The following is a 55,393-nucleotide window of genomic DNA, read 5'->3' on the forward strand; positions in this document are numbered from 1 at the left end:
CGCCTTCGCGGGGAATGACAGCGTTCCTTGGAGAACGGGCTGCCGCCTCACACTCAGCCTCTCGCAATGACGTCGTTGGGAGAGCATGCGCCACTTCGCTCTCGTGCCCCGGACGCAGCGAGGCGCCGCTTTGGCGGTGCGGCTTGTCCGGGACACCGGCGCTTCAATGACCGCGCCTCATCCCCTCATCCGCGACCACCTCCGGCGCCATCGCCGCCCATGCGCTCGAGGCGAACTGGCGTCGCCACGTCACGACCACCACGGCCGCCGTGGTGACGAACAGCAGCCAGGGGCTGACGAACCAGCCGAGATAGCCGAGTGCGAAGAAGAAGGCGCGCTGGCCGCGGTTGAAGTGGCGGCCGGCGGATTCGAACAGGCGCGAGGTGCGGATCACATGGGCTTCGGCCTCAAGTGTGTCGCGCTGGTCCGCCGGCGGCATGCCGCCGAACAGGATCGCGACGTAATTGAACAGGCGATAGGCCCAGGCGAACTTGAAGAAGGCGTAGACGCAGATCAGCACGAGGCCGACGCATTTCAGCTCCCACATGGCCGGCGAGGTGCTGAGGTCGATCGGCAGCTTGCTCAGAATCGTGATGGCGTCGTTGGTGGCGTGCAGCAGCGCCAGCGCGCCGCCGAGCGCGAACAGGCTGGTGGAGGCGAAGAAGGCGGTGCCGTTCTGAAGCGAGGTCATGATCTGCATGTCGACCATGCGGGTGTCGCGGTCGAGCAGGCGGCGCACCCAGACCTCGCGATAGCGGTTCATGCGCGCCGATAGACTGTCGCGGCCATAGGCCGAATGCTCGAGCGTCAGCGCATAGACCAGCCATTCGATGATGAAGAAGCCGACGGCGGCGATGTCGACCCAATGCCTGCTCATGTCTGTCTCCTGGCGAGGACCGCAACGATTGCCACGCATGGCAGTATGCGGCAACGATTGATTGGCGGCAGGCGATGGCGTTAAAAGCGGCTCCTCTAAGACGTCTCGGGAAGGACTGACGACATGGCTGCGTTGAAACTCGCGATCGGCAACAAGAACTACTCGTCATGGTCGATGCGGCCCTGGCTCGCGCTGCGCGCCAACGACATCCCGTTCGTGGAGACGCTCATCCCGCTCTACACCGATAATCCCGCGGACAAGGAGCAGATCTTGTCCTTCAGCCGCGCCGGCAAGGTGCCGGTCCTGGTCGATGGCGACGTCACGGTGTGGGATTCGCTCGCCATCATCGAATACGTCGCCGAGCGCTATCCGGAAGTGAAGCTGTGGCCGGACGACGTCGCCGCGCGCGCGCATGCCCGATCGGTGTGCGCCGAGATGCACTCCGGATTCGTGGCTCTGCGCAACGAATGCGGCATGAACCTGCACCGGCCAGTGCGGGCCGTGACGCTGTCCGCGGACGCCAAGGCCAACGTCGCGCGGATCGAGGAGATCTGGCGCGAGTGCCGCACGCGCCATGGCGCGGCGGGTCCGTTCCTGTTCGGGCGCTTCGGTGCGGCGGACGCGATGTACGCGCCGGTCGTGCACCGCCTGCGCACCTACGCGATCGACGTCGCGCCGGACACCAGGGCCTACATGGAGACGATGATGGCGCTGCCGGCGTTCCAGGAATGGACCCGCGAGGGGCAGGCCGAAACGCTGGTCATTGCAAAATTCGAGGATGCCTGATCGTCAGGTCTGACGGAGGCCGCCGCCCGGCGGCCTCACAGTCCAGAAGTGACCGGAGCCGCGGATCAAGTGGGGCTGCGACCGACCTGCGACACACCGCTCTGAACGCGCGGCGCCGGCGGTATCATCGGCCCGCCGGTTCCATCGCTATCATTCTGAAAAGACTGCGAGATTTGCGTGTTTGCCATGCGGGCATGGCGCTGGCCAAAACCGCCGGCCGCATGCTATACAGCGCGTGGGTTTCCGGCCGGCCGTCGCAGTGGGACCATGGGCGAGGCAGGCGTTGTTTGAGTGGAGAGGGTGTTGAAGCACAAATTCCCGATTGGAACGCGCGTATTGTTCACGGCCAGCAACGTCGCGCGCCCCGCTGCCAGCGGTTCGTATGAGGTCATCCGTCTGCTGCCGACCGACGGCGACGACTGCCAGTACCGGATCAAGAGCTCGACCGAAGCCTTCGAACGCGTCGCGAAGGAAAGCCAGCTCGCGCTCTCCTAGAGATCGACGTCATCAGCGCATTCGCGCCTCCTGCGGAATTGTGTCCTGCCGCCGTTAAAAGGCCCGCTTCACCTTCAAAAGGTGAGCCGGGGCAGTTACCGGCTCGCGGTGCTCGCTTGACCATTCGCTCTCTGCTCGCGTGAGGGGACGTCGCGCATGAACTGGGCATGGGCCACTTCGCTCGACCAAATCTGGCGCTCGCCGGCCTTTCCGATGTGGATGACGCTGGCCGCTGCCGGATTCTTCGGCTTGATCCTGCTGATCACGCTGCTGCGCGCCGATAGGTCGGTCGCCAACGGCGCGCTGACCGTGATCACGCTGCTGTCCATCGCGATCGCCGGAGCTGCCACCGTGCGCATCTATGGCCCGGCGGGGCACGACTCCCCGACCGAGGCGCGCGCGCAAGGTGCTGTCGTCGCGAGCCTGCCGGCGCTGTCCTGCCTCGACGACCTCGCCGGCGATGCCGTCGCCATTGGCTGCGAGAGGGCGCTGTTCGGCTCGCCGGACGCTGCGGCTGCGGCCGTGTCCTACACCGCGGCCCGGATCGACCGGCTGACCGCACTCGGTGATTCCGCGACCGCCGAGAAGAGCCTGACGGCGGACATGAAGGCCGCGCGCAAGGCGCTGGAGCGCGACCGCTACGGCCTCGTGGCGCAGGTGCTGGTCGCGCGCGACGGCTGCACGCAGTTCGACTGCGCCGCGTTCCGCGCGCTGACCGACCAGCAGCAGGTCGCCGCCAACATGGAGTCCCATCTCTACGACACGCTGGTCGCGCGCCATGCGCCGACCTGGAACGCGCCTGCAGCGGTGCCGCCGATGCCGGCCAATGCGGCGCTCGCTGGGCTGCCGCCCTCGATGCCGACGGGCAAGCCGACCAATGCGGAGTTCCCGAGCGCCTTGTCGACGCCGCCTGTGAGCATCATGAATCCGGAGCCCACGGCGACGACGCGGCAGGCTGCGCCCGCCGCAAACGCAGCGCCGGCGCCGCGCGCGCCAGCGGCTGCCTCCGCACAAGCACCGGCGCCCGCGGCACCACCGGCCGCGAAGAAACCGCCGGCCCCCAAGGCCGCGCGCGCCCCCGCAGCGCCGGTTCCGCTCGCGCCGCCACCGGCCACGGCGGCCGCTCCCGCGGCTGCGGATAACGAGTAGATCGGCATTCCAAATGCGGTGCTGCCCGGCTAATGCTTGGGCATGCCGCTACATCTGATCAAGCTCGCCGTCGGCTGCGACTCCGTCAAGGAATTGAAGGAGTGGATCGCCGAACGGATGCAGACCGCGAAGAAAAAGGGTCTGCCGCAACATCACATCCACATCACCCGCATGGTGCCCAAGCGCGACGCCGAAATCCTCGCGGGCGGGTCGCTCTATTGGGTGATCAAGGGCGAGATTGCCGCGCGCGAAAAGATCATCGGTATCGAGCCGTTCCGGGACAAGGACGGCATCGGGCGTTGCCGCATCGTGATGCAGCCGAAGGTGATCTCGGTGTCGCCGCGGCCGATGCGCCCGTTCCAGGGCTGGCGCTACCTCACCGACGATTCCGTGCCGTCCGATCTCGGCAAATCCGCCGCCGGCTCGATCGCGGCGATGCCGGAGCCGATGCGGCGCGAATTGCGCGATCTCGGGCTGCTCTAAACTCCGATATTGTCGATCAGCCGGGTGTTGCCGAGCTTGGCCGCGACCAGGATCCGCAAGGGGCCGTCCTCGCGCGAGGCGGCTGGCGCCAGCGTCTCGGCATGGCGGATCTCGTAATAGTCGAGCGCTAAGCCCGCCGCCGTGATCATCTCGGCGCCGCCGGCCATCGCAGGCGCCACGGCATCGCCGGCCTTGATCCGCTGCGCGCTCGCTTTCATGGCACGGTAGAGGACGGTGGCGGTCTGCCGCTCCTCGGGCGACAGATAGACGTTGCGCGAGGACATCGCGAGCCCGTCGCGCTCGCGCACCGTGCGCGAGCCGATCACCTTGACGCCGAGGTCGAGGTCGCGCGCCATCTGCGTCACCACCCGCAACTGCTGAAAGTCCTTTTCGCCGAAGATCGCGAAGTCCGGCCGGACTTGCGTAAACAGCTTGCCGACGACGGTGGCGACGCCGCCGAAGAAGTGCGGGCGGAAACGGTCCTCGAGGCCGGCGAGCGCCGGTCCCTCCGGCACGATTCGGGTGGCGAAGCCGCCGGGATACATCGCCTTGACGTCCGGATGCCAGACGACGTCGACGTCCTCGGCCGCGAGCTTGGCGATGTCGGCCTTCCAGGTGCGCGGATAGGCGCCGAAATCCTCGGTCGGGGCGAACTGGGTCGGGTTGACGAAGATCGAGACCACGACGCGGCTGGCGCGCCGCTTGGCGAGGCGGACGAGGGACACATGCCCGTCATGAAGGGCCCCCATGGTCGGGACCAGTGCGATCGTGGCCTTTCGCTTGCGAAGATTGTCGACGGCGCGGCGCAAGGTCGGGACCGTGCGGACGATCAGGGGGCTTGATGACATCGGGACTCGGTAGGTTGGGAAGCGGCGCGGCACGATGCGGCGCCCGGGGCGGCTAACCTTAACAAGCAGGGATCGTGGACGCCATGCACCCGGATGCGGCACAGCGTTCTCCGCAAGCTGGCGCACGACATCGCAACATTGTGGGCTGTATCACAGACGAAGATTGGCGCCGCTATTCATGATGGACAACGGCGCAGTACGATTTGCATAACCCGTCACGCATTTCACTTGACCGTGGACGCGGTCAACTCGAAGATATTCACCAGGGGTGTTGAGGATCGCCATGCTTGTGCAGGCTAGCCAAGGCCAATCCGGCTCGGCGCATGTGGTCGTGCTCGGCAACGAGAAGGGCGGCTCCGGCAAGTCGACCACCGCCCTGCACATCGCGGTCGCGCTCCTGAAGGCCGGCCAGCGCGTCGCCACCATCGACCTCGACTGCCGTCAGCAGAGCTTTACCCACTACATCGGCAACCGTTCTGCCTGGGCGCGCCGCACCAAGCTCGACCTCGAATTGCCGGTACATCGCTGCATCAAGCTCGGCGAGACCATGCAGATCGCCGAGAACGAGAATTCCGAGTTCCAGCAGTTCATGGAGGCGGTCTCGGCAGTCGAGAGCAGCTTCGACTTCATCGTCATCGACACGCCCGGCACAGACAGTTACCTCATGCGGCTCGCGCACTCGATGGCGGACACGCTGGTCACGCCGATCAACGACAGCTTCCTCGATTTCGACGTGCTCGGCACCGTCGATCCCGCGAGCTACGCGGTGACGGGCGAGAGCCACTACGCCGAGATGGTGCGCGACGTCAGGCGCAAGCGCCGTCAGCTCGACGGTTCGACCACCGACTGGATCGTCGTGCGCAACCGCCTGTCGATGCTCGGCTCCCGCAACAAGCAGCTCGTCGCGGAGGGGTTGAAGGATCTGTCGCTGCGGCTCGGCTTCCGCTACGTCGACGGCTTCGCCGAACGCGTGGTCTACCGCGAATTTTTCCCGCGCGGCCTCACCGCCCTCGACGAGATCGACGAGGCCACGCTGGGCATGCGGCCCAATCTCGGCCATCTCACCGCGCGCGAAGAGGTGACGAGCCTGCTTCGCCAGCTCAAGCTGCCGCTCGACGAGCGCGGCCGCCGCCGCGCCGCCAACCGGGCCGAGTGGTTCAACCAGATCGACAAGCCGCTCGAAGTCCACGACATTCTGGGCGCCTGAGGCGGTATAAAGCTACTTTCGACTGGGTTTCAATGCTGGGTTCCCGCTGGAACCGTGGCCGCGTTCGGCCGTTTTCATCCTGCGTTTACCGCGAAATTGAACCCGATCGAGACGGATTGCGTCCGATAATGAGCTGCACCTGACGTAGCCACAGAACAACAACGAGGTGCCCAGAAAAGGTGTGCGGCGCACAATGAAAGGGCGGCTGGTTCACAATATTTGGCCTTCCTGTCACGCGCCTGTGACATATATTAGCGAATAGGCGACCAGAGGACGCAGAGCCTCGGAAGAACACGATTTTCAACAGGGATTCAGGCCGCAAGAGCCTGAGGCTGAGGACGAAAATGAAGCGTGGAATTGCCGTTCTGGTTTCGGTCAGTGCTCTCTGCGGCATCGCCTATTTCACGGCGAGCAAGTGGGCGATCAAGCACGAGACCATCACTTTCTACGACGCTTCGCGCGACAACCGTCCGGTCCCCGTCCAGATCGCGGTGCGACGCGACAAGGAAATGCAGGCCAATGCCGGCATGGTTACGCTGCCGGTCGCCGTGATCAATCACGGCAACACTGTCAAGAACACAGAATACGGCTTCCTCGCCAACATCTTCGCTGCGCGCGGCTACATGGTCGTGAGCCCGCAGCACGATCTGCCGACCGATCCTCCGATGGTCACCAAGCCTGGTGAGCTCTATGTCGGCCGGCTGCCGCAGATCCTGCGCGGTGTCGCCAACATCCATCTCGCCATGCAGGAGATGAAGAAGGTTCAGCCCAACGCCGACTACGCCAAGGTGACGATGGTCGGCCACTCCATGGGCGGCGACATCACGATGTATTTCGCCAAGCAGTATCCGGATGAGGTCAAGAAGGTCGTCACGCTCGACAATCTGCGCGTGCCCTTCGTCACCGCGGGCAAGTTCAAGATCCTGTCGTTCCGCTCGCAGGATCCGCAGTTCAAGGCTGATGCGGGCGTGCTCCCGACCGACGAGGAATGCGAGAAGGCCGGTATCCAGGTCGTGAAGACCGAGTTTCAGCACAACGACATGCGTGACACCGGTCCGGACGTCGCCAAGAACTCGATCCAGAGCATGCTCGACAAGTTCCTGAGTTCGACCGATAGCGAGATCGCGCCGGTCGATACGCAAACGTCGCCGCCGAACATTCTCGAGCCCGGCCCGGTTGCGCTGATGGCGCCTGCCAAGGGCTGATGCTTAGGAGCGGGCGGCGTAAGAGCTGCCGCCTCCCTGATCGCCGGTCACGATTGTCAAAGCCTCCGCCGGTCGCCGCCCGCGGGGGCTTTGCACATTGACCGGGGTGCCTGCGCTGACCACATTAGCCGCTCACGCAGGGCCGAGGGATGTCGGGCGAACCTATCAAGCCGAGCCGCGGCGATGCCGTCTCGGCGCACGCAGGCGGCGCGGTGCCGCAGGCCGGAACGTCGACCGCGGAGGACATTGCCGCTTTCGTCGCCAAGGCGCGGGCGCTGTCCCCCCATGCGCCGGGCGCGAAGGGGCGGCTGATCTTCGCATTGGATGCGACGTTGAGCCGGCAGCCCACCTGGGACATGGCCTGCGCGCTTCAGGCCGACATGTTTCGCGAGACCGCGGCACTGGGCAGTCTCGATATCCGGCTCGTCTACTATCGAGGCTTGAACGAGTGCCGCGCAACGGGCTGGATCTCCGACAGCACGAGGCTGGCGGCGTTGATGAGCAAGATCGATTGCCGCGGCGGCGACACCCAGATTGGCAAGGTGCTGAGCGAGGTGCGGCGCGAAGCGATCGCATCGGGCGTGCGCGCCGTCGTCTTCGTCGGCGATGCCATGGAGGAGAACGTCGACGAGCTCTGCGCCAAGGCCGGCGAGCTCGGCATGCTGAATGTCCCAGTGTTCGTGTTTCAGGAAGGACATGACGCGGTCGCCGAGCAGGCCTTCCGCGAGATCGCGCGCCTGACCGGCGGCGCCTGGTGCCGGTTTGATCCGGGCGCGGCGGCGCAGTTGCGCGAGCTGCTCCGGGCGGCCGCGGCCTATGCCGCCGGCGGACGCGCGGCATTGTTGAAATTGGCGCAGACCGCGAGCGGAGCGGCCAGGCTGATCGGTCAAATGAAGTAGCACTCAGGCCGTCGCGGCTCGCAGCGGGGCCTTTGCCATGCATTTTGACGCGAGGGTGACTATATTCCGGTCATGACCCTGATCGCCGGCGCTGTCGCTGTTATCACGCTTTACCTGCTGCTCCAGATGTTCCGCGCCGCCAACCCGGCGGCGTTGGCGCGCGCCATCAGGTTCGGTGGCGGCGTGGTGGCGCTGGCGGTCGCAGCATTCACGGGCTTGCGGGGCGAGCTGGCTGTGGCGATCCCGCTGGGGATTTTCGGCGCCGGGCTGCTGGGTTGGAAGCCGCTGGCAAACGCCGGCTTTGGCAATGTCGGGGGGCTGTTCGGCGGCGGTGCTGCACCCGCGTCAGGCCAGGCCTCACGCGTGCGCTCGCAATTCCTGGACATGCGGCTCGACCACGACACCGGCCAGCTAGGCGGGCAGATCGTCGCCGGGCCTCACGCCGGGCGCGATCTCGGCGAGTTCGATCTCCCTGGCCTGCTGGCAATGGTCCCGACATTCGACGCCGAGAGCGTGGCCCTACTTGAAAGCTATCTGGACCGCCGGTTTCCCGCTTGGCGTCAGAACGCGCAGGGCGATGCGGCAGGGGGGCAGCGCCGCACGGCGGCGAGCGGCAAAATGACGGCGGAGGAGGCCTATCAGATCCTTGGCCTGCAGCCGGGGGCGGGGCGCGACGACATCAGCCGGGCGCACAAGTCCCTGATGAAGAAACTCCATCCCGACCAGGGGGGCTCGAACTATCTCGCTGCCCGTGTAAACGAGGCCAAGGATACTCTGCTTCGTACGCATAACGGCTAACTCCGGCACCACGCTACAAACGCCCGTACCGCGTGAACTCCGCTTGCTCCGTTTGCCGTCGCCCCGATGCCCGCCATTGTCGGCGTGGTCGATCCCTTGAGGAAAGTTTTAACCGTAATTTATTGACGAGAGGTTGTCGCGGAACAGCCTTGTCATGAACAGCGCCCGTGTGACCGCGCCCCCAAAACGAAAAATGCCCGCGATAAGCGCGGGCATTTCGTCTCGAACGGGGAAGGAGATCAGTTGCGGACGGTGATGCAGGAGATCTCGGCGCGCTTCAGGGTGCGACAGACGGCTTCGGCCTGGTCGCGCTCGAGGCCGGCGAAGCGGGCGCGGTAGAGCTTGCGATTGTCTTTGGCGACGACAGGCTCGGTGAACGGATCGGCCTTGCTGAGCAGACCGCGGGCCGAGCTGCGCGCGGCATCGATGCGCTGCTGGGCTTCGTTCTCGCTTTCGAGCGCGCCGACCTGGACGATCCAGCCGCTGTGGGTGACGACCGGCTTGGTGGTGGCGCTCATCTGGACCGGCGTCGGATCGGCGGAGGCGAGCTTCGGACCGGCCGGGGCGGGCGCGGCGGCCGTTGCGGCCGGCAGCACCCCGAGGATACCGTTGCCGGAGCCGAAGCCAACCGGCTGCCTTGGCAATTCGGTGCGGGCGATCTCGGCCTTCGGGGCTTCCGGCTGGCTGACGATCTCGGGCTTGTTGATGAGATCGGCCCGGGCGACGACGGCGCCGGAGGTTTCCGCGACGTCGGAACGGGACGGAATGGCGTTGGTGACCGGCGGGGCGACGTGGGTGGGGGTGGCGGAGGCGACCTTCACGGCGCCGGCCTTGACCTGAACCGTCTTCACCCGAACCGGCTTCATCGGCTCGGACGAGCCGGGGATGATGGCGAGCGGCTGGCTCGAGATCACGCCATTGGTGAGCGGCGCGGGTTCGATCCTGGACTCCGTCGGCCGAACCTCGGGTTTGGACTGGGCCGGCGGCACCGCGGCGGTCGCGGCTGCCAAAGTCGACAGACGCGCCGCGAGACGCGATTGGACGGTCTCGGGAGCAGGAGCGGCCGGAACCTGCGCCGCTGGCCGTGCCGGAGCATCCGATGCGTCGGCGAGCGCGGCATTGGCGTCAGTGCCGTTACGTTCGGTGACCGCGACAACGGTGTGGGTGGTCGCGCCCTTTTCGAGATTTTCGGCGAGCAGGTTGCGCATGATGGCATCGCGCGAGCCGCCGCTGCGGCCGCCGAGCACTACGCCGATCAAATGGCGGTTGCCGCGGCGCATCGAGCTGACGAGGTTGAAGCCGGAGGCGCGGGTGTAGCCGGTCTTGATGCCGTCCACGCCCTCGACGCTGCCGAGCAGGTGATTGTGATTGCGGATCGACTGTCCACGCCAGTTGAACGTCGAGGTTGCGAAATAGCGATAGTAGCGCGGGAAGCGCTCCTGGATGGCGCGGCCGAGCGTGGCCTGGTCGCGCGCGGTCGTGACCTGCTCGTCGTTGGGAAGGCCGTTGGCGTTGCGGTAGACGGTCTTGGACATGCCGAGCGCGCGGGCCTTGCGCGTCATCATCTGGGCGAAGTCGTCCTCGTCGCCGGCGATTGCTTCGGCGATCACCACCGCGGCGTCGTTGGCGGAACGGGTGACGAGGCCCTTGATGGCATCCTCGACACGGATGGTCTGGCCGGCACGCAGGTTCAGCTTGGTCGGATCCTGATCGGCGGCATGCTTGGACACCGGCATCTCGGTGTCGAGTTTCATCTTGCCGGATTCGAGGCGCTCGAACAGCAGATAGAGCGTCATGATCTTGGTCAGCGAGGCGGGGTGGCGGATCGCGTCGGGGCTCGTTGCCTGCAGCACCGCGCCGGAATTGCCGTCGACGATGATCGACGCGAATTTCGAACTCGAGGTGTCCGACACATCGCGCTGCACCTTGTGGTGCGCGTAGTGGCGGCGATGGCGCCGCGCCTCCGCGGCGTCGGTGGTGAAGATGACCGCGGCGGTGACCGTAAGAAGCCCAAAAACGCCAACCCGCGCCAAGCGCGAGGAAGACAAGTTTTTACGAAGCATGGAACCCCGTCCCCGTTTCTGACTAGATCACCGGCTCGTGAGGCGAAATTGTGCCCAATGGACCCGGGATCATTACCTGCTCAGGCTGTCCCTCCGCTGGTGTTCACCGCGGAGGACGTTTAGCCTGAGCCGCTATTCTGGCTAAGGTGATGTTCTCAAACGGCTTTTGACCGTCTGCGGAAGTTGAACACGTCCAGGGAATCAGGGTAGGGGGCCGGGGTTTCCAAAAGCTTAAGGAACTATTGCGGGAAACCCCGGGAATCTCGGCGATTTGCGTCAATTTTTGTGCGTCGCACAATATTGTTGACTTTTTTGTGCGTTGCACTAATTGTGGGCAGAGTCAGGGAGCCGGGGCTTCCCGACAAGAGCCAGGGAAAAGGATTCCGAAATGTTCAAGGTTGAAGACTTTCAGAACTACGGGAAAGAGCACTTCGAGCAGTACGTCGCCTCCGCGACCTCGGTGCAGCACGGCCTCCAGGCGATCGCCAGCGCCTATGGCGATTATACGAAGAAGTCGTTCGAAGACACCAAGTCCTTCGTCGAGAAGCTTTCCGGCGTGAAGTCGCTGGACAAGGCCATGGAAGCGCAGACCGACTTCGCCCGTTCCTCCTACGAGACCTTCGTTGCGGAATCGCAGAAGATCGCCGGCCTCTACAGCGACCTCGCCAAGCAGGCGTTCAAGCCGGTCGAGACCATCGTGTCGAAGTTCACCCCGGCCGCCCAGTAACGTTTTCAGGACATCCTGGAATCGAAAAGCCCGGCTGAACCAGCCGGGCTTTTTGTTTGCGCGCGGTCAACCGGTCAGGTCAGCGTGCCACGCGGAGCTTCGACAGCGAGGTGCCGATGTCCTTGAACACCGAGACGGTCTGGCTGGCCGAGGTGACCAGATAGAACTTGTCGGTGCCGCTGGCGCAGTATTGCAGCACGCTCGAGGTCGGGTCGCTGCCGGTGTTCACCTGCACCGCATAGATCGTGATGTTCTCGGCCTTGGCGTTGTCGCACAGCTTCTTCTGTCGCGCGTCGATCTGGGAAGCATTGCTGTACCAGCGGTTCTGCGTGTTCAGTCCGTCGGACAGGAGCACGATCGCGTCCTTGTAGGTGTAGTTCGGATCCTTGGCCGGCGCATTCATGGGATTGCCGGTCGACAACGTCATCCAGCCCCAGGCGAGGCCGATGCCCTGGTTGGTGTTGCCGGTCGGCTTCATGGCATCAATGCGGCTCTTGAGCGAGCTCCAATCGTAGCTGAGCGGCATGACCGGTTGCAGATAGGACGAGCTGCCGGAGTTGCAGTAGGAATACTGCTCGGCAGGGAAGAGCGTCCCCGTATTGCCGCTCGTCGGCGTGGTGTTCTTGGTGTCGTAGTCCTGGTCGCGATCGGTCACGCAACCGTTCCAGGTGTTGCGGCTGGCCGGCGTCCAATTCCATTTGTTGCAGTTCCAGTTGTTGCCTGCGCTGCAAGTCCAGCTGCCATTGGCCGCATCCCAATCGCTGAAATCGATCCAGCCCTTGTCGTAGTTGCCGGCGCCGACATTGACGTCCTTGGCGAACGGAACGATCGAGACGTAGACGTCGCCATCGGCCTTCGCGAGCTTACTGAGCTGATCGACCAGGTTCTTGGCGGCCGTCTGCATCGCCGGCATCTTGCCGTCCTGGGCCATGGAGCCGGTGTTGTCGAGCACCAGGGCGACGCGCATGCGGACGTTGCCCCAGGCGCTGGTGGACGTGGTGCCGATGCCGAGTGTCGGAAAGCCGGCGATCTTCATGAAGGTCGTCGTGTAGGTGCCGGTGCCGGTGAGCTGGATCGTGGAGCCCATGCTGGTGCTTGCCGTGTAGGTGGCCGCGACGCTCACCGACGGCAGGGTGGCGGTGCCGGTAAACAGCGCGTTGAAATAGGCTTGTGCCTTCGTGTCGATCTGCGACGTGGTGATGGTGCCGGACGACAGATCCTTGGAGAGCATCAGAGTGGCGGAGTCGAGGGCCGCCTGCATGGACGTGCGGGCCTGGGCGGCGCGGCTGTAGTCCACCGCCGCACCGACCATGCTCAGGACCGGGACCAGCGCGATGGCGAAGATCATCGCGACATTACCTTGCTCGGCCGCCGCGAAGCGGGCGAGCCGTCGGCCGATCCGGCTGACAAGCGGCGAGTGAAACATGACGATCCCCGAAATCCGTGGTTTTGCCCGATTTCGCGCCATGCCATTGAATGCCTGGTAAATTGCACCGTAGAAGTCCGGGATATCCCGGTCGAAAGGTCGCAATCGTGTTAAATAACCGGGTTCCTGGTGAACATATTCCAACGGGCGCAGCGGAAATTTTTGTCAAATCGGTCCGGGTTGATTAACCTTGGCTGGATCGCCCGGACCGGGAATCGGGGCTGCCGTGGCCACCTCGGCCGAGTTTTTGCGCGCTTGCGGCGAGCCGGGGGCGGGCCCATATTGCTGACGAACGATCCGGCTTGGACCCGGATTTGTCGGGAGCGGCGATCCACAAGGCGGCGCGCCTGCGCCAGGCTCCGAAGGGCGGGGTCGCGCGGTGACCGCCATTCGCTTCCGTGGGGAACTGAACGCCTGAGCCATGCCGCAATTGACTTCCAGACTCGAACTGTCCGCGCCAGCCGCTGCCTACGCTCCTCGCATGAGCAATGACGAGAACCGTTCGGGCAACCCCTCGGGTCCGAATACTTCGGTCATCACCAAGGTCAAGCCCAAGACCAAACGGCCGAACCTCTACCGCGTGCTGATCCTGAACGACGACTACACGCCGATGGAGTTCGTCGTCCACGTGCTGGAGAAATTCTTCAACAAGGACATCGAGGCCGCGACCAAGATCATGCTGCATGTCCACCATCATGGCATCGGGGAGTGCGGCGTGTTCACCTACGAGATCGCCGAGACCAAGGTGACGCAGGTGATGGATTTCGCCCGCAAGCACCAGCATCCGCTCCAATGCGTGATGGAAAAGAAGTAGTCGCCGTTCAAGTCTTTATAGAGTGGTTCTGTTCGTGTGGTGTGTGACGGCGGCACATCGTGCTGCATGATCCCGAGCACATCGGCATCCGCGTCAAGCCTGCCCAAATGGGTAGTTCTGCCCAAATCGGAACGGGATTTGCATCGAAAATGCCGCTGGTATGTCGCTGCCTGAGTCGCGGAACCGGTCTTTCGCCGCGATCTTGTATAACTATATGTGACAAAGGTTGTTGTTGCCTGACCGGGCGATGGCGATCATGATGATGGGGGCCATAGAGGACGCGAATGCCGACTTTTTCCCAAAGCCTTGAACAATCCCTGCATCGTGCACTGGCGATCGCAAACGAGCGTCATCACCAATACGCGACGCTCGAGCATCTCTTGCTCTCCCTGATCGACGATTCCGATGCAGCCGCCGTCATGCGCGCCTGTAGCGTCGATCTCGACAAGCTCCGCACGAGCCTGGTCAATTATCTTGAGACCGAATTCGAGAACCTGGTGACGGATGGCGCCGACGACGCCAAGCCGACCGCCGGCTTCCAGCGCGTGATCCAGCGCGCGGTGATCCACGTGCAATCCTCCGGTCGTGAAGAGGTGACCGGTGCCAACGTCCTGATCGCGATCTTCGCCGAGCGCGAGAGCCACGCCGCGTATTTCCTGCAGGAGCAGGACATGACGCGCTACGACGCGGTCAACTACATCAGCCATGGCATCGCCAAGCGGCCGGGCGTCTCCGAGGCGCGGCCGGTGCGCGGCGTCGACGAGGAGACCGAGGCCAAGGGCAACGAGGACGCCAAGAAGAAGGGCGAGGCGCTCGAGACTTATTGCGTCAACCTCAACAAGAAGGCGCGCGACGGCAAGATCGATCCGGTGATCGGACGCAATTCCGAAATCAACCGTGCGATCCAGGTGCTGTGCCGCCGGCAGAAGAACAACCCGTTGTTCGTCGGCGAAGCCGGCGTCGGCAAGACCGCGATCGCCGAGGGCCTTGCCAAGCGCATCGTCGACAGCGAAGTGCCGGAGGTGCTGGCGGCCGCCACCGTGTTCTCGCTCGACATGGGCACGCTGCTCGCCGGCACGCGCTATCGCGGCGACTTCGAGGAGCGCCTGAAGCAGGTGCTGAAGGAGCTCGAAGCGCATCCCAACGCCATCCTGTTCATCGACGAAATCCACACCGTGATCGGTGCGGGCGCTACATCGGGCGGGGCGATGGATGCCTCGAACCTGCTCAAGCCCGCGCTTGCCTCGGGCACCATCCGCTGCATGGGCTCGACCACCTACAAGGAATACCGCCAGCACTTCGAGAAGGACCGCGCGCTGGTGCGGCGCTTCCAGAAGATCGACATCAACGAGCCGACGGTCGAGGACGCGATCGCGATCCTCAAGGGCCTCAAGCCGTACTTCGAGGATTACCATCGTCTGAAGTACACCAATGAGGCGATCGAGGCCGCGGTTCAGCTCTCCTCGCGCTACATCCACGACCGCAAGCTGCCGGACAAGGCGATCGACGTGATCGACGAATCCGGTGCGGCACAGATGCTGGTCGCCGAGAACAAGCGCAAGAAGACCATCGGCATCAAGGAGATCGAGACCACGATCGCCTCGATGGCGCGGATTCCGCCGAAGAGCGTGTCGAAGAACGATGCCGAGGTGCTCAAGCATCTCGAGCAGACCCTGAAGCGCACCGTGTTCGGTCAGGACAAGGCCATCGAGTCGCTGGCCGCCTCGATCAAGCTGGCGCGAGCCGGCCTGCGCGAGCCGGAGAAGCCGATCGGCAGCTACTTGTTCTCGGGTCCGACCGGCGTCGGCAAGACCGAGGTCGCAAAGCAGCTTGCGGCGAGCCTCGGCGTCGAGCTGTTGCGTTTCGACATGTCCGAATACATGGAGCGGCACACCGTATCCCGCCTGATCGGCGCGCCTCCCGGCTATGTCGGCTTCGACCAGGGCGGCCTGCTCACCGACGGCGTCGACCAGCATCCGCATTGCGTGGTGCTGCTCGACGAAATCGAGAAGGCGCATCCCGACCTCTACAACGTGCTGCTCCAGATCATGGATCACGGCCGGCTCACCGATCACAACGGCAAGCAGGTCAATTTCCGCAACGTGATCCTGATCATGACCACGAACGCGGGTGCATCCGATCTGGCCAAGCAGGCGTTCGGCTTCACGCGCTCGAAGCGGGAAGGCGACGACCACGAGGCGATCAACCGGCAGTTCGCGCCGGAATTCCGCAACCGCCTCGATGCCATCGTCTCGTTCGGCCATCTCAGCGTCGAGGTGATCGGCACGGTCGTGGAGAAGTTCGTACTGCAGCTCGAGGCGCAGCTCGGCGATCGCGACGTCACCATCGAGCTGTCCGAGCCGGCCAAGGCCTGGCTGGTCCAGCATGGCTACGACGAGCAGATGGGCGCGCGTCCCATGGCCCGCGTGATCCAGGAGCACATCAAGAAGCCGCTGGCTGACGAGGTGCTGTTCGGCAAGCTGAAGGGCGGCGGCCATGTCCGCGTCGTTCTGGTCAAGGACGAGGCCGACGAGACCAAGGACAAGATCGGCTTCGAATTCGTCGAGGGCCCGGTCACGCCGAAGCAGGAGAAGCTGCCCGGCACCCGCAAGCGTCCGCCGGGCAAGTCCAAGCCGGGTGGCCCCGGCGGCTCCAAGGGGCCGACCTCCAAGGGGCCGCTGGTCAAGGCTTGATCCAGCGCATCATCAATCGAAAGGCCGGCTGAAGAGCCGGCCTTTTTGTTTCCGAGGGTGGGTGTGCCTTACGTCCCGGCCTCTGGCGCTGCAGCCGGCGGACGCGGCTTGTGCGGCGCGGCTGGCCGTGCGCTGCGGGCCGGGACCGACGGTTGCATCGTCACGATGACCGGATTGGGCTTGTGATCGGTTGCCGCCCCCGTCGCGGCATCGACGCCCATCCCGACAACGCCGCCGAGCAGGAGATTGCCGGCGAAGCCGGCGGCGCCGGTGCCCGACACTTCCTTGGTGAGTTGCACCGTCTGGGATTGATAGCCTTCCTTTTCGAAGGTGATCGTGATGTCGGCGCTGCGCTTCGCAACGATGGCGCAAGGTGTGGTGCAGGTTGTCGGCACCTCGAGCCCGCTGACGACGGCTTCCACGCCTGACGGTGTCGATGAGATGCTGATATTCTCGGTCGTGCCGCGCGTGACAGACGCGCAGCCGCCCAGCATGACGCTGAGCGCCACAATTCCCAATGAACGCATGAAATGCCCCTTGTTCCCCGCGCCAATGAAGCGCAACCGGAGCGCGAGGGCAATAGGTCATAGGTCGGGATAGTTAAGTCGCGCAGGGGTTGTGCACGAAAACAACGGGCAACTGGATATGGGAGCGTGCTATTCGCCGCGGAGGCGCTGGTCATCCTGCACGCGAACGTGCTCGGCGCCCCGCGCGCCGGCGGGAGACAGCCGCATCATGCTCAGCACCGCGCCGCACAGCGCAAAGCCGACGCCTGCGAGGAGCGCCAGCCTTGTCCCCTCAGCCGGATACCGTCCGAGCAGCAACGCCACCAGCGCAGCGCCGGTGGTCTGGCCGAGCAGGCGCGCCGTGCCCAGCATGCCGCTGGCCCCGCCGGCGCGCTCGCGCGGGGCGGCCGCGATCATGGTGCGGTTGTTGGGGGTCTGGAACAGACCGAACCCGGCGCCCGCCAGCGCCATCCGCCAGATCACGTCGAACGGCGTTGGGTCCGCAGGGATGAAGGCGAGCGCCGCAAGGCCGCAGGCGAACAGCGTGAGCCCGATGCCGCCGAGCAGACCGGCCGGATAACGCTCGACCAGCCGGCCGGCGAGGGGCGCCGCGAACGCCACCGCGATCGGCCATGGCGTGATCAGCAGGCCCATATGCACCGCCGAATAGCCGAAGCGGCCCTGGAGATAGAAGGGGATCGCGACGAAGGCAAGCATCTGGCCGCAGAACGAGGCGATCGAGGTCGCAATCGACAGCGCGAACACCGGGATGCGCAACAGGTCGATCGGCAAGAGCGGCGAGGTCATGTGGGTCTCGCGATAGATCAGGAGCGCGCCGGCGACGAGAGCGATGGCGAACTGGATCAGGCAGGTGATCGCGGCCTCGCCATGGCCGACGCTGTCGACCGCGGCAATGCCGACACCGAAGGTGATCGCGGACAGTCCCGCGCTCTGCCAGTCGAAGGAGCGGCTCGCCGGCTTGGTGTGCGGTAGGCTGCGCAGGCCGATCAGCAACGTCACCACTCCGAGCGGCACGTTGACGGCGAACAGCCAGGGCCAGCTTCCGACCGCGAGGATGCCGGACGCCAGCGTCGGGCCGGCTGCGGCCGAGAAGGCGACCACGAGCGCGTTGAGCCCGATGCCGCGGCCGAGCTGGCTGCGCGGATAGGTGAAGCGCACCAGCGCCGCGTTGACGCTCATGATGCCGGCCGCGCCAAAGCCCTGGAGAATGCGCGCCATCGTCAGCAGCGGCAGCGTGTCCGCCAGCGCGCACAGGGCGGACGCAATCGTGAACAGCACCAGCCCGACCAGGTAGACGCGGCGATAGCCGATGATCTCGCCGAGCGAAGCCAGCGGCAGCAGCGAGATCGTGATCGCAAGCTGATAGCCGTTGACGATCCAGATCGAGAAAGCCGGGCTCGCATCCAGATCGGCCGCGATCGTCGGCAGTGCCACATTGGCGATGGCGCTGTCGACCACCGCCATGATGATGCCCAGCGCAATGGTCAGCACCGCCTGGTTGCGCTGCGGCTGCGGCAGGCCGTCGGCATGCTCGATCGGGGCAGGCGACATCATGGAGGCGCGCTTGATTCGAGCCGTGGTTCATCTCCGAATAGGAAATTGCCGGATCGACCGCAACCCGGCAGGACACGGACAGTTCCTGTGCCGCAAGCGGTCGTTCCGGCATGGGAAGCTGGGTCGGGAGCCTTCAGGGCCGGCCGGTCACGCGACTGGCCCTTTACACTGCCGGCGGATTGCGGTCGGTGAAGGTCGTGCGCTGATGCCAATAGGGATAGGGCAGCGTCACCTTGCTTGCGGCGTCGAGCTTGGCGATCTGGTCCTTGGTCAGCGACCAGCCGACTGCGCCGAGATTTTCGCGGAGCTGCGTCTCGTTGCGCGCGCCGATGATCAGCGTCGATACCGTGGGGCGCTGCAGCAGCCAGTTCAGTGCGATCTGCGACACGCTCTTTCCCGTTTCCTGCGCGACCTCGTCGATGGCCTCGACGACGCGATAGACGTGCTCGTCCGGCACCGGCGGGCCGAAATCGGCCGTCTTGGGCAGGCGGCTCACCTCGGGCTTCGGCTGACCCCGGCGGATCTTGCCGGTGAGGCGGCCCCAACCGAGCGGCGACCAGACCACGGCGCCCAGCCCCTGGTCGAGGCCGAGCGGCATCAACTCCCATTCATAGTCGCGCCCGATCAGCGAATAATAGGTCTGGTTGGCGACGTAGCGCGGGAAGCCGTGCTTGTCGGCAACCGAGAGCGACTTCATCAAGTGCCAGCCGGAGAAATTCGAAACGCCAACGTACCGGATCTTGCCGGCGCGCACGAGCACGTCGAGCGTTGAGAGCGCCTCTTCGGGCGGGGTGAAGGCGTCGAAACCATGAAGCTGGAACAGATCGATGTAGTCGGTGCCGAGCCGGCGCAGCGAACCGTCGATGGCCGCGAGCAGGTGTTGGCGCGACGAGCCGATGTCGTTGGGACCGTCGCCGAAGCGGAACGTCGCCTTGGTCGAGACCAGCACCTTGTCGCGGCGGCCCTTGATGGCTTCGCCGAGCACCCGCTCGGACTCGCCGAGCGAATAGACGTCCGCGGTGTCGAACATCGACACGCCGGCTTCGAGGCAGATGTCCAGAAGGCGCCGAGCCTCGGTCGCATCCGTCGTGCCCCACGCCGCGAGGCGACCGACGCCGCCGAACGTGCCGGTCCCGAGACTCAAGGCAGGCACCATGAGGCCGGACCGGCCCAAGCGTCGGAATTCCATCGATATGCTCCTTGGCTGGCCGCCGATTGATCCCTGCGGCTCGATTTCCGAAGGATAGTGCAAGCAGGTGCCGCGTCCTACCACGCGCTCACATACCGGCCTTGCTCGGAAATAGCCCACTGGTGCCGGTGACCGCTCACTGGAACGAAATCAGTGCCGCAACTGACTCTGCCTGAAGTCACGCGGCGACATCCCGAAACGCTCGCGGAAGGCACGGCCGAAATGCGAGAGATCGTTGAAGCCCCAGGCGAAAGCGACCTCGCTGATGTGGCGATGGGCGAGCACGGGCGAGGCGAGGTCGCGCCGGCATCGGGCGAGACGCTCGGCAAGGACGTAGCGCTGGAACGACGTCTCCTCGTCGGCGAGGAGATCATTGACGTAGCGCGGCGAGATGCCGAGCGCTGCCGCAGTCTCAGGGAGGGAGAGGTCGGGATCGGCGAGATGCGTGCGGATGTGCGCCTTCAGTCGAAACAGCAGGGCGGAGCGATGGGTCGAGGACGGCAGCGACGTCTTGCCGAGCCGTTCGCTCAACGCCATCGCGAGCAGATCGACGGCCTGCTCCGACAGCGCCGCCGCGTTGTTCGGATCGAGCCTGTCTGCGTTCTGGCAGAGCCTGACGATGAAATCATAGGCGAGCCGCTCGAGCGGTGCATCGGTGCCGAACGAAATCGCGGTCAGCGTCTCGGTGCCGCCGAGCCGGCGATGCAGCATCTTGCGCGGCACCTTGAAGATGGTCTGGGTAAAGCTGTCGTTGAACTTCAGCTCATAGGGCCGCGTGGTGTCGTACAGCGCGAACTCACCGGGATGGATCACGGTCTCGCGGCCGTCCTGGGCGACCCCGCCGTCGCCGCGGTTGCCAAGCGCGACCAGGACGAAATCCTGCTCCGAGCGCGCGATGCGCGAGGGCGTGCGGAAGACATGCTGGCGGTCGGAGCAGACCTCAGAGCACACGGCCTTGCCGAGCGAAGCCTGCGTCACCGAGCCGTGGAAAGCGCTGCCGAGATCGGACTTGCAGTCGAGCCCGACGAAGACGTCGCAGACGATGTCCTGCCAGAGGGCAAGCCGCCGGTAGCCGGGGCTGCCGTCTGTGGTGAACTGGATTGGCATCAGGACAGCCTCCCTTTCACAACCTGCAAAACCGCATATTGGCGCGGATTGAGCCTCACCGGAGGCAAATTCCGGACCGGGCGATCCCTTTCAGTCGAGTTTTCGTTCCGCTGTGGTCGAGCGCCCCGGCCGCCCGTGCCGGCAAATAGACTGCATCGGACGTGACTTCCGATCAACCGGCAATGGAGGCGGCAATGGGCATCGAACATCCGAAATACAAGGTGGCGGTGGTGCAGGCGGCGCCGGCCTGGCTCGACCTCGATGCCTCGATCGACAAGTCGATCGGGCTGATCAGGGAGGCCGCCGAAAAGGGCGCCAAGCTGATCGCCTTTCCGGAGGCATTCATCCCCGGCTATCCCTGGCACATCTGGATGGACTCGCCGGCCTGGGCCATCGGTCGCGGCTTCGTGCAGCGCTATTTCGACAATTCACTGTCCTATGACAGCCCGCAAGCCGAACGCTTGCGCGATGCCGTGCGCAAAGCCAAGCTCACCGCCGTGCTCGGCCTGTCCGAGCGCGACGGCGGCAGCCTTTATCTGGCGCAATGGCTGATCGGACCCGACGGCGAGACCATCGCCAAGCGCCGCAAGCTGCGGCCGACCCATGCCGAGCGTACCGTCTATGGCGAGGGCGACGGCAGCGATCTCGCCGTGCATGCGCGGTCCGACATCGGCCGCATCGGCGCGCTGTGCTGCTGGGAGCATCTCCAGCCGCTGTCGAAATACGCGATGTATGCCCAGAACGAGCAGGTGCATGTCGCGGCATGGCCGAGCTTCTCGCTCTACGATCCCTTCGCTCCGGCGCTCGGGGCCGAGGTGAACAATGCGGCTTCGCGCGTCTATGCGGTGGAGGGCTCCTGCTTCGTGCTCGCCCCTTGCGCGACGGTCTCGCAGGCGATGATCGACGAGCTCTGCGACCGGCCGGACAAGCACGGGCTGCTGCATGCCGGCGGCGGGTTCGCCGCGATCTACGGCCCCGACGGCAGCCAGATCGGCGACAAGCTCGCGCCGGATCAGGAGGGTCTGTTGATCGCGGAGATCGACCTCGGCGCGATCGGCGTCGCCAAGAACGCGGCAGATCCGGCCGGACACTATTCGCGGCCCGACGTGACGCGGCTGCTGCTCAACAAGAAGCGATACCAGCGCGTCGAGCAGTTCGCGCTACCGGTCGACGTGGTCGAGCCGACCGACATCAACGCGGCAGCGAGCTGATCGCGGGAGGGCACGATCGTGGAGTCCGCAATTCCGCTGCATCTCGAGACCCCACGCACGCGCCACAAGCGTGTGCCCGAGGATTACCGGCCGCCATACCCATCCTTCGTGGCGCGCTACAAGCCCGCGATCAACCGTGTCGTGATGGCTTACTTCGGCGTGCAACATCATGGCACCGCGCCAACGGCAGCAACCGATGCGTCGAACGAACTCGCGCGGTTATTCGCTGCGGAGGGAGGTCCTTCGCATTGGGATCGGGCGTCTTATGCCGATCAGTCCGGCTCTGAGAACATTGTCACCGTCGCCTATTGGGATGACGTCACGCGCTTCGAGGCCTGGTTTGCGCCGGCGCGAGAGGAGTGGACCGGGCGGCAGCGCGACGGCATCGGCACTTTCATCGAGGCGCTGCGTCCCACTGTAGCGCGGCACGAGACGCTGTTCTCCTCGCCCGATCGCCCAGAGGGCGTCGCTGTCGTTGCCGATGGCATGAGCGGCGAGGTGCAGGAGCATGCCTATTGGGGCGGCATGCGCGACCGCATCCCGTTGTCGCAGACCGATGCCATGACGCCCGCGGGCGCTCCGGAGTTGATCCGCGACGGCGCGCGGCTGCGCGTTCTCGCGCATGACAATCTCTGCCTGATCCGCTCCGGACAGGACTGGAGCGATACGGAAGCAGCCGAGCGCAAGCTCTATCTCGACGACGTCGAGCCGGTGCTACGCGAGGGCATGGATTTTCTGCGCGATGACGGCTTGGCTATTGGCTGCTACGCCAATCGCTACATGCGTGTGCTCGCGCCTGACGGCAGCATGAGCGAGAAGTCCTACGGCCAGAGCTGGTGGAAAAGCCTCGCCGCGCTGGAACGCTGGGCGGAGTCGCATCCGACTCATGTCAGGATCTTCGGCGCGGCGATGAAATATCTGTCGACCCTCGGGCCGTCGGCCAAGCTGCGGCTCTACCACGAGGTCACGGTGGCGGCCGCCGACGAGCAATTCTTCGAATATCTGAACTGCCATCCGAAGACGGGGATGCTGGCGGCGGTGGAGACCATCAGAAAGTAGTTAGGTCAGGCAATGGCCGAGCAGCTCGGGATGTGCCGCGCAGATGTGATGCGCACCGGCGTCCCGCAGCTCCGCCTCGCTGCCATAGCCATAGAGCACGCCGATCGCGGTCATGCCGTTGGTGCGGGCGCCGACCACGTCGTGGCTGCGGTCGCCGATCATGATGGCGCTGCTCGCATCGACCCTGGTCTCGTCGAGCGCGTAGCGCAGCAGGTCGCGCTTGTCGACGCGCGTGCCGTCGAGCTCGGAGCCGAACACGCGCTCGAAGTACGGTTTGAGGCCGAAATGATCGACGATGCGGGTGGCGTAGACCGCGGGCTTGCTGGTCGCGACGAACATGCGCGGTGTCGTCGCGGCCAGCGTCGTCAGCGTGTCCAGGATGCCGGCATAGGCCTCGTTCTCGAACAGGCCGATATCGCTGAAGCGCTCGCGATAGAGCAGCAGCGCGCGATCGGCGAGCTCGTCGGTTCCGGTGAGCGTCTTCAGGCTGGCATGCAGCGGCGGGCCGATGCACCAGGCCAGTTCGTCCTCGCTCGGCACCGCGACGTCCAGTCGCTCCAGCGCGTACTGGATCGAGCGCGTGATCCCCGGCTTCGGGTTGGTGAGCGTGCCGTCGAGATCAAAAAAGATTGTCACCATTCGGGCGGGACCTGCGTTGATACTGCCGTCTGTTGCTAGTTGGCTGGGGTTCCAAGTCAAGGTCCGATTTTGGTCGATTGCGTCGATGCCATGCGAATAGCTCGGGTTATCGCTGTCTTGTGCCAGGCTCTCGCGCTGTCGCCGACGCTCGCGGAGGAGACGCCGCCGCCCGTCGCGCCTCCGAAGGCGGAGGAGCCCGCGAAGCCGGCGGAGACAAAGGACGCGCGCGAGAGCGACACGCGGGAGTCGATCTGCCTGATCGTGGAGGCGGCTGCGCGCGATGCCAATCTCCCGCTGGAATTCTTCGCCCGGGTGATCTGGCAGGAAAGCCGATTCCAGGCCGATGCGGTCGGCCCCATGACGCGCAGCGGCGAGCACGCGCAGGGGATCGCGCAGTTCATGCCGGGCACCGCCAGCGAGCGCGGGCTGCTCAATCCGTTCAATCCGGTGCAGGCATTGCCGAAGTCGGCGGAGTTTCTGAGCGAACTGCGCAACCAGTTCGGCAATCTCGGGCTTGCCGCCGCCGCCTACAATGCCGGTCCGCGGCGCGTGCAGGAATGGCTCGCCGGCACCGGGCCGATGCCGGAGCAGACCCGCAACTACGTCTACGCCATCACGGGCACGAGCGTCGATGCCTGGGCCAAGGCGGGCAACACCGGCAAGGGACCGCCAAGCTCACCGCCGACGAGTTGCCGTGACCTGATGGCGCTGCTCAAGCGCGCGCCGAATGCCTTCGTCGCCGAGCTCGAGCAGCATGTGGAGCTTGCGGCCGCAAAGGCATGGGGCGTCCAGCTTGCCGCCGGCTTCGACCGCAACAGGGCGCTGGCGATGTATTCCCGCGCCGTGACGCGGCTCAGCACGGTGATCGGTGAGCGCGATCCGAGCCTGCTGTCTTCCGTGATGCGCAGCCGCGGCACACGCGCGTTCTACCAGGTGCGCATCGGCACCGAGACGCGCAGCGAAGCGGATGATCTGTGCAGCCGCATCCGTAAGGCCGGTGGTGCGTGCTTCGTGCTGAGGAACCGGGGTGTGAGCGGGTAGGGGCGTTACCTACACACGCGTCATTCCGGGCTCGCGCCCAAGAGGGTGAGCTCCGGAATGACGGCCTGTGATTGAAGCGTCCTGCATGCCAGCCCCGCCGCGTGTTTCCTTGACGCGAGCCGCCGCATTGCCCGTTATGCGGGCACGATTCCGCAAACCCGTCCAAAAAAACCCGTGGCACTTCCTCCACTCGATTCACCGCAATGGAATAGCCCCTGGCTTGCCTTCGGCTGGGGGCTGCGCTCGATCACGCAGACGATCCTCACGCTGGTCCTGTTCGTGACTTATCTCGGCATCGGCGCGCTCGCCCATGACACCCATTTCAGCCTGCTCTGGGCGCTCTGCTCGACGCTGTTCGTCTGGGCGGGGCCAGCGCAGATCATCCTGATTACCACGCTCGGCTCCGGCGCCACCATCATCCAGTCGGCCATCGCGGTTACGGTCAGCGCCATCAGGCTGTTTCCCATGGTGGTCTCCGTGCTGCCGTTGATGCGCACGCCGACGACCAAGCGGCGCGAGCTGTTCTTCGCGGCGCATCTCACCGCCGTGACGCTGTGGGTCGAGTGTCATCGCTTCCTGCCTCAGGTGCCGCGCGAGCGGCGGATTGCCTTCGTTCACGGACTTGGCTTCGGTCTCGTCTCGGTATGCCTGACCGCCAACACGGTCGGCTATTTCCTCGCCGCCAATCTGACGCAGACGCTTGGCGCCGCCATCCTGCTGCTGACGCCACTGTCGTTCCTGTTCTCGACCGCGCGCAACAGCCGCGAGGCTGCGGATGTCGTCGCACTGGTGCTCGGCGTTCTGCTCTATCCGATCGCGGCGAAGATGAACTCCGGCCTCGACATCCTCGTCAGCGGCCTCATAGCCGGTACGATCGCCTACGGCGTGCATCGGTGGCGGGAGGTGCGCGCATGAGCTACGCGCAGCTAATCGGCGACTGGCATGCACTGGCGGTGCTGTTCGTCGCCGGCGTCGTTCCCAACCAGATCTGGCGCATGCTGGGCCTGTGGTTCGGCGGAGGCATCGACGAGGGCTCCGAGCTGCTCGTCTGGGTGCGCGCGGTTGCAACCGCGATCCTGGCCGGCGTCATCGCCCAGATCGTGGTCGAACCGCCGGGCGCGCTGGCCAGCGTGCCGGATGCCCTGCGCTATGGCGCGGTGGCGGCCGGCCTCCTCGCCTTCCTGCTGGCCCGCCGCTCGATCTTCGCGGGCGTCGTGACCGGCGAAGTCTTCATGCTGGCCGGCAAGTGGTGGTTGGGCTAAAACCGGCGGCGAACAGCCAAGGAACAGGAAATATGGTTCGCGAACAGGAGCTCCGCGAGGGCGAGGTCGCCATCGAGCTGCCACAGACGCAAGATGCCGGCCTCGTCTTCATCGGCCGTATCCGCACGCCCTGGGCATCGCGGCTGGAGACGCCGCGACAGGGACGCCAGGACGGCCCGGTGTGCCGCCTCGAGATCTTCGAGCCGTTCGTGCCGGCCATCAAGGGCGTCGATTTCTACAGCAATCTCGAAGTGCTCTACTGGCTCGACCAGTCGCGCCGCGACATCATTCTGCAGAGCCCCAAGAACAACGAAAAGACCCGCGGCACCTTTTCGCTGCGTTCGCCGGTGCGTCCCAATCCGATCGGGACCTCGATCGTCAAGCTGGTCGGAATCGAGGGCAATGCGATCCTGGTGCGCGGGCTCGACTGCCTCGACAACACGCCGCTGATCGACATCAAGCCGGATCGTTGCGAGTTCACGCCACTGGCCGCGCCGCAGAAGGGCGATTTCGAGACGGAGTGAGGTCCGTCATTCCGGGGCGCGCCTCTTGGCGCGAGCCCGGAATCCATCGCGCGTCAGAGGTGGTGGTGGAATGGATTCTCAGGTGCGCGATTGCGCACCATAGCTCGCGACTTTGTCGCGCCCCGGAATGACGAGTGGATAGAGCTACCCCGCCTTCAACGCCGCGATCAGCTTCGCCGCATTCTCCTCCAGCACCTTGGCGTCTTCCTTGCGGCTCGCCGGCGGCAGCATCGCCACGCCGTCATGGCGCGGCATCACGTGCATGTGCAGGTGAAACACCACCTGCCCACCGGCGGGCTCGTTGAACTGCTGCACGGTGATGCCGTCGGCGTTGAACGCCTTCATCGCGGCGGCCGCGATCTTGTGGGCGCCGCGGGCGACATGGGCGTAGTCGTCAGGCTTGATGTCGAGAATGTTGCGGGCAGGGGCCTTCGGTATCACCAGCGTGTGGCCGGGGACGCGCGGCATGATGTCGAGGAAGGCGAACACGTGCTCGTCCTCGTACACCTTGGAGCAGGGCAGCTCGCCGCGCAGGATCTTCGCGAAGATGTTGTTGGTGTCGTAGGCGGTCATGACGGCTCCCAAGACTTTGCTCCCAAGAACTTTGCGCTCAGCATTTTGCGCTTACTGTCACCAGCAACGGCGAGGCGTCAAGGCGCCTCGTCAATGCCCTTGCGGAACGGGCCGAGCTCGGCGAGCTCCCGTCCGGCTTCTGCGACATAGGCGCGCTCGCGCTTGAGGTAATCGTCGATGGCGCGGCGCAGGCCGGGATCTGCGATGAAGTGGGCGGAATGGGTGGTGCGCGGCAGGTAGCCACGGGCGATCTTGTGCTCGCCCTGCGCGCCGGCCTCGACGTGCTTCAGGCCGCGTTTGATCGCGAAATCGATCGCCTGATAGTAGCAGACCTCGAAATGCAGGAACGGATGATGCTCGACCGCGCCCCAGTTGCGGCCGAACAACGTGTCCGAGCCGATGAAGTTGATCGCGCCCGCGATCCAGCGATCGTTGCGGCGGGCCATCACCAGCAGCACGTCCTCAGCCATGGTCTCGCCGATCAGCGAGAAGAACTCGCGCGTCAGATACGGCCGGCCCCATTTGCGCGAGCCGGTCTCCATGTAGAACATGAAGAATGCATCCCAGGCATCCTCGGTGATGTCCTTGCCCGTGAGCCAGTGGATGGAGATCCCGGCGGAGAGCCCATCGCGCCGCTCGCGCTTGATCGACTTGCGGTGGCGCGAGTTGAGCGTCGCCAGGAAGTCGTCGAAGCCGGTAAAGCCCTCGTTGTGCCAGTGGAACTGCTGGTCGGTGCGCTGCAGGAAGCCGTGCCTGGCGAGCAGCTTCCATTCGGCTTCGCGCGCGAAGGTGACGTGGACGGAGGAGGCCTTGCTGACGCCGCACAGCGCCACCAGCCCGCTGGCCAGAGCCTCCATGATGAGCTCGCGATCCACGCCGTCGCGGACCAGCAGCCGCGGCCCGGTTGCCGGGGTGAAGGGAACCGAGACCTGGAGCTTCGGATAATAGCGCCCGCCGGCGCGCTCATAGGCGTCCGCCCAGCCACGGTCGAAGACGTACTCTCCTTGCGAATGGGATTTCAGATAGCAGGGCACGACGCCGACGACGCGGCCATCGAGCTTCGCCACGAGATGCCGGGGCCCCCAGCCGGTGCGGATCGTCGCCGAACCCGATGTCTCGACGGCAGACAGAAATGCGTGGGAGACGAAGGGGTTATAGGCGAATTTTGAGAGCCCGAGGGAATCGCCTGCAAGTGCGGATGAGGTTCCGTTGCCAGCCTCATGGCACCGCCCGGTGGGATTGGCGCAGGCGTCCCACTCCTCCGGTGACACATTGCCTATCGAAGGTACGGCCTCGAGCGTGATGTCGGATGATGCCATCGACCCCCAAGATCGTGCATTGCAGCAGCGACTTCAAGGGGGTGGAGGGGACGCCCTCGTGTGCCTTGGGCGCGGCACAGCGCTCCGTCAACGGTGCGCTGCAGAGCCGGGGCCCATGTTGCAGCTTGTCCGGGGCACGGGCACTGCCTACGGCAGGAACCCCTCGAAAATCATCTGATCCGCATGCTGCCCGACCCGCGTCCGCTGCTCGGGCGTCCGCACGGTCCATCCCAGCAGGGCGCAGCCGAAGACGTTGCGGGCAATCCAGGGGGCGGGGGCCGGGAGGTCGTCGACCCGAAAGGCGACGAAGTGGGGCTGGGTCCGGAGGCCGTGGCGCAGATACAGCATGCTGTCGCGCTGCTCCTGAGTCAGTTTGGCCCAGTAATCGTCCTCATAGGTCCGCTGCGCGACGATGCCGCGCGGGCGGCCCGGCAACAGCTCGCGCAGCGCCAGCACCTGGTCGGGATCGAAGGACATGCCGACCGCCGGCCCGTCATAGGACGCCAGCACCTCCGCCATCCGTTTCACCAGCTTGCGGTCGCCGCCAAAATGGCTCTTCACCTCGATCACCAGCGGGACGCGGCCGGCGACGAGGGCGCAGAGGTCGCTGAGCGACATCATTCGCTCCGGCGTGTCCTTGAACTTGATCGCCTTCAACTCCGCCGCGGTCTTTTCGACCACCTCGCCGGACGCCTCGGTGAGGCGGCCGAGGGCATGGTCGTGATGCACCATGGCCTCGCCGTCGGCGGAGAGCTGGATATCGACCTCGATCGAGAAATTGCCTGCGATCGCAGCCTGCACCGCGCCCGGCATGTTTTCGACAATGCCGCGCGAAATGTCGTGCAGGCCGCGATGGGCGACCGGCCGGGCTGTCAGCCAATCCGGAGCGCGCATCCGCCTCAGGCGACCTCGAACACGCCGTCGACCTCGACCGCCGCATCGGCAGGCAGCGAGGCGACGCCGACGGTGGTGCGGGCATGGCGGCCCTTGTCACCGAAGGCGGCGACCATCAGGTCGGACGCGCCGTTCAGCACCTTCGGCCCGTCCAGGAAGTCCGGCGCCGAGTTGATGAAGCCGCCGAGGCGCACCACCCGCACAACCTTGTCGAGGTCGCCAAGCGCGGCCTTGACCTGGGCGAGCAAATTGACCGCGCAGCCGCGCGCCGCCGCCGCGCCGTCCTCGATGGAGACGCCGGCACCCAGCTTGCCCTTGGCGATCAGCTTGCCTGCGGGATCGAAGCAGACCTGGCCGGATACGAACAGCAGATTACCGGTGCGCACGAATGGCACGTAATTGGCAACGGGCGTGGGGGCCTCGTGCAGCTTGATGCCCTGTTCCGCCAGCTTCTGCTCGACCGTGCCCGCCATGTTCGACCTCGTTGTCCAGAAAAACATTCGCCCCGGCGTGTCCGCAAAGGCAGCCGGGCGCGCCCTGTTTCGCCCATCGGATCGCCACATGCAAGCAACCGAAGGGGCCGTATTTTGTTGAGGTCGGGCAGCAGGTTCAACGCACGGGCCGCAACTTTACGTGAAACGGCCTCAGTTGCGACGCAATGGAACGGTCATTAAAATGCCGAATCTGCGTTTCCCTAGGGATGAGACATGGTGCACCTTTTCCGGACATCGCTCGGTGTGATGGCGCTCGCCGCGGCCACTGTCGGCCTTGGCGGCGCGGCCCAGGCCGCCAACGGTCCGTTTCTTCCGCATCAGGCGCTCTATGATCTCAGCCTCGTGAAATCGCGCTCCAACTCGGTCAACAGCGCCCGCGGCCGCATCCTCTACAATTTCGCGGGGAACGCCTGCGAGGGCTATACTTCCGAATTCCGCCAGGTCTCCGAGCTCGACAGCGGCGAGGGCAAGGTCACGCTCAGCGACCTCCGTTCCAATTCCTGGGAGGATGCCGCCGGCAAGAGCTACCGCTTCAAGATCGAGACGCGCATGAACGAGACCGATGCCGGCCGCGTCGACGGTTCCGCCGAGCGCGACGGCGACCACATCAACGTCAAGCTGAAGCTGCCGGCGCCGAAGACTTTCACGCTCGACGGCAGCATCGTGTTCCCGACCGAGCAGATCCAGCGCATCATCGCAGCCGCCAAGGACGGCAAGTCGCTGCTCGAGCTTTCCGTCTATGACGGCTCCGACGACGGCCAGAAGGTCTACAACACGCTGACCGTGATCGGCCAGCCGATCCCAGCCGACCGCGCCACGGCGTCCGACCCCTCGACCGCGGACGAGCACATGAAATCGCTCAAACGCTGGCCCGTCACCGTCAGCTATTTCGATCGCGACGCCCAGCAGAAGGAAGGCGAGCAGACGCCGATCTATGCGATGGCGTTCGAGCTCTACGAGAACGGCGTCTCGCGTCAGCTCGTGCTCGACTACAACGATTTCGTCATCTCCGGCGCGATGGGCAAGTTCGACGTTAAGGACAGCAAGCCTTGTAATTGAGGGGCGCGTCCCGGGGCGCGCACCGCGCACTCCACTCGTGCACCGTCCCCCTGAGGTGGCCGCTTCTTCAGCGGCCCTCGAAGGGCGACGGCCCGGATCTCGCAGCGTGGCCGCTCATCCTTTCGAGGCTCGCCGAAGAAGCGAGCACCTCAGGATGACGGAGCGGCGACAGCGCCCGTGGCATCTAGCTCTCGTCACACTCTCCAGCTACGCTCCCTCCCAACCACAAACATCCGGGAGGCAAGCACCATGCCCAAGCTCGATCATCTCCGTCCCAGCGGCCTGCATCACAATCCCGCTTATTCCCACGTCGTGACGGCGACCGGCGCGCGGACCATCTACATCTCCGGCCAGGTATCCGTGGACGAGGAAGGACGCATCGTCGGCGAGGGCGATATTGCTGCGCAGACGACGCAGGTGATGCAGAATCTCGGTCACGCGTTGAAGGCGGCGGGCGCGACCTATTCCAACATCGTCAAGATCACGACCTTCGTCGTGAACTACAAGCCGGAGCTGCGCCCCATCATTGGCAAGGCCCGCTCCGCCTTCTTCGAGGGCATGGAGCCGCCGGCCTCCACGCTGGTCGGCGTCTCCGCGCTGGCCGCACCTGAATGGCTGATCGAGATCGAGGCGGTGGCTGTCGCGGATTGAAGCCGGGCTACGCTGACGTAGGCTTGGCCATCCCTAGCAGGACCGCCAGCGCCTCGTCGGCCCTGTCCGCCGGCACAAAGAGGTGATCGTGATGGAAGGCCGAAACGGCATTCACGCTGATGCCGGCTTCGGCCAGACGTGACGTGACGGCCGCCAGAAAACCCACCGCGTCGAGTGCGGAGTGAACCGTCAGAGTTATCAGGTGCGAGGCAAAGGCGTAGCGCAGTCCCGCGCGCTTGGCGTCTTCACGCCGCATCACAAGTGTCGTGCCTTCACGCTCCCGGAACGTCAGTTGCGGGCGGATGGAATCCGGCACGGGCTGATCGTGCGCAACGGTGCAGAACACGAAGATGTCCGGGTGCAGCTCCGGTTTCATGTCCTTCAACAGGGCGTTGAGATCGAGCGCACCGGCCACGGCGCGTTGCCTTTCCGCGGATGACTTCGCAATCCAGCGACAGTAATCGGTGCTATACGGAGCGCAATGGAATATGAAGCTGCAATCGATAGTTCAGGCGTGTTGCAGGCGCTGCTTGCGTTCGACCCGCGTGTCGTCGGCACGCTTCCGCTCGGGCTTGCGGTGCGGGGCAGCGACGTGGATATCGTCTGTCATGCCTTCGATCCCGTCGCCTTTTCCGAGGTGATCTGGCGACGCTATCAGGACTGCGATGACTTCCTGCTCTATCAGTGGACGTCTGCCGGACGCCCGGTGATCGCCCGTTTCGCGTGGGGCGGATGGCCGTTCGAGATATTCGGAGCTCAACGGTCGGTCGACGAGCAGCAAGGATGGCTGCATTTCGAGATCGAACGAAGACTGCTGGCGCTCGACGACGGTCGCCTGCGCGATGCCGTCATTGGGCTGAGATCGCGGGGTGCAAAGACCGAGCCGGCATTCGCCGCCGTGCTCGGGATCGGCGGGGACCCTTATCGCGGGCTGCTCGATCTCGTCCACGAGACGGACGATCAATTGCGGGTGCGGCTGCAGGGGTTGTGACGACAGCTCGCGATCGATCGAGACGATCATTCCTGCGCTTTCGGCCCGTCATAGGCAATCCCGCGGATCACCGCGGCGCTGCCGAACTTCTTGCGCAGGCTGTCCACCGCGCGCTCGGCATGGGCGGCGCGGCGGTCGAGCATGTCGGTGTCGTCGCTGGCCGAGCCGTCGCGCAGCGCGCTGACGCCGGCGCCCATCAGGCGGAAGGCGGTGCCGTCGATCTCTTTCGCCAGCATCTCACGGCAGATCGCAAAGATCTTGGCGGCGAGCTGGGTTGGGGCTGCGATCGACTGCGAGCGGGTGCGCTGGCGGAAATCGGCGGTCTTCAGCTTCAGCGTGACGGTCGTGCCGGCGAGTTCGCTGCTCTTGAGTCGCGACGACGTCTTTTCGCACAGCCGCCACAAGATCTTCTCCAGCGTCGCGAAATCGCGGATGTCGCTCTCGAAGGTGGTTTCGCTGGAAATCGTCTTGGCGCCGCGATCTGGTTCGACGCGGCGGTCATCAATGCCGCGCGCGAGCCGCCACAGCCTGCGGCCGTCGCTTGGAAACTGGCGCATCATCTCGATTTCGTCGGCCTTCTGCAGGTCGGCGATGACGCGGAAGCCGCGCTGCACGAGGCGCTCCTGCGTGGCCGGACCGACGCCGAAGATGAAGCCGACCGGCTTGTCCGCCAGCATCGCGCGCGCTTCCTCCTGGTCGAGCGTGGCAAAGCCGCGCGGCTTGTCGAGGTCGGAGGCGATCTTGGCCAGGAACTTGTTGCAGGACAGGCCGACCGAGACGGAGACGCCGACGTCGCGCTCGACCTCACGGGCAAAGCGCGCCAGCACCTTTGCCGGGATCATGCCGTGGACCCGCTCGGTGCCGGAGAGATCGAGGAAGGCCTCGTCGATCGAGAGCGGCTCGACCAGCGGCGTCAGCGCCTGCATGGCCTGGCGCACCTGCCGGCCGACGCGGACGTACTTCGCCATGTCGGGCGGGATCACCGTCGCATGCGGGCAGGCTTCGAGTGCCTTGAACATTGGCATGGCGGAGCGCACACCATAGGTGCGGGCGATGTAGCAGGCAGCCGACACCACGCCGCGCTTGCCGCCGCCGATGATGACGGGCTTGTCGGCGATATCCGGGTTATCCCGCTTTTCGACCGTCGCATAGAAGGCGTCGCAGTCGATATGGGCGATGTTCAGCGCAGACAGCGCCCGGTGGCGGACAAGGCGGGGGGAACCACAGGCCGAGCAGCGCTGCACGCCCATATCCAGGTCGGCCAGACAATCCCGGCAGAAGCAGCGGGGCCCGGCCGGATCGGGGACGGTCACGGCACGTCACGCTCCCAGGAGGGGTCGCCGAGCGCGTCGCCGAGGACCTGCCGCGCAGCGGCAACGTTGGTCGGGTGCAGGTCCACGGAGCTGGCAAAGGCCTTCACAGTGGCGTCATCGCGCAGCACGAAATCGAGCAGGCTGAGCAGGAAATTGGGGTCGGAGGCGGCATTGCGCAGGGTCTCCGGACCGACCCCTGTCTCGGCCAGGAACAGGCCCAGCCGCTCGGGCTCGCTTGCGACAAAGGACAGGGCCTGAATCGCAACGATTTCAGCGACTTCGCGAGGGTTGTGAACAGGCTTTTTCACGAGGCCGGTTTGCCTTTCCGTTAACTTTCAGTGTCTACTTTGGAATCATCATGCCCGAGTCTCGTCCGTGAGTCTTCCGGCCCCAGGCAAGCAACTGGAAACCACATCGTAGAAAGTCGACCCTCGGGTTTAACGAAACTCGAGCGAATCTGAGGCTAGTTTGAATCCAGTTTTCGAAGCGCCGGCGAGCGGCGCCTGAGGCGTCACATGTATCGGTCCTTTGGACCAATCAGGAGGGCGGGATGGCTAAGACCGTCCTGATCGTGGAAGACAACGAGCTCAACATGAAGCTCTTCCGCGACCTGTTGGAGGCGCACGGCTACCAGACCTCCGGCACCAGCAACGGTTACGAGGCGCTCGACCTCGTGCGCAAGATGCGGCCCGACCTCGTGCTGATGGATATCCAGCTGCCGCAGGTCTCGGGACTCGAGGTGACGCGCTGGATCAAGGACGATCCGGAGCTGCGTGCCATTCCCGTCGTCGCGGTCACGGCGTTCGCGATGAAGGGCGACGAAGAGCGCATCCGCGAGGGCGGCTGCGAAGCCTATTTGTCCAAGCCGATCTCGGTCGGCAAATTCATCGAGACGGTCCGGCGTTTTATCGGATAGGAAGTGAGTTCACAGTGTCCGCGCGTATCCTGGTTGTCGATGACGTTCCTGCCAACGTCAAACTCCTCGAAGCCCGCTTGTCCGCCGAATATTTCGACGTGATGACCGCCGCGAACGGCACCGAGGCGCTCGCGATCAGCCGGCGCGCCGAATGCGACATCATCCTGCTCGACGTGATGATGCCCGACATGGACGGCTACGAGGTCTGCCGCCGCCTCAAGACCGATCCGGCCACCCACCACATTCCCGTCGTGATGGTCACCGCGCTCGACAGTCCCTCCGACCGCAACCGCGGGCTGGAAGCTGGCGCCGACGACTTCCTGACCAAGCCCGTCTCCGACGTCGTGCTGATCGCGCGCGTGCGCTCGCTGACGCGGCTGAAGATGATGACGGACGAGCTGCGCATGCGCGCCATCACCTCGCTCGAGATCGGAATGCAGGCGCCCGAGCGCAGCGCCATCTCCGACACCGGCAAGGGCGGCCGCGTCCTGCTGGTCGACGACCGTCAGTCCTCCTACGAGCGGCTGGCGACGATCCTCGCCGCCGAGCACACCATCGATGTCGAGCCGAACCCGTCGGAGGCGCTGTTCCACGCTGCCGAGGGCAATTACGATCTCCTGATTGTCTCGCTCGACCTCAACAATTTCGACGGCCTGAGGCTCTGCAGCCAGGCTCGCTCGCTGGAGCGTACGCGCCACGTGCCGATCCTGGCGATCGCCGACCCCGAGAACTCGACGCGGCTGCTCCGTGGCCTCGAGATCGGCGTCAACGACTATTTGCTGCGTCCCATCGACAAGATCGAGCTCCTGGCGCGCGCCCGCACCCAGATCCGCCGCCGCCGCTACACCGATCATCTCCGCGACAACGTGCAGAACTCGATCGAGATGGCGATCACGGACGCGCTCACCGGCCTGCACAATCGCCGCTACATGGAGAGCCATCTGGCGACACTCGCAGAGCAGGCTGCAGCCCGCGGCAAGCCGCTGGCGCTGATGATCCTGGACATCGACTTCTTCAAGTCGATTAACGACAATTATGGCCACGACGCCGGCGACGACGTGCTGCGCGAATTCGCCGTGCGGGTGCGCAAGTCGATCCGGGGCATTGATCTCGCCTGCCGCTATGGCGGCGAGGAGTTCGTCATCGTGATGCCTGAGACCGATCTCCATGTCGCCGGCATGGTCGCCGAGCGCCTGCGCCGCTCGATCGCGGGCGAGCCGTTCGCGATCCACAAGGGTGCCAAGCGCATCGAGGTCACGATCTCGATCGGCCTGACCACGCTGGAGCAGAAGGGCGAGGCGGTCGCCGACGTGCTCAAGCGCGCCGACACCGCGCTGTATCGCGCCAAGCACGACGGGCGTAATCGCGTGGTGTCGCAGGCGGCGTGACGGCCGGTTTAGCAAAATTCGCAAAAACAACCCCATGCACAGTAGAAGCTGTTAGTGGGATCAATGGGTTAGGCGGTGGGCGAAATGGCTCGCGCGGGGGCGCGGATTTGACGTGTCGGGCAAAACAGGAGCATGTTGGTGGGATGGCAACGGTCCATCAAGCTCCGCTGTCATTCCCCGCGAAAGCGGGAATCCAGTACGCCGCGGCTTCTCGGTTCAATCACAATCGGCTCTGGAATACTGGATCACCCGCTTTCACGGGTGATGACACCGTCCGATGCGGCGACGGTGGTCAGTGTGGTGGACGTTTGTTTTGCGTCGTCGCAGCCTTCGATGCCTCATCCCCCACATCCACGCCAGCATTCCGCAGCAGCACTTTCGCCGCTTCCTTCGCGGCCCGCGCCATCGCGGGATCGTCACGGACGAGGTCCTGGGCGATGGAGCCGTCGACCAGCAGCACGAGCTGCGTGGCGAGCGCGTCCGCGTCCTGCACACCGAGCTCGTTAAGCCGGTCGCGAAACCAGAGGCGGCGGCTTTCCTTGAAGGCCACCGCGATCTTCTTCACGGCGCGGTCGGCAGGGCCGAGCTCGGCGACCGCATTCACGAACGGACAGCCGCGAAAATCCTTGGCCGCGAAGCGCCGCTCCAGCGAATCGAACGTGCCGAGAATCTGCTCGGCCGGGGGCTTGTCCGAGGGACGCTGAGCGACGAAGCGGCGCTCGAGATAGGCCGCGATCAGCGCGTCCTTGGACGGGAAGTGGTTGTAGAGCGTGCGCTTGGAAATGCCGATCTCGGCCGCGATGGTGTCGACGCCGACGGCACGAATGCCTTGCAGATAGAACAGCTTGTCGGCGGTCTGAAGGATCCGCTCTTTCATCGTCTGTGGGGCGGGCGGGGGAGCCATGCAGCGGAATGCGTCCTGTTCGCTTGACAGCACCTGCTATCCATAGCCTATGTAAACAGGTCTGTGTAACCAAAATCAACGGCAAAAGCGGACGACGGCAATTGCGCCGTGCCCAAAAGGGAGAAGAAAAATGCCCCTGCTGCAGGTCCTGCGTCCGACATTGCCCATCCTGATCGGCGCCTCGATCATGCTGACGCTGAGCATGGGGCTGCGGCAGAGCCTCGGCATCTTCATGCAGCCGTTGACTCATGACATCCATATTTCGATCTCGGACTTCACGCTGGCGCTGGCCGTGCAGAACCTCGCCTGGGGCTTTCTCCAGCCGCTCGCCGGCGCAATGACGGTGCGCTACGGCTTCCGTCCCATCATGATCGTGGGTTCGCTGATGTACATCGTGGGCCTCGCGCTGATGGCGACCGCGAACGGGATGATCAGCATCATGATCGGCGCCGGCGTGCTGATCGGGACGTCGCTGGCCTGCACCGCAGCCGCGATCGCGATGTCGGTGGCGGCGCGCGCGGTGCCCGCAACGGTGCGCTCCACCGTGCTCGGCATCGTCTCCGGCGCGGGCTCGCTCGGGGCGTTGTTGTCGGCGCCGATCGGACAGATGCTCAACGAGGGGTTCGGCTGGCGCATCGGCCTTGCCGGTTTCGTCGTCATGTCGGTGCTGATGATTCCGGCTGCCTGGTATGCGGGGCGCGTTGACCAGATCCCGCTGCCGAAGCCGGCCGCCGACGAGATCGACGATGCCTCGGCTGCAGCCGCGGCGAGAACCGCGTTCGGCAATGCCTCCTTCGTGGTGATGACCTGCGCCTATCTCGTCTGCGGCATGCAGCTCGTCTTCCTCACCACGCATCTGCCGTCCTATCTGGCGATCTGCGGCCTCGATCCGATGCTGAGCGCGCAGACGCTCGGCATGATCGGCGGCTTCAACGTGCTGGGCTCGCTGTTCTTCGGCTGGGCCGGCGAGCGCTGGAACAAGCTGGCGCTGCTGGGCGGCATCTACATCCTGCGCTCGGTCGCGCTGGCCTGGTATTTCATGCTGCCGGCAACGCCGTTCTCGACGCTGCTGTTCGGCGCCATCATGGGCTTTCTCTGGATGGGGGTCGGGCCGCTGGTCGCGGGCGCGGTCGCCGAGATGTTCGGCCTGCGCTGGCAGGCGATGATCCAGGGCCTCGCCTTCATGAGCCACCAGATCGGCAGCTTCCTCGGCGCGTATGGGGGAGGGCTGCTCTACGACGCGCTTGGCTCCTACACCATGGCCTGGCGCATCGGCGTCGCGCTGGGCCTGGCGGGAGGCATCGTGCAGGTGGCGTTCGCGCTTGTCAGGCCCTCGCAGCCGCCGGCGCCGGTGTTGAAGGCGGCGTAGTACGGAGGGGCTGAGCGGCCCCGTGTTGCGATGGAGATGTCATGCCGCAGCAATTGTGGCTCCATCCTGCCCGGGGGCTTCACGCTGCTGTTCCGTTACCCCCGTCGCGTCGATGCACAGCCTGACGGCCTCGCCGATGCTCGTTGCAACGAGATCGGCCTTGGCGCCTTCCCGCAGCGATTCCAGGGCAGCCGGGTCAACGTCTTTGACCCAGCAGCCCAGGATGATGGTTGCCTTCGGCAGTTTCCGTCTCAGACGCCGCACGGAATACCGCATGTGTGCCGCAGCGTGGGCATCCAGATAGACCAGGCAGACGATCGCAACGCCCGTCGTATCCAGACGAAAGACATTGGTCGTGGAAAGCGACGCCGCGCCTTCGACCCGCGCGGCGAGCCCGTGCTCGGTCGAAAGCTGGGCCAGCATGATCGCGGCCGCCTCATCGATCAGCGTGCGTCCGGCCACGCAGAGGACGGGGTGTTCGCCCTGCCAGTCCGGCGGGAGAGTCTCTTTGCGGAGGTAAGGCAGGTGTTCGTTGGCCGCATTCTCCGCAATGCCTTCAACCGCGGATGAGGCTTCGACATCTTTGGTTGAACTGCTCTTCGCGGGGGGCCGGTCGTCCTGTTCGGCAAGATCCGCTGCAAATTCGCTGACGGCGTCTCGAATCTTCGTGAGACGTTCCTGGTCGAGCGCATTGCGCTCCGCGTCGGCTTGCGCCATCTGCAAACCCTTCAGCGCAACCTCGTCATAATACGAAGCCAGCGAGCGCTCTTTCAAAAACTCCTCCGCCTTTTCGGCCGCTTCGGTCGGATCTCCCGCCAGCATCCGCTGATAGAAGATTTCCGGAGGAGAAAGCGCTGGCCGGTCTCCAAACATGACGTCGAGGAATTCCAATCGCTCCACATGCCGCCCGAGCACCACGAGGCAAATCGTGAGGGGAGTCGCAAGGACAAGGCCGATCGGTCCCCAAAGCGCTGTCCAGAACGTTGCCGATGCGACGACGGCAACGGGTGAAAGCCCCGTGCTGCGCCCGTAAACCATCGGCTCGACGACATGGCCTACGATCGGTTCAACCACAAGAAAGAGCGCGAGAGTCCAAAGCAGCATCGACCAGCCGGGATCGATGGCAACTGCGAGTGTCAGCGGAAATGCGGCGGCAATGACGGCGCCGACATAGGGAACGAAACGAAGCGCAGCCGCGAGGATGCCCCAGAGGATCGCGCTGGGAATTCCGATGACCCAGAGGCCGGTGCCGATCACCACGCCGAATGCGCCGTTCAGGAGGAGCTGGGTCAGAAACAGCTTGCTGAGGCGGCTCGCTGCATCGTCCAATGCGGCGGTGGTGCGCTGCAGATCCGAGGAGCCCGCTAGCCGAATGAAGCGGTTACGAAGATCCTCGCGTTGAATGAGGATGAAGATGACGAAAATGATGATGATGCCGGTGGTCGCGAGCGGATGAATGAGCGGAGAGATCAGGGTTCGCAGACTCTCCAGCGCGCCGGGATCGGGCTGGCGCACTTCGACCGGTACCGGTGGCGCCGAGGCATTTGAGCCAGCGACCATGCCGGTCCGGGGCGGGGACGGGGCATCCTTTGGTCTATCAAGCTCCTTGCTGAGATCCTTCAGCATGTCGGAAGCACGCTCCAGCGTGCTCCTGCCGGCCTTGGTGTCCCGGAAGGCCTGGATCTTGTCGCTGATCGTGGATTGATATCTGGGCAGGTCCCCAGCGAGTTGCGTCAGTTGGGTGGCGAGAAGGCTTCCTATCGCGAAGATCAGCATGAACGCGACGACAACCACGCTCACGACTGCCAATCCCCGCGGGGCATGGATTCGTTGCAATATTCCGACCAGCGGCGCCAGTACAAAGCTGAGGAGTATGGCCAGCGCAACGGGCACGAATATATCCCGACCGAAATAGAGCATCGAGATGATGATGACGGTCAGAACCGCGGTTGCTACTGCACCCAGCAGCGCCATCAGTTCTTCAGGGGTGCGAGGTTTGAAGGGCTGTCGCGTTACAGGCCTCATGCTGTCCCTGTCCCGTCGTCCGCTGAGCGTTTACTGAATTCAGCTGCGGGAGTGCAGGACGACACTGCATCGGACAGCCGCTCAGGGCACTGGTCCACGCGGTCTTCATGAGCGGCGGCTGTGCTGCGGCCTCGCCATCGCATGCCAACCGTTCCATCCTGAAAAGGTTCCTGTGAGCGAAAAATGGCACGACGCGCATCTCTGCCGATGGAGGAGCGCTTGGACCAAGGCCGATGCGGAGCCATCTGGCCTCATCACGCCCAAGACCCCGCGACGTTCGCCTTTGAGCAGGACAGAGACCGGACCCCGGGCCAGGCCGGGCGGCGCAACGCGGGCTGCATTCGCGTCGCCATCATGGGCGTAGGCCCCTTGATCGCGGCCGCCATCGCCGAGATGTTCGATCTGCGCTGGCAGGAGATGATCCAGGGCCTCGCCTTCATGATCTACCAGATCGGCAGCTTCCTCGGCGCATATGGAGGAGGGCTGCTATACGACGCGCTGGGTTCGCACACGATGGCCTGGCGCATTGGCGTCGCGCTCGGCCTTGCCGGGGGCACCGTCCAGTTGCGTTCGCGCTGGTCCAGCCATCGCAGCCACCGGCGCGGGTGCTGAAGGCGGCGTAGGCGGGGCGCCATCCGAACTCTGGTCTATTTCCGGAACATCGAAATGTTTTCGCTCAACCAATCCACGAGAGACCGCGGCGCGTGGCCCGTCAATTCCCTGACTGTCGTAGTTGTTTCAGCGAGCGCCGACTGGTAAAAGAGGCGGTCCAATCCGAGCAGCAAGTCGGCAACAAATTCATTCAGCCCTGTGCTGAGCAGTTTCTCGCGCTGCTCGGCCGGGCTTCGCTGCCGATATTTAACGGTCCGGCCGAGTAGCTTCGCTATCTCTTCGGCGACCTCCGACATGCTTACCGCCCGTGGTCCGGTCAGGTGATAGACGCGCTGAGCGGTCGGGTGCGCGTCGTCCAGAAGAGCAATGCGCGCGGCATCGGCGACATCGCGCGTATCGATCAGGTTGACCACTCCATCGCCCGCTGCCCCGCCCCATGAGTCATCGGCAACCTGAGCGCCGGCTCGCGCAAGGATGTCGACAAAGGTAGAAGGCCGCAAAACCGTGTAGCCGACGCCAACGGTCGCCAGATGCGCCTCGATTTGCATGTGCCAGTCCATCGGATGCAACAGTGAGGGCGGACCCATCGCCGACAATTTCACGATTCGACTCACGCCTGCGGCGGCGGCCGCGTCGATCAGTGCGATCTCATTGGCGACCTGACGAGGTGACGTGCCGTGGGCGAGAAATAGCTGATCGGCGCCGCGCAGGGCGCTGTCGAGCGTAGACGGTACGTCGAAGTCCACAGCCGCGATCGAAACGCCGGAGGGCAAGCGTTCGGCGTCCGGGTTTCGTGTTAGCGCCACAAGGTCCAGGGATTCTGAGGCCAAGCCTGCAATCAGGGCGGAGCCAACGCGGCCTGTGGCTCCGGCCACGGCGATCCGGACGCGGCTGGCGTTGGGCTGGGAGGGCTTGGCCATCTGGGTATCCTTATGTATCTTGGAACGATCAGTCCAACTATCTTGGAATGATCGTTCCATGATGTCAAGCGAGAGCCCGATGAGCGGAAAGCCCCAATTCGATGACGGTGCCGTGATCAAAGCCGCGATGGAGGTCTTCTGGCGTCACGGCTACGCCGCATCATCGATCGACGAATTGACGACGGCGATGGGTCTGTCGCGTTCCAGCCTGTACAAGCGATTTCGGGACAAGGATGGACTGTTCCAGGAGGTGCTTTCGATTTATGCCGGGCGCGTCTTGGAACGGATGAGCGGCGTTCGAGCCGATACAAAGCGCCAACAGCTCGAAGCGCTGTTGCTCGAATTCCTGCCGAGGGCGGGGAAAGCGTCGCGCCCTGCCGGTTGCATGCTGGCTCGATCCTGCGCCGAGATGGACGATTTGCCTCCCGCGGGTCGGTCGGTCGCGCTGGATGGACTGGCAAAACAGCGCGCAATCCTTCGCGAGATTTTGCGCGAGGCGGTCACACTCGGAGAGTTAACGCCAGCCGCCGATATCGATGGCATGACATGGCACTACCTCGGTGTGTTGCAAGCCATCATGAATTTGCCGCAGGCCGGGGCGACGGCTGGCGAAGTTCGCCGAGTGGTCGAACTCGCGATGCTGGCATGGCCATCCGAAACGACGACCAAGGCGACAACTCGCAAACGCCGAAGCGATTAAAGGCCGGGTTCATCCAGGTCACGTTCGCGCCAATCCGGCCATCGCAGCTACGGGCGCCGGCGTTGCGGACGGCGTAGGCGGACGCGAACGGCGGAACGTCAGCTTTGCAACAGGAGAAAGCGCTGCGGTCTCAGGTGCATCACATCGTTTCCCGGGCGAATAGCGGATGCAAAGGCGTCAGCTAGCAGCCGCGACCTTCACGTTGACGGGAACAGGCAGCTGGAGACGCAGACCCCGGGCCAAAGCCGGGCGGCGCAACGCCGGCTGCCTTGGCGGAAGCTTGCCAAAGCGCGAGAGGACCTGCATCAGCGCAGACCTGACGACCGGCTCGATCCTCGCGCAAATGAACCAGCAGACCAGGACAAGCACGCCGAGCGCGATCCAAAGGGCCGACGTGGCATCGAGGCCGGCGTCGACCAGGGCACGAATGATCGCAGCGCCAATGACGTTGTGGGTGAGATAGAGCGGGTAGGTGATCAGCCCGAGCGTCCTCAAATAGGCCGGTGATTCAGGAGCAGGGATACCGGCCGAACGCCTGCTGCGCCTCGCGGCCAGGGCAATGAGCAGCACTGCGGCCGCCCAGACTATGATTGGCACAAGCGCCGATTGATCCGCGATGGCGGGCACCGACGTCAAGAGGAACGAGGCAAAGAAGTAGATTTCCGCCGCGCCCGAAAGGCATGTGACGGCGACAGCGATCTGCTCGAGCGCGGTCAGCTGCCGGTTCGCTGAAATGAACAGCCAGATGCCGAGCGCGAAGAAGCAGCCGTGCGTCAAGAGGAACGCCGCGCAGGGCACCCGGAACATCAACATGATGAGATAAGGCAGGTCGGACGGCGTCGTGCAGGACAGCACCACGAGCGCGATCGCGTTGAAGATCGCGCTGTAGATGGTGAGGCCAAAGGCCAGGTGACGCAGCGTGATCCTCTTCGTGAGCATCGCGCAGAACACCAGGCCATAGAACGCGATCTCGGCCGCCAGCGTCCAATAGACCTCGTCGAGCCAGTCGCCGGTGACGCCCTTGGGGACCATCAGCATGGCGTGGATGTAGGGCAGGATGAATTCGGAGGCCGGCCCGCTCCCGAATATCAGCAGGACCAGGAGAGTGGCGGTGGCGCAGACCCAGACCGCCGGATAAAGCCTGAGTGCGCGGCCGAGCAGGAACGCGCCCGGCGAGGATTGGCACGCCGAATTCGCAATGACGAAACCGGAGATGACAAAGAAGATCTCGACGCCGACCCAGCCGAACCAGGTGTAGGACGCGGCGGAGGGGTAAAGTACGTCGGCGGCGACGTGACGTTCGAAACCCGGCACGCCGATCGACACCCAGGCCCAGGACCAGAACATCTGGTGGAAAATGGCGACGCCGAGCGCGGCGGCGAAGCGGAGCGGATCCAGCAGGGGCAAATGGTTTTTCACGGCAATGGACCGGATTCATGCGACGATGACGCAGGAGATAGTGAATCCGGTCAGGGTGCTCTGCGAGGTGGGTCACACATGCTCCAGCGCGCCGACCGTGCAGATCTGAATGTGGGGGTAGATGTCCTCAGCTCTCGTGCCCCGGACGCAGCGCAGCGTCACTTCCAACGAAGCGCTGCAGAGCCGGGGCTCATGTCATTGTGCCGTGTTGGCTTCTGGGTCCCGGCTCTGCGCAGCAGCGTTGCACGCTGCAGCGCGTCCGGGACACGAGATGGCACAAAATAAAACGGGGCCCGAAAGGGCCCCGCAAAACTCCTCGACGCTTAAGCCGATCTTACTTGATCTTGGCTTCGCGGAATTCGACGTGCTTGCGCGCAACCGGGTCGTACTTCTTCTTGACCAGCTTGTCGGTCATGGTGCGCGAATTCTTCTTGGCGACGTAGTAGAAGCCGGTGTCGGCCGAGGACACGAGCTTGACCTTGATGGTGACCGCTTTGGCCATGTTCTAAACCTCAGAAATGAAGGGAATTTGGAGCCGGCCAAACGGCCCGCGTTGGCCGGCAACCTAGCCAGAAACCGCCTGATGTCAAGGTTTTAGGGGTTGAAAACTGCCCGAAACGGGCCCTTTACCCCTCGAAGAACCGGTTTTTCGGCCTGGGCAGGCCGAGATTCTCCCTCAAAGTGGGCCCTTCATACTCCTTGCGGAAAATCCCGCGGCGCTGAAGCTCCGGGACGACCTTGTCGACGAAATCGTCGAGGCCGGCGGGCAGGAACGGGAACATGATGTTGAAGCCGTCGGAGCCGCGCCCAACCAGCCATTCCTCCATCTGGTCGGCAATGGTCTTGGCGGTGCCGACGAAGGATAGCCCGCCATAGCCGCCAACGCGCTGGGCGAGCTGGCGCACGGTGAGCTTGTCGCGGGCGGCGAGATCGACCATGCGCTGGCGGCCGCTCTTGCTGGCATTGGTCTCGGGAATCTCGGGGAGGGGACCATCCGGATCGAAGCCGGAAGCATCGGTGCCGAGGATGACGGAGAGCGAGGCGATGGCGCTGTCGTAATGCACGCGGCTGTCGAGCAGCGCGCGCTTCTCCCTGGCTTCATCGACGCTGTCGCCGACCACGACGAAGGCGCCTGGGAGAATCTTGAGATGCTCGGGATCGCGGCCGATTTTCTCCATGCGGCCCTTGATGTCGGCATAGAGCTTCTGCCCGTCAGCGAGGCTGCCGCCGCCGGTGAAGACGGCTTCCGCCGTTTCGGCCGCGAGCTGCTTGCCGTCTTCGGATGCGCCGGCCTGCACGATCACGGGCCAGCCCTGCACGGGGCGGGCGATGTTGAGGGGGCCGCGCACTTTCAGATATTTGCCGTTGTGGTCGAGCGTGTGCATCTTCTGGGGGTCGACGAACACCCCGCTCTCGACGTCGCGCACGAAGGCATCGTCGGCGAAGGAATCCCACAGGCCGGTGACGACATCGTAGAACTCGCGCGCGCGCTTGTAACGCTCGGCGTGCTCCATGTGATCGTCGAGGCCGAAATTCAGCGCCGCGTCGGGATTCGAGGTGGTGACGATGTTCCAGCCGGCGCGGCCGCCGCTGAGATGGTCGAGCGAGGCGAAGCGGCGCGCGACGTGATACGGCTCGTCGAACGTGGTCGAGCCCGTCGCGATCAGGCCGATGCGCTCGGTGACGGCGGAGAGCGCCGACAGCAGCGTGAACGGCTCGAACGACGTGACGGTGTGGCTGCGCTTGAGCGCGTTGATCGGCATGTTCAGCACGGCGAGGTGATCGGCCATGAAGAAGGCGTCGAATTTGCCGGCCTCCAACTTCTGGATCAGCGTCTTGATGTGCGAGAAGTTGAAATTGGCGTCGGGCCAAGCCCCGGGATAGCGCCAGGCGCCGGTGTGGATGCTGATCGGGCGCATGAATGCGCCAAGCTTGAGTTGCCGTTGTGCCATCGCCCGGGGTCCGTTCTTGGTGACGCTCGGGAACACATAGGCATGGCGGGGAACTCCGCCATCGGGAGAGGCGGGAAGATTATTTTGTTTTTTGACGCTCCCTCAGCACGTCATTCCGGGGCGCCGCGGAGCGGCGAGCTATGGTGCGCAATTGCGCACCTGAAAATCCATCGGGCCGCAAGGACTGTTGAGCGATGGATTCCGGGTTCGCGCTGCGCGCGCCCCGGAATGACGGAGGAAAGAGCCGTGTCCCGCAGTGTCGGCTAGCTCAAAACATCCTTCTGCATCTTGCCGCCATAGAAATGGAAGAAGGGCACTGGCGCGTCGTGGCGGAGTGGGCCGGTGGCAAGGCGGGTGTCGAGCTCGTTGAGCACGTTGCGCGTCATCGGATGCAGATCGGCGAGCGGCTTCGAGCCGAGCTCGACCCAGACCAGCTCGACCAGCTCGGCATCGGCATGGATCACGCCGTCGACGCGGTGGGTGATCGCGGAGGCATCCGCGGTGAAGAAGCGCGTGTCGAAGCGCTTGACGCGGCCGGGCGGAGTGATGGCACGGGCGATCAGGAACAGGCTGGAGGGATCGGGCAGCAGGCCTGCATCGGCGAACGGCTTCCAGGGGCCGTCGAGCTTCGGCGTCTTGCCCTCGGACTTGCGGCCGAGGCAGAGTCCCGTCTCCTCGCAGGCTTCACGGATCGCGGCGATGGCCAGCGACTTCGCGCGCGAGGCCGGCGTCTTCGGGCTGCCCTTGGCGAGATTGGTCTCGAGCTCGGCCGTGATCGGCGCCGCACAGGGCACGCGATAGTCGGCCTTGTCGACGCGCCCGCCCGGGAAGACGAACTTGCCGGGCATGAACACCACCTTGTCGTGGCGCTTGCCGACCAGCACTTTCGGAATGGCGCCGCTGCGATCGACCAGGATCAGGGTCGCCGCATCCCTCGGGCGGAAATACGGATGGTGGTCCGCTTCCTTTTCCTCGTGAACCCGGGCTTTCTCCGCAACTTGCGCCGTATCCGTCATGTCCTCACCCAGACCGTTCTTGCTTATTTGGCTTAGACAGGCGGAATACCATCCGGAGGGTTCTCGTCAAACCCGTGCATGCGCAGAGCCCATTGCAAGCCGACCACAGCTCCCTTGACGGGCTGCAGCAGCGCCAGTGAGGCGACGAAGGTGAAGGGCAGATAGGCGGCGAAGCTGATCCAGACCGGCGTGGTGTAATTGGTTTCGATCCACAAGACGGCCGGCACCACGATGTGGCCGACGATGACGATCACGAGATAGGCCGGCAGATCGTCGGCGCGATGCGGTGTGAAATCGAGGCCGCATTTGGCGCAATTGTCCGCGGTCTTCAGGAAGGCGCGGAACAGCTTTCCCTCGCCGCAGCGCGGGCAGCGGCCGCGAAAGCCGCGCTTCATTGCCGTCCAGAGATCTCGCTTCTCGACCAGACCCGTCTCGCGCGTCCAGATTTTTGGGGCCGTGCTCGTCGTCACCATGCTTTGCCCTTTTTACCCCCGCCTTTTGCCTTGTTCTTTCCTTTGCCCTTCTTCGGCTTGCCGGACTTGTGTTTTGCCGGCTTGCGTTTTTTATCCGGGCTGCGTCCGGGATGCGCCTTGAACGAGGGGCGGCGTTGCGGGCCGGATGGCCTGCGGCCTCGCGGCGCGCTTTCACTGGCCGACGACAGCAGCTCGAAGCGCAGCGCGCCCGCGATGGGAGCAGCTTCTATCAGGCGGACGTCGACCACGTCGCCGAGCTGATACATGGTGCCGCTGCGCGTGCCGACGAGGGCGTGCCGGCCCTCGTCATAGTTGAAATATTCCGTGCCGAGGGATCGGATCGGGATCAGGCCGTCGGCGCCGGTCTCGGCAAGCTTGACGAACAGGCCGGCGCGCGTGACGCCGGAGACGCGGCCCTGGAAGCTTGAACCGATGCGATCGGCGAGATGGTGGGCGATCAGGCGATCGACGGTCTCGCGCTCCGCCTTCATCGCGCGGCGTTCGGTCACCGAGATGTGGGCGGCGACCTCGCCGAGGCTTTCCGGCGACTCGCTGTCGGGCAGGGCGCCTTCGCCGAGGCCGAGCGCGCGAACCAGCGCGCGGTGCACGACGAGGTCGGCATAGCGGCGGATCGGCGAGGTGAAGTGCGCGTAGCGGCGCAGGTTCAGGCCGAAATGACCGTAATTTTCGGAGGAATATTCGGCCTGCGCCTGGGCCCGCAGCACCACCTCGCTCACCAGCGGGTAATAATCATGGCCTTCGAGCTGGGCCAACACGCGGTTGAACAGGGTAGGGCGTAGCGCGCCTGATTTGGTGAAGGGGATATCCAGCGTTTCAAGAAATTCACTGAGCGCGTGGACCTTTTCCAAGGTCGGCTCGTCATGCACGCGGTAGATCAGCGGGAGCGACTTCTTCTCCAGCATCTCGGCCGCGGCGACGTTGGCGAGGATCATGAACTCCTCGATCAGCTTGTGCGCGTCGAGCCTTTCCGGCACGACGACGCGGTCGACCGTGCCGTCGCTCTTCAGGAGGATCTTGCGCTCGGGCAGATCGAGATTGAGCGGATCGCGCTCGTCGCGTGCGCGCTTGGCGCAGGCATAGGCGGCATAGAGCGGCCGCAGGATCGGATCGAGTAGGGGGCCGGTGGCGTCGTCCGGCCGGCCGTCGATCGCGGCCTGCGCCTGCGCATAGCTCAGCTTTGCGGCCGAGCGCATCAGGATGCGATGAAAACTGTGCGAACGCTTGCGGCCGTCGGGGCCGAGCACCATCCGCACCGCGAGCGCGCCGCGCGGCTCGCCCGGCACCAGCGAGCACAGATTGTTGGAGATGCGCTCGGGCAGCATCGGCACGACGCGGTCGGGGAAGTAGACCGAGTTGCCGCGGTCGAGCGCGTCGCGGTCGAGCGCGGTCCCCGGCCGGACGTAGAAGCTGACGTCGGCGATGGCGACGTTGACGATGAAGCCGCCCTTGTTGTTCGGATCAGGATCGGGCTCGGCGTGCACCGCGTCGTCATGATCTTTCGCGTCCGGCGGATCGATGGTGACGAGCGGCACGTCGCGCCAGTCCTCGCGCCCCTTCAGGTTCGCGGGCTCTGCGGCTTCCGCCTCGCGCTCGGCGGCAGGTGAGAATTGCAGGGGGATGTCATGGGCGTAGATTGCGATCAGGCTGATCGCCTTCTCCGACTTGACCGAGCCGAGCTTCTCCTTGACCCGGCCGGACGCAAGCCCAAAGCTGCGCGTGCGGACGATGTCGACGCTGACGAGGTCGCCGTCCTGCGCGCCGTGCGTATCGGCCGCCGCGATGTTCAGTTCGCGGTCGGCGGCCTTCTTGTCGACGGGCACGAGCCGGCCGCCGCCTTCGGGAAGGCTGCGGAACACGCCGAGGATACGGCTCTTGGCCTTGTCGAAGACCTTGATGACGTGGCCGAGATAGGCCGGGCCTTCGGCCTCGTTGCTCGGCTCGACGCGCAGCAGCACGCGGTCGCGAACACCGGCGACGGTGCCCGGCTTTGGCCGGCGCGGCATCTGGATGCGGATCTTCGGCGGCTCGCCGCTTTCGACCTCGTCCCATTCCGTGGGGGAGGCGATCAATTCGCCGTCGGAGTCGCGTCCGGTAATGTCGGCGACAAGGGTCGGCGGCAGCGCGTCCGGCTCGGACACCTTGTGACGCTTTTTCTTGATGGTCCCGTCGTCGGCGAGCTCGCGCAGCATGCGCTTGAGCTCGACGCGATCGGCGTTCTTCAGGCCGAACTCGCGCGCAATTTCGCGAGTCCCGACCTTTCCTGGATTTGCCTTGATGAAGGCGACGATGGCTTGCCTGTCGGGAAAGCCACGGTCATTTTTGCGTTTCACTTAGCCTCTAATTCTTGATCTCAAGTCTTGCCGGCACTCTTCTTGGCCGGAGCCTTGCTGGCGGCGGCCTTGGTCGGCGACGTCTTTGCCGACGACGGCACGGCGGCGCGCGCCTTGCTGGTGGATTCGGTTTTCGATTTGGCCGCGGCTTTCTTCGCGGCCGGTTTCTTCGGCTTTGGCGCGGCGTCCTCGCCGTCCGCGGCCTTCGCCACAGCCTTCTTGCCCTTGGCCGGCTTTGCGGCCTTCTTCGGCTTCTTGCCGCCGCCCTTGGCCGCGCGCTCGTCGATCAGCGCGATCGCCTGCGGCAGCGTGACGGTGTCCTTTTCGAACTCGGCCGGGATCGTCGCGTTGACGCCGCCGGCGGTGACGTAAGCGCCGTAACGGCCGCTCTTGACGGTGACGGTGCCCAGCGTCGGATGATCGCCGATCGCCTTGCCGGGATCGGCGCCGAAGCGGCGGCTCGGGCCCTTGGCGACCTTCTCCGCGATCAGCGTGACCGCGCGGTTGAGGCCGATGTCGAACACCTCGTCGCCGGCTTCCAGGCTGGCATAGGTCTTCTCGTGCTTCACGAACGGCCCGAAGCGGCCGAGACCCGCGGTGATGGGCTGGCCGGTTTCCGGATGCTTGCCGATCTCGCGCGGCAGCGACAGCAGCTTCAGCGCGAGCTCGAGCTCGACATCGCCGGGCGAGGTGCCCTTCGGGATGCCTGCGCGCTTCGGCTTCTCGCCTTCCTCGTAGTCCTTCTGCTCGCCGAGCTGGATGTAGGGGCCGAAGCGGCCGGCCTTGACCCAGACATCGCGACCGGTCTCGGGGTCCTGGCCGAGCGAGCGGTCGGCAGTCGCCTCGCCATCGGCGGCGAGCTGGCGGGTGTAGCGGCACTCAGGATAGTTCGAGCAGCCGACGAAGGCGCCGAACTTGCCGGCCTTCAGATTGAGGCGGCCATTGCCGCAGCTGGGGCACTGCCTGATGTCGCCCCCATCGGGCCGCGGCGGATAGATGTGCTGTCCGAGCATGTCGTCCAGCACGTCGAGCACCTGCGCCACGCGCAGATCCTTGATCTCGTCGACGGCGCCGATGAAGCCGGTCCAGAAATCCTTCAGCACCTGCTGCCAGGAGATCTCATTGTTGGAGATGCGGTCGAGCTGCTCTTCCAGATTGGCGGTGAAATCGTATTCGACGTAGCGGGCAAAGAAGCTTTCGAGGAACGCGACCACGACGCGGCCCTTGTCCTCGCCGTGCAGGCGCTTCTTCTCCAGCTTGACGTAGCCGCGGTCCTTCAGCACCTGGAGGATCGAGGCATAGGTCGAGGGCCGGCCGATGCCGAGTTCTTCCATGCGCTTGACGAGCGAGGCCTCGGAGAAGCGCGGCGGCGGCTCGGTGAAATGCTGGGTGACCGACAGGCTCTGCCGCTTGAGCGCGTCGTTCGGGCTCATCGCGGGCAGGCGGCGCGAATCCTCGTCTTCCTCGTCGTCGCGGCCTTCCTGGTAGAGCGCGAGGAAGCCGTCGAACTTGACGACCTGACCGGTGGCGCGCAGCTCGAGCGTGCGGCCACCCGCCTTCGCCGCGATGTCGACGGTGGTGCGCTCCAGCTCGGCGGATTCCATCTGGCTCGCGATGGTGCGCTTCCAGATCAGCTCATAGAGTTTCGCCTGATCGGCATCGAGCCTGCGGCTCATGCTGTCGGGGCGGCGGGACATGTCGGTCGGGCGGATCGCTTCGTGCGCTTCCTGCGCGTTCTTGGCCTTGGCCTGATACTGGCGCGGCGCGTCCGGCACGTAGGCGTTGCCGTAATCCTCGCCGATCACCTTGCGCGCCTGGGTGATCGCGGACGGATCGATCTGCACGCCGTCGGTACGCATATAAGTAATGAGTCCGGTGGTCTCGCCGCCGATGTCGATGCCTTCATAGAGGCGCTGGGCGATGCGCATCGTGTGCGCCGGCGCGAAGCCGTATTTGCGGCTAGCTTCCTGCTGCAGCGTCGAGGTGGTGAAGGGCGCCTGCGGATTGCGCCGGGCCGGCTTTGCGTCGACCGCGGTGACGGCATAGCTGGCGGCTTCCAGCGCCTTCTTGAAGTCTTCGGCTTCCGCGCCGGTGCCGATGTCGAGGCGCTGGATCTTCTTGCCGTCGGCGCCGACGAGGCGGGCCTCGAACGCATCGCCGCGCGGGGTCAAGAGGGTTGCGATCAGCGACCAATATTCGCGCGCGACGAACTTCTCGATCTCGAGCTCGCGGTCGCACACGAGGCGCAGCGCCACCGACTGCACGCGGCCGGCCGAGCGGGCGCCCGGCAGCTTGCGCCACAGCACGGGCGAGAGGGTGAAGCCGACGAGGTAGTCCAGCGCACGGCGCGCCATATAGGCGTCGACCAGCGCACCGTCGATCTGGCGCGGATGCTTCATCGCGTCCGTGACCGCCTGCTTGGTGATGGCGTTGAACACCACGCGCTCTATCTTCTGGTCCTTCAGCGCGCGCTTTTCCTTCAGCACCTCCAGCACGTGCCAGGAGATGGCCTCGCCCTCGCGATCAGGGTCGGTGGCGAGAATCAGGCGGTCGGCGTTCTTCAGGGACTTGGCGATGTCGTTGAGCCGGCCGGCCGCCTTGGGGTCGACCTCCCAGATCATCTTGAAATTGGCCTCGGGATCGACGGAGCCGTTCTTGGCGGGCAGGTCGCGGACATGGCCGAACGAAGCCAGGACCTCGTACGACGAGCCCAGATATTTGTTGATCGTCTTGGCTTTCGCCGGCGACTCCACAATGACGATATTCATGTAGTTCCAGTAACTTATGGGAAAATCTTGGGCCGAAAACGAAAGGACTCGGGTCGGCCGTTTCGACCCGAACATGGGTGGTGAGGTCGTTCCTGTCAAATCGAAGGGTGTTGAAGGCCGCCGCGATGGGAAAAGTTTCATATCGAGAAAGTTGCAGAATACCACCTTGGAGTTGCGGCCGATGTCGGCGTAATGTTTCACCGGGGCATGGATTCGGGGTGGGTCTGGTGACTAAGCCGGGAAAGAAACGGCCGCGCGTCGCATCAGGCGCGCCGGGGGGCTTGCGCCACGAGGAACCGGGCGAAGGCGGGGCGGATGAGGCGGTCGCCTTCATTGCCGAGCAGAGCGCCGCCCTGCGCAAGCTCGCCGAGCGCCACAAGCTGCACGTGTTACATTATTTATTAGGCATGACGCAGCTCGAGGCCGACGAGCACTTGAGGCTGCGGAGCAAGCGCAAGCTGTCGTGAACACGACATGCTGCTGGTTCCGTGATCCCCGCGCAACGGCAAAGCCGTTGTCGCTGGAGGCGTGAGCGGACGCCCCGGGGGGCGGTGACAGATTGAGAGCGCGGCTCTGACCTCGCAATGACAGCGTGGTGGCAGCCGTGCGCGTTCAGGCCGATCGCCGTCGCGGAGCCGGCCGCGGCTTCAGCATTGTCTCCGCCGAGCTGAGCAGCCGCCCGTCCTCCGCGCGCATCTCCAGCTTCTTCACCGGGCGGCCCTTCTCGCGATCAACCAGGATGGTCGCGATTTCCTCGGGGCGATCGTCGAATTCCTCACTCCATTGCCGCAGCGCGACCAGGATCGGGAAGGTACCGCGGCCCTTTGGCGTCAGCACATATTCTTGATACGCGCTGCCGTCGGAGGCGGGGGCGGTCGCCAGGATGCCGTGATCGACCAGCGCGCGCAGCCGCGCCGACAAGATGTTCTTGGCCATGCCGAGCCTGTTCTGAAACTCGCCGAAGCGGCGCTGGCCGGACAGCGCCTCACGGATGATCAGCAGCGACCACCAATCGCCGATCGCGTCCAGCGCCCGTGCGACCGGGCAGGAATCGCTTTCGAAGCTCGTTCGTTTCACCATCGTCCATGTCCCACAGCATTTCGCCAAGTCTGGCGCCGATCACACGCTTGTGTGGTTGCATTATAAAACCATATGCCCTAGATGGCAAATTGGTTTTATTATGCAACCACTGGAGGCTAACGTGAGACTGAAGAACAAGACGGCCCTGATCACCGGCGGCAACAGCGGCATTGGTCTTGCGACCGCAAAGCTGTTCGTGGCCGAGGGCGCGAATGTGGTGATCACCGGCCGCAACAAGGAGACACTGGAGGCCGCCGCGAAGGGGCTCGGGCCGAACGCCCTCGCGTTCGCTGCCGATGCCACCGACATCGCCGCGACGGAAGCTGCGATCAAGCAAGGCGCCGAAAAATTCGGCAAGTTCGACATCGTGTTCGCCAATGCCGGCATCGCCGGCGGCACGCCGCTCGGCTCGGCAACGCTTGATGTCTTCGAGAAAGTCATCAGCACCAACCTGACCAGCGTGTTCTTCACCGTCCAATCCGCGCTGCCTCATCTCAACGACAACGCCTCGATCATCCTCAACGGCTCGGTCATCTCCGTGCTCGGCATTCCCGGCTACTCGGCCTACGGTGCCGCGAAGGCCGGCGTGCGCGCGATGGCGCGGATCATGGCATCGGAGCTGTCGCCGCGCGGCATCCGCGTCAATGTCGTGGCGCCCGGTGCGACCCGCACGCCGATCTGGGGACCTGCGACCGCGACGCCCGAAGCCGAGAAGGCATTCGAGAAGCGGATCGCGCTGTCGACGCCGCTCGGCCGTCTCGGCGAAACCGATCATGTTGCGAAGACGGTGCTGTTCCTGGCCTCGGATGATTCCGCGCATGTGCAGGGCCAGGAGATCTTCGTCGACGGCGGTGCGGTGGCCTCTCCGAGCGGCGCGCCGATCTATCGCGGTTGATCGCCCCAGCGAACCTGGTGGGGCGCAACACGCGAGTTGCGCCCGACGGGTCAACTGTCGTGAGCTCTAGGCTGCGCGCAGGCTGATTGCAGCCTGGAGCGCGCCTGCGAGCGCCTTCTCGCGATGGTCCGGTCCGACCTGGATGCCGTCGGCGAAGATGAATTCGGGATCGGTGATGCCGATGAAGCCGAACACCCAACGCAGATAGGTTTCGAGATGTTCGCCGGCCGCGTAGGGCGTCTCCGCGCCGTAATAGCCGCCGCGCGAGATCGCCACGATCACGCGCTTTCCGCCGGCAAGGCCCTGCGGTCCATTGGCCCCATAGCTGAATGTCTTGCCCGCAACGAGAATGCGGTCGATCCAGGCCTTGAGCTGGCTCGGAATGGTGAAATTGTACATGGGCGCGCCGATCACGACGATGTCGGCGGCCAGGAACTCGTCCAGCGCGGCAGCGCTGGCGGCGAGGTCGGGCGCCAGTTCAGCCGGCGCCGGCGCGCCTTGCGCGGCTGCGAGGTGGGAGCCGGAGAGATGGGCGAGCGGGATCTGGGTCAGGTCGCGATAGACGATGTCGAGCGCGGGGGTCGCCTGCCGGAGCCGATCGACGATGGCGGCGGAAACCTGCCTGGAGACGGAGTGGGGGCCGAGCACGCTGGAGTCGATATGGAGGAGTTTCATTCGAGGTCACCCTGGTATAAGTTTGTAACCAGAGCTACATGAGTGACTATCGA

General features: G+C 64.8%; 54 protein-coding genes and 1 pseudogene. 27 read left to right on the forward strand and 28 right to left on the reverse strand.

Translation table 11 applies throughout. The features are described from left to right. Window positions 1-163 precede the first annotated feature (163 nt). Window positions 164-877: a DUF599 domain-containing protein gene (locus ACFDR6_RS24595; protein ID WP_317243728.1), complete on the reverse strand. Its 714-nt coding sequence runs from the start codon at window positions 875-877 to the stop codon at window positions 164-166. Between the two features lie 123 nt (window positions 878-1,000). Here ACFDR6_RS24595 and ACFDR6_RS24600 point away from each other — a divergent pair, with 123 nt between their 5' ends. The 4 genes from ACFDR6_RS24600 to ACFDR6_RS24615 all read left to right on the forward strand — a co-directional run bounded on the left by ACFDR6_RS24600 (window position 1,001) and on the right by ACFDR6_RS24615 (window position 3,790). Next, a complete protein-coding gene (locus ACFDR6_RS24600) occupies window positions 1,001-1,663 on the forward strand; it encodes a glutathione S-transferase family protein (protein WP_317243729.1) in 663 nt (220 codons plus the stop codon). A 303-nt stretch (window positions 1,664-1,966) separates the two neighbouring features. Continuing rightward, window positions 1,967-2,158, forward strand: a complete 192-nt coding sequence (locus ACFDR6_RS24605; protein ID WP_026202495.1) for a hypothetical protein — start codon at window positions 1,967-1,969, stop codon at window positions 2,156-2,158. A 156-nt stretch (window positions 2,159-2,314) separates the two neighbouring features. Beyond that, complete coding sequence (locus ACFDR6_RS24610) at window positions 2,315-3,307, forward strand: hypothetical protein (RefSeq protein ID WP_375859835.1); 993 nt, start codon at window positions 2,315-2,317, stop codon at window positions 3,305-3,307. Between the two features lie 42 nt (window positions 3,308-3,349). After that, window positions 3,350-3,790 carry a DUF1489 family protein gene (locus ACFDR6_RS24615; protein WP_212089486.1) on the forward strand — a complete coding sequence of 147 codons (441 nt, stop codon included), beginning with the start codon at window positions 3,350-3,352 and terminating at the stop codon, window positions 3,788-3,790. On the opposite strand, the gene panC is transcribed toward ACFDR6_RS24615, so the two are convergent. Continuing rightward, window positions 3,787-4,638, reverse strand: coding sequence for a pantoate--beta-alanine ligase (gene panC / locus ACFDR6_RS24620; protein ID WP_375859836.1), 852 nt, complete (start codon window positions 4,636-4,638; stop codon window positions 3,787-3,789). The two genes, ACFDR6_RS24615 and panC, sit on opposite strands and share 4 nt — an antisense overlap. A gap of 283 nt (window positions 4,639-4,921) precedes the next feature. On the opposite strand from panC, the gene ACFDR6_RS24625 reads away from it, so the two are divergent. The 4 genes from ACFDR6_RS24625 (at window position 4,922) to ACFDR6_RS24640 (ending at window position 8,747) form a co-directional block, all read left to right on the forward strand. Beyond that, entirely contained in the window at window positions 4,922-5,845 is a 924-nt protein-coding gene (locus ACFDR6_RS24625) for a division plane positioning ATPase MipZ (RefSeq protein ID WP_212089490.1), read from the forward strand. Between the two features lie 344 nt (window positions 5,846-6,189). After that, complete coding sequence (locus ACFDR6_RS24630) at window positions 6,190-7,050, forward strand: alpha/beta fold hydrolase (RefSeq protein WP_317243732.1); 861 nt, start codon at window positions 6,190-6,192, stop codon at window positions 7,048-7,050. A gap of 149 nt (window positions 7,051-7,199) precedes the next feature. After that, a complete protein-coding gene (locus ACFDR6_RS24635) occupies window positions 7,200-7,949 on the forward strand; it encodes a VWA domain-containing protein (protein WP_212089494.1) in 750 nt (249 codons plus the stop codon). Between the two features lie 72 nt (window positions 7,950-8,021). Then, window positions 8,022-8,747 (forward strand): DnaJ domain-containing protein, encoded by a 726-nt coding sequence (locus tag ACFDR6_RS24640; RefSeq protein ID WP_375859837.1) that lies wholly within the window; start codon window positions 8,022-8,024, stop codon window positions 8,745-8,747. 239 nt (window positions 8,748-8,986) lie between these two features. Here the strand turns inward: ACFDR6_RS24640 and ACFDR6_RS24645 are convergent, their stop codons facing one another. Beyond that, complete coding sequence (locus tag ACFDR6_RS24645) at window positions 8,987-10,810, reverse strand: serine hydrolase (RefSeq protein ID WP_375859838.1); 1,824 nt, start codon at window positions 10,808-10,810, stop codon at window positions 8,987-8,989. 388 nt (window positions 10,811-11,198) lie between these two features. On the opposite strand from ACFDR6_RS24645, the gene ACFDR6_RS24650 reads away from it, so the two are divergent. Then, the gene (locus ACFDR6_RS24650) at window positions 11,199-11,537 is read left to right on the forward strand and encodes a phasin family protein (protein WP_028143975.1); all 339 of its coding nucleotides are present in this window, start codon (window positions 11,199-11,201) and stop codon (window positions 11,535-11,537) included. 79 nt (window positions 11,538-11,616) lie between these two features. On the opposite strand, the gene ACFDR6_RS24655 is transcribed toward ACFDR6_RS24650, so the two are convergent. After that, a complete protein-coding gene (locus tag ACFDR6_RS24655) occupies window positions 11,617-12,963 on the reverse strand; it encodes a TadE/TadG family type IV pilus assembly protein (RefSeq protein WP_375859839.1) in 1,347 nt (448 codons plus the stop codon). 481 nt (window positions 12,964-13,444) lie between these two features. Here ACFDR6_RS24655 and clpS point away from each other — a divergent pair, with 481 nt between their 5' ends. Together clpS and clpA are read left to right on the forward strand one after the other, a co-directional pair. After that, a complete protein-coding gene (gene clpS, locus ACFDR6_RS24660) occupies window positions 13,445-13,777 on the forward strand; it encodes an ATP-dependent Clp protease adapter ClpS (RefSeq protein ID WP_026202494.1) in 333 nt (110 codons plus the stop codon). 284 nt (window positions 13,778-14,061) lie between these two features. Beyond that, entirely contained in the window at window positions 14,062-16,470 is a 2,409-nt protein-coding gene (gene clpA / locus ACFDR6_RS24665) for an ATP-dependent Clp protease ATP-binding subunit ClpA (protein WP_212089502.1), read from the forward strand. Between the two features lie 68 nt (window positions 16,471-16,538). Here clpA and ACFDR6_RS24670 read toward each other — a convergent pair whose 3' ends face one another. The 4 genes from ACFDR6_RS24670 to ACFDR6_RS24685 form a co-directional block, all read right to left on the reverse strand. Beyond that, on the reverse strand, window positions 16,539-16,997 hold the full coding sequence (locus ACFDR6_RS24670; RefSeq protein ID WP_212089504.1) for a PEGA domain-containing protein: 459 nt from the start codon (window positions 16,995-16,997) through the stop codon (window positions 16,539-16,541). Between the two features lie 129 nt (window positions 16,998-17,126). Then, window positions 17,127-18,548, reverse strand: coding sequence for an MFS transporter (locus ACFDR6_RS24675; RefSeq protein WP_375860017.1), 1,422 nt, complete (start codon window positions 18,546-18,548; stop codon window positions 17,127-17,129). A gap of 166 nt (window positions 18,549-18,714) precedes the next feature. After that, window positions 18,715-19,740 carry an aldo/keto reductase gene (locus tag ACFDR6_RS24680; RefSeq protein WP_375859840.1) on the reverse strand — a complete coding sequence of 342 codons (1,026 nt, stop codon included), beginning with the start codon at window positions 19,738-19,740 and terminating at the stop codon, window positions 18,715-18,717. A 150-nt stretch (window positions 19,741-19,890) separates the two neighbouring features. Then, window positions 19,891-20,847, reverse strand: coding sequence for an AraC-like ligand-binding domain-containing protein (locus ACFDR6_RS24685; RefSeq protein ID WP_212089510.1), 957 nt, complete (start codon window positions 20,845-20,847; stop codon window positions 19,891-19,893). A gap of 194 nt (window positions 20,848-21,041) precedes the next feature. Between ACFDR6_RS24685 and ACFDR6_RS24690 the strand changes: the two genes are divergently transcribed. Together ACFDR6_RS24690 and ACFDR6_RS24695 are read left to right on the forward strand one after the other, a co-directional pair. Continuing rightward, window positions 21,042-22,058, forward strand: coding sequence for a carbon-nitrogen hydrolase family protein (locus ACFDR6_RS24690; RefSeq protein ID WP_375859841.1), 1,017 nt, complete (start codon window positions 21,042-21,044; stop codon window positions 22,056-22,058). 18 nt (window positions 22,059-22,076) lie between these two features. Next, on the forward strand, window positions 22,077-23,117 hold the full coding sequence (locus ACFDR6_RS24695) for a phenylacetaldoxime dehydratase family protein (RefSeq protein WP_375859842.1): 1,041 nt from the start codon (window positions 22,077-22,079) through the stop codon (window positions 23,115-23,117). On the opposite strand, the gene ACFDR6_RS24700 is transcribed toward ACFDR6_RS24695, so the two are convergent. Next, window positions 23,118-23,756, reverse strand: a complete 639-nt coding sequence (locus tag ACFDR6_RS24700; protein ID WP_375859843.1) for an HAD family hydrolase — start codon at window positions 23,754-23,756, stop codon at window positions 23,118-23,120. A 90-nt stretch (window positions 23,757-23,846) separates the two neighbouring features. On the opposite strand from ACFDR6_RS24700, the gene ACFDR6_RS24705 reads away from it, so the two are divergent. From ACFDR6_RS24705 to tsaA, 4 genes are all read left to right on the forward strand, one after another. After that, window positions 23,847-24,797 carry a lytic transglycosylase domain-containing protein gene (locus ACFDR6_RS24705; protein ID WP_317243738.1) on the forward strand — a complete coding sequence of 317 codons (951 nt, stop codon included), beginning with the start codon at window positions 23,847-23,849 and terminating at the stop codon, window positions 24,795-24,797. A 174-nt stretch (window positions 24,798-24,971) separates the two neighbouring features. Beyond that, entirely contained in the window at window positions 24,972-25,712 is a 741-nt protein-coding gene (locus ACFDR6_RS24710) for an AzlC family ABC transporter permease (protein WP_212089519.1), read from the forward strand. After that, entirely contained in the window at window positions 25,709-26,059 is a 351-nt protein-coding gene (locus ACFDR6_RS24715; protein ID WP_375859844.1) for an AzlD domain-containing protein, read from the forward strand. Before ACFDR6_RS24710 ends, ACFDR6_RS24715 begins: the two co-directional genes overlap by 4 nt. 32 nt (window positions 26,060-26,091) lie before the next feature. Then, window positions 26,092-26,583 carry a tRNA (N6-threonylcarbamoyladenosine(37)-N6)-methyltransferase TrmO gene (tsaA, locus tag ACFDR6_RS24720; RefSeq protein ID WP_375859845.1) on the forward strand — a complete coding sequence of 164 codons (492 nt, stop codon included), beginning with the start codon at window positions 26,092-26,094 and terminating at the stop codon, window positions 26,581-26,583. A gap of 144 nt (window positions 26,584-26,727) precedes the next feature. On the opposite strand, the gene ACFDR6_RS24725 is transcribed toward tsaA, so the two are convergent. The 4 genes from ACFDR6_RS24725 to ACFDR6_RS24740 form a co-directional block, all read right to left on the reverse strand. After that, the gene (locus ACFDR6_RS24725) at window positions 26,728-27,156 is read right to left on the reverse strand and encodes an HIT family protein (protein ID WP_375859846.1); all 429 of its coding nucleotides are present in this window, start codon (window positions 27,154-27,156) and stop codon (window positions 26,728-26,730) included. 77 nt (window positions 27,157-27,233) lie between these two features. Further along, window positions 27,234-28,475: a GNAT family N-acetyltransferase gene (locus tag ACFDR6_RS24730; RefSeq protein WP_375859847.1), complete on the reverse strand. Its 1,242-nt coding sequence runs from the start codon at window positions 28,473-28,475 to the stop codon at window positions 27,234-27,236. 147 nt (window positions 28,476-28,622) lie between these two features. Continuing rightward, on the reverse strand, window positions 28,623-29,369 hold the full coding sequence (locus ACFDR6_RS24735; RefSeq protein WP_375859848.1) for a glycerophosphodiester phosphodiesterase: 747 nt from the start codon (window positions 29,367-29,369) through the stop codon (window positions 28,623-28,625). Between the two features lie 5 nt (window positions 29,370-29,374). Continuing rightward, window positions 29,375-29,842: a RidA family protein gene (locus ACFDR6_RS24740; protein ID WP_018321130.1), complete on the reverse strand. Its 468-nt coding sequence runs from the start codon at window positions 29,840-29,842 to the stop codon at window positions 29,375-29,377. A gap of 234 nt (window positions 29,843-30,076) precedes the next feature. Here ACFDR6_RS24740 and ACFDR6_RS24745 point away from each other — a divergent pair, with 234 nt between their 5' ends. Together ACFDR6_RS24745 and ACFDR6_RS24750 are read left to right on the forward strand one after the other, a co-directional pair. After that, window positions 30,077-30,922 (forward strand): cell envelope integrity EipB family protein, encoded by an 846-nt coding sequence (locus ACFDR6_RS24745; RefSeq protein WP_375859849.1) that lies wholly within the window; start codon window positions 30,077-30,079, stop codon window positions 30,920-30,922. A 249-nt stretch (window positions 30,923-31,171) separates the two neighbouring features. Then, window positions 31,172-31,573 carry a RidA family protein gene (locus ACFDR6_RS24750; protein ID WP_212089535.1) on the forward strand — a complete coding sequence of 134 codons (402 nt, stop codon included), beginning with the start codon at window positions 31,172-31,174 and terminating at the stop codon, window positions 31,571-31,573. A 7-nt stretch (window positions 31,574-31,580) separates the two neighbouring features. On the opposite strand, the gene ACFDR6_RS24755 is transcribed toward ACFDR6_RS24750, so the two are convergent. Beyond that, on the reverse strand, window positions 31,581-31,988 hold the full coding sequence (locus ACFDR6_RS24755) for an ACT domain-containing protein (protein WP_375859850.1): 408 nt from the start codon (window positions 31,986-31,988) through the stop codon (window positions 31,581-31,583). Window positions 31,989-32,054: 66 nt separating this feature from the next. Between ACFDR6_RS24755 and ACFDR6_RS24760 the strand changes: the two genes are divergently transcribed. Continuing rightward, window positions 32,055-32,564 carry a DUF4269 domain-containing protein gene (locus tag ACFDR6_RS24760; protein ID WP_375859851.1) on the forward strand — a complete coding sequence of 170 codons (510 nt, stop codon included), beginning with the start codon at window positions 32,055-32,057 and terminating at the stop codon, window positions 32,562-32,564. A gap of 26 nt (window positions 32,565-32,590) precedes the next feature. Here the strand turns inward: ACFDR6_RS24760 and ACFDR6_RS24765 are convergent, their stop codons facing one another. After that, window positions 32,591-33,877 carry a DNA polymerase IV gene (locus ACFDR6_RS24765; protein WP_375859852.1) on the reverse strand — a complete coding sequence of 429 codons (1,287 nt, stop codon included), beginning with the start codon at window positions 33,875-33,877 and terminating at the stop codon, window positions 32,591-32,593. Continuing rightward, a complete protein-coding gene (locus ACFDR6_RS24770) occupies window positions 33,874-34,185 on the reverse strand; it encodes a DUF3572 domain-containing protein (RefSeq protein ID WP_317243744.1) in 312 nt (103 codons plus the stop codon). Before ACFDR6_RS24770 ends, ACFDR6_RS24765 begins: the two co-directional genes overlap by 4 nt. A 242-nt stretch (window positions 34,186-34,427) precedes the next feature. Here ACFDR6_RS24770 and ACFDR6_RS24775 point away from each other — a divergent pair, with 242 nt between their 5' ends. After that, window positions 34,428-34,793: a response regulator gene (locus ACFDR6_RS24775; RefSeq protein WP_008566616.1), complete on the forward strand. Its 366-nt coding sequence runs from the start codon at window positions 34,428-34,430 to the stop codon at window positions 34,791-34,793. Window positions 34,794-34,807: 14 nt separating this feature from the next. Then, the gene (locus ACFDR6_RS24780) at window positions 34,808-36,181 is read left to right on the forward strand and encodes a PleD family two-component system response regulator (protein WP_375859853.1); all 1,374 of its coding nucleotides are present in this window, start codon (window positions 34,808-34,810) and stop codon (window positions 36,179-36,181) included. Between the two features lie 292 nt (window positions 36,182-36,473). On the opposite strand, the gene ACFDR6_RS24785 is transcribed toward ACFDR6_RS24780, so the two are convergent. Then, entirely contained in the window at window positions 36,474-37,085 is a 612-nt protein-coding gene (locus ACFDR6_RS24785) for a TetR/AcrR family transcriptional regulator (protein WP_375859854.1), read from the reverse strand. Window positions 37,086-37,215: 130 nt separating this feature from the next. Here ACFDR6_RS24785 and ACFDR6_RS24790 point away from each other — a divergent pair, with 130 nt between their 5' ends. Beyond that, window positions 37,216-38,454, forward strand: coding sequence for an MFS transporter (locus ACFDR6_RS24790; RefSeq protein WP_212089546.1), 1,239 nt, complete (start codon window positions 37,216-37,218; stop codon window positions 38,452-38,454). 39 nt (window positions 38,455-38,493) lie between these two features. On the opposite strand, the gene ACFDR6_RS24795 is transcribed toward ACFDR6_RS24790, so the two are convergent. Further along, window positions 38,494-40,428, reverse strand: coding sequence for an AI-2E family transporter (locus tag ACFDR6_RS24795; protein ID WP_212089547.1), 1,935 nt, complete (start codon window positions 40,426-40,428; stop codon window positions 38,494-38,496). A gap of 405 nt (window positions 40,429-40,833) precedes the next feature. On the opposite strand from ACFDR6_RS24795, the pseudogene ACFDR6_RS24800 reads away from it, so the two are divergent. After that, window positions 40,834-41,102 (forward strand): annotated as a pseudogene (locus ACFDR6_RS24800) (MFS transporter); the annotation flags it as partial. 24 nt (window positions 41,103-41,126) lie between these two features. Here ACFDR6_RS24800 and ACFDR6_RS24805 read toward each other — a convergent pair. Next, window positions 41,127-42,011, reverse strand: coding sequence for an SDR family oxidoreductase (locus ACFDR6_RS24805; protein ID WP_375859855.1), 885 nt, complete (start codon window positions 42,009-42,011; stop codon window positions 41,127-41,129). A 79-nt stretch (window positions 42,012-42,090) separates the two neighbouring features. On the opposite strand from ACFDR6_RS24805, the gene ACFDR6_RS24810 reads away from it, so the two are divergent. Continuing rightward, on the forward strand, window positions 42,091-42,711 hold the full coding sequence (locus tag ACFDR6_RS24810; RefSeq protein ID WP_375859857.1) for a TetR/AcrR family transcriptional regulator: 621 nt from the start codon (window positions 42,091-42,093) through the stop codon (window positions 42,709-42,711). A 177-nt stretch (window positions 42,712-42,888) separates the two neighbouring features. Here the strand turns inward: ACFDR6_RS24810 and ACFDR6_RS24815 are convergent, their stop codons facing one another. From ACFDR6_RS24815 to topA, 7 genes are all read right to left on the reverse strand, one after another. Further along, on the reverse strand, window positions 42,889-44,130 hold the full coding sequence (locus ACFDR6_RS24815) for an acyltransferase family protein (protein ID WP_212089551.1): 1,242 nt from the start codon (window positions 44,128-44,130) through the stop codon (window positions 42,889-42,891). A gap of 334 nt (window positions 44,131-44,464) precedes the next feature. After that, on the reverse strand, window positions 44,465-44,632 hold the full coding sequence (rpmG, locus tag ACFDR6_RS24820; protein ID WP_007603295.1) for a 50S ribosomal protein L33: 168 nt from the start codon (window positions 44,630-44,632) through the stop codon (window positions 44,465-44,467). A gap of 124 nt (window positions 44,633-44,756) precedes the next feature. After that, window positions 44,757-46,082, reverse strand: coding sequence for an LLM class flavin-dependent oxidoreductase (locus tag ACFDR6_RS24825; protein ID WP_375859858.1), 1,326 nt, complete (start codon window positions 46,080-46,082; stop codon window positions 44,757-44,759). 263 nt (window positions 46,083-46,345) lie between these two features. Then, on the reverse strand, window positions 46,346-47,098 hold the full coding sequence (locus tag ACFDR6_RS24830; protein ID WP_375859859.1) for an NUDIX hydrolase: 753 nt from the start codon (window positions 47,096-47,098) through the stop codon (window positions 46,346-46,348). Window positions 47,099-47,130: 32 nt separating this feature from the next. Next, window positions 47,131-47,571, reverse strand: coding sequence for a DUF983 domain-containing protein (locus ACFDR6_RS24835; RefSeq protein WP_212089555.1), 441 nt, complete (start codon window positions 47,569-47,571; stop codon window positions 47,131-47,133). Beyond that, entirely contained in the window at window positions 47,565-49,922 is a 2,358-nt protein-coding gene (rnr, locus tag ACFDR6_RS24840; RefSeq protein WP_375859860.1) for a ribonuclease R, read from the reverse strand. Before rnr ends, ACFDR6_RS24835 begins: the two co-directional genes overlap by 7 nt. Window positions 49,923-49,942: 20 nt before the next feature. Then, complete coding sequence (gene topA / locus ACFDR6_RS24845; protein WP_375859861.1) at window positions 49,943-52,690, reverse strand: type I DNA topoisomerase; 2,748 nt, start codon at window positions 52,688-52,690, stop codon at window positions 49,943-49,945. A gap of 281 nt (window positions 52,691-52,971) precedes the next feature. Between topA and ACFDR6_RS24850 the strand changes: the two genes are divergently transcribed. Beyond that, entirely contained in the window at window positions 52,972-53,157 is a 186-nt protein-coding gene (locus tag ACFDR6_RS24850; RefSeq protein WP_375859862.1) for a hypothetical protein, read from the forward strand. Window positions 53,158-53,302: 145 nt separating this feature from the next. Here the strand turns inward: ACFDR6_RS24850 and ACFDR6_RS24855 are convergent, their stop codons facing one another. Next, window positions 53,303-53,770: a winged helix-turn-helix transcriptional regulator gene (locus tag ACFDR6_RS24855; protein ID WP_317243754.1), complete on the reverse strand. Its 468-nt coding sequence runs from the start codon at window positions 53,768-53,770 to the stop codon at window positions 53,303-53,305. A gap of 121 nt (window positions 53,771-53,891) precedes the next feature. On the opposite strand from ACFDR6_RS24855, the gene ACFDR6_RS24860 reads away from it, so the two are divergent. After that, a complete protein-coding gene (locus ACFDR6_RS24860) occupies window positions 53,892-54,665 on the forward strand; it encodes an SDR family oxidoreductase (RefSeq protein ID WP_375859863.1) in 774 nt (257 codons plus the stop codon). Between the two features lie 66 nt (window positions 54,666-54,731). On the opposite strand, the gene ACFDR6_RS24865 is transcribed toward ACFDR6_RS24860, so the two are convergent. Continuing rightward, window positions 54,732-55,340 carry an FMN-dependent NADH-azoreductase gene (locus ACFDR6_RS24865; RefSeq protein ID WP_317243756.1) on the reverse strand — a complete coding sequence of 203 codons (609 nt, stop codon included), beginning with the start codon at window positions 55,338-55,340 and terminating at the stop codon, window positions 54,732-54,734. Between the last annotated feature and the right edge of the window lie 53 nt (window positions 55,341-55,393).

The sequence above is a fragment of the Bradyrhizobium tunisiense genome (assembly GCF_042263385.1).
GTDB lineage: Bacteria > Pseudomonadota > Alphaproteobacteria > Rhizobiales > Xanthobacteraceae > Bradyrhizobium > Bradyrhizobium tunisiense.

What these genes read in the sequence shown, in the direction of transcription:
- ACFDR6_RS24670 (WP_212089504.1), bottom strand. Translation starts at nt 16,997, where the DNA reads ATGCGTTCATTGGGAATTGTGGCGCTCAGCGTCATGCTGGGCGGCTGC.
- ACFDR6_RS24725 (WP_375859846.1), bottom strand. Translation starts at nt 27,156, where the DNA reads ATGACCGCCTACGACACCAACAACATCTTCGCGAAGATCCTGCGCGGC.
- ACFDR6_RS24700 (WP_375859843.1), bottom strand. Translation starts at nt 23,756, where the DNA reads ATGGTGACAATCTTTTTTGATCTCGACGGCACGCTCACCAACCCGAAG.
- ACFDR6_RS24650 (WP_028143975.1), top strand. Translation starts at nt 11,199, where the DNA reads ATGTTCAAGGTTGAAGACTTTCAGAACTACGGGAAAGAGCACTTCGAG.
- ACFDR6_RS24830 (WP_375859859.1), bottom strand. Translation starts at nt 47,098, where the DNA reads ATGACGGATACGGCGCAAGTTGCGGAGAAAGCCCGGGTTCACGAGGAA.
- ACFDR6_RS24690 (WP_375859841.1), top strand. Translation starts at nt 21,042, where the DNA reads ATGGGCATCGAACATCCGAAATACAAGGTGGCGGTGGTGCAGGCGGCG.
- ACFDR6_RS24795 (WP_212089547.1), bottom strand. Translation starts at nt 40,428, where the DNA reads ATGGCGCTGCTGGGTGCAGTAGCAACCGCGGTTCTGACCGTCATCATC.
- ACFDR6_RS24735 (WP_375859848.1), bottom strand. Translation starts at nt 29,369, where the DNA reads ATGCGCGCTCCGGATTGGCTGACAGCCCGGCCGGTCGCCCATCGCGGC.
- topA (WP_375859861.1), bottom strand. Translation starts at nt 52,690, where the DNA reads ATGAATATCGTCATTGTGGAGTCGCCGGCGAAAGCCAAGACGATCAAC.
- clpA (WP_212089502.1), top strand. Translation starts at nt 14,062, where the DNA reads ATGCCGACTTTTTCCCAAAGCCTTGAACAATCCCTGCATCGTGCACTG.
- ACFDR6_RS24855 (WP_317243754.1), bottom strand. Translation starts at nt 53,770, where the DNA reads ATGGTGAAACGAACGAGCTTCGAAAGCGATTCCTGCCCGGTCGCACGG.
- ACFDR6_RS24805 (WP_375859855.1), bottom strand. Translation starts at nt 42,011, where the DNA reads ATGGCCAAGCCCTCCCAGCCCAACGCCAGCCGCGTCCGGATCGCCGTG.
- ACFDR6_RS24600 (WP_317243729.1), top strand. Translation starts at nt 1,001, where the DNA reads ATGGCTGCGTTGAAACTCGCGATCGGCAACAAGAACTACTCGTCATGG.
- ACFDR6_RS24655 (WP_375859839.1), bottom strand. Translation starts at nt 12,963, where the DNA reads ATGTTTCACTCGCCGCTTGTCAGCCGGATCGGCCGACGGCTCGCCCGC.
- rpmG (WP_007603295.1), bottom strand. Translation starts at nt 44,632, where the DNA reads ATGGCCAAAGCGGTCACCATCAAGGTCAAGCTCGTGTCCTCGGCCGAC.
- ACFDR6_RS24595 (WP_317243728.1), bottom strand. Translation starts at nt 877, where the DNA reads ATGAGCAGGCATTGGGTCGACATCGCCGCCGTCGGCTTCTTCATCATC.
- tsaA (WP_375859845.1), top strand. Translation starts at nt 26,092, where the DNA reads ATGGTTCGCGAACAGGAGCTCCGCGAGGGCGAGGTCGCCATCGAGCTG.
- ACFDR6_RS24750 (WP_212089535.1), top strand. Translation starts at nt 31,172, where the DNA reads ATGCCCAAGCTCGATCATCTCCGTCCCAGCGGCCTGCATCACAATCCC.
- ACFDR6_RS24645 (WP_375859838.1), bottom strand. Translation starts at nt 10,810, where the DNA reads ATGCTTCGTAAAAACTTGTCTTCCTCGCGCTTGGCGCGGGTTGGCGTT.
- ACFDR6_RS24675 (WP_375860017.1), bottom strand. Translation starts at nt 18,548, where the DNA reads ATGTCGCCTGCCCCGATCGAGCATGCCGACGGCCTGCCGCAGCCGCAG.
- ACFDR6_RS24730 (WP_375859847.1), bottom strand. Translation starts at nt 28,475, where the DNA reads ATGGCATCATCCGACATCACGCTCGAGGCCGTACCTTCGATAGGCAAT.
- ACFDR6_RS24640 (WP_375859837.1), top strand. Translation starts at nt 8,022, where the DNA reads ATGACCCTGATCGCCGGCGCTGTCGCTGTTATCACGCTTTACCTGCTG.
- ACFDR6_RS24680 (WP_375859840.1), bottom strand. Translation starts at nt 19,740, where the DNA reads ATGGAATTCCGACGCTTGGGCCGGTCCGGCCTCATGGTGCCTGCCTTG.
- ACFDR6_RS24715 (WP_375859844.1), top strand. Translation starts at nt 25,709, where the DNA reads ATGAGCTACGCGCAGCTAATCGGCGACTGGCATGCACTGGCGGTGCTG.
- ACFDR6_RS24825 (WP_375859858.1), bottom strand. Translation starts at nt 46,082, where the DNA reads ATGGCACAACGGCAACTCAAGCTTGGCGCATTCATGCGCCCGATCAGC.
- panC (WP_375859836.1), bottom strand. Translation starts at nt 4,638, where the DNA reads ATGTCATCAAGCCCCCTGATCGTCCGCACGGTCCCGACCTTGCGCCGC.
- ACFDR6_RS24685 (WP_212089510.1), bottom strand. Translation starts at nt 20,847, where the DNA reads ATGCCAATCCAGTTCACCACAGACGGCAGCCCCGGCTACCGGCGGCTT.
- ACFDR6_RS24625 (WP_212089490.1), top strand. Translation starts at nt 4,922, where the DNA reads ATGCTTGTGCAGGCTAGCCAAGGCCAATCCGGCTCGGCGCATGTGGTC.
- ACFDR6_RS24740 (WP_018321130.1), bottom strand. Translation starts at nt 29,842, where the DNA reads ATGGCGGGCACGGTCGAGCAGAAGCTGGCGGAACAGGGCATCAAGCTG.
- ACFDR6_RS24760 (WP_375859851.1), top strand. Translation starts at nt 32,055, where the DNA reads ATGGAATATGAAGCTGCAATCGATAGTTCAGGCGTGTTGCAGGCGCTG.
- ACFDR6_RS24610 (WP_375859835.1), top strand. Translation starts at nt 2,315, where the DNA reads ATGAACTGGGCATGGGCCACTTCGCTCGACCAAATCTGGCGCTCGCCG.
- ACFDR6_RS24615 (WP_212089486.1), top strand. Translation starts at nt 3,350, where the DNA reads ATGCCGCTACATCTGATCAAGCTCGCCGTCGGCTGCGACTCCGTCAAG.
- ACFDR6_RS24775 (WP_008566616.1), top strand. Translation starts at nt 34,428, where the DNA reads ATGGCTAAGACCGTCCTGATCGTGGAAGACAACGAGCTCAACATGAAG.
- ACFDR6_RS24865 (WP_317243756.1), bottom strand. Translation starts at nt 55,340, where the DNA reads ATGAAACTCCTCCATATCGACTCCAGCGTGCTCGGCCCCCACTCCGTC.
- clpS (WP_026202494.1), top strand. Translation starts at nt 13,445, where the DNA reads ATGAGCAATGACGAGAACCGTTCGGGCAACCCCTCGGGTCCGAATACT.
- ACFDR6_RS24790 (WP_212089546.1), top strand. Translation starts at nt 37,216, where the DNA reads ATGCCCCTGCTGCAGGTCCTGCGTCCGACATTGCCCATCCTGATCGGC.
- ACFDR6_RS24630 (WP_317243732.1), top strand. Translation starts at nt 6,190, where the DNA reads ATGAAGCGTGGAATTGCCGTTCTGGTTTCGGTCAGTGCTCTCTGCGGC.
- ACFDR6_RS24835 (WP_212089555.1), bottom strand. Translation starts at nt 47,571, where the DNA reads ATGGTGACGACGAGCACGGCCCCAAAAATCTGGACGCGCGAGACGGGT.
- ACFDR6_RS24810 (WP_375859857.1), top strand. Translation starts at nt 42,091, where the DNA reads ATGAGCGGAAAGCCCCAATTCGATGACGGTGCCGTGATCAAAGCCGCG.
- ACFDR6_RS24705 (WP_317243738.1), top strand. Translation starts at nt 23,847, where the DNA reads ATGCGAATAGCTCGGGTTATCGCTGTCTTGTGCCAGGCTCTCGCGCTG.
- ACFDR6_RS24745 (WP_375859849.1), top strand. Translation starts at nt 30,077, where the DNA reads ATGGTGCACCTTTTCCGGACATCGCTCGGTGTGATGGCGCTCGCCGCG.
- ACFDR6_RS24635 (WP_212089494.1), top strand. Translation starts at nt 7,200, where the DNA reads ATGTCGGGCGAACCTATCAAGCCGAGCCGCGGCGATGCCGTCTCGGCG.
- ACFDR6_RS24785 (WP_375859854.1), bottom strand. Translation starts at nt 37,085, where the DNA reads ATGGCTCCCCCGCCCGCCCCACAGACGATGAAAGAGCGGATCCTTCAG.